Source organism: Actinomyces sp. SKVG-SVH-4(1) (assembly GCF_048514265.1).
Classification (GTDB): Bacteria; Actinomycetota; Actinomycetes; order Actinomycetales; family Actinomycetaceae; genus Actinomyces; species Actinomyces oris.
The window spans coordinates 1-57,671 of the sequence record NZ_JBGEVE010000017.1 but is presented as its reverse complement, the minus strand read 5'-3'; the positions used below and the strand labels follow the sequence as shown (position 1 = coordinate 57,671).

At 68.3% G+C, this 57,671-nt stretch carries 42 protein-coding genes, 2 tRNA genes, 2 rRNA genes, 1 other RNA gene and 1 pseudogene (1 of these 48 running past the window's edge); 18 read left to right on the top strand and 30 right to left on the bottom strand.

Going from position 1 to position 57,671, the window contains the following annotated elements:
- On the top strand, nt 1-1,017 hold the 3' portion of the coding sequence (locus tag AB7V09_RS11720) for an IS110 family transposase (protein ID WP_419143863.1). Its footprint begins 192 nt before the window's first position; the window shows 1,017 of its 1,209 coding nt (coding positions 193-1,209); its start codon lies beyond the left edge, outside the window; the stop codon is at nt 1,015-1,017.
- Between the two features lie 12 nt (nt 1,018-1,029).
- Here AB7V09_RS11720 and AB7V09_RS11715 read toward each other — a convergent pair.
- A pseudogene (locus tag AB7V09_RS11715) lies at nt 1,030-1,257 on the bottom strand (IS256 family transposase); the annotation flags it as partial.
- Nucleotides 1,258-1,587: 330 nt separating this feature from the next.
- Here AB7V09_RS11715 and AB7V09_RS11710 point away from each other — a divergent pair.
- Nucleotides 1,588-2,184, top strand: coding sequence for an integrase core domain-containing protein (locus AB7V09_RS11710; protein WP_419143862.1), 597 nt, complete (start codon nt 1,588-1,590; stop codon nt 2,182-2,184).
- Between the two features lie 73 nt (nt 2,185-2,257).
- On the opposite strand, the gene AB7V09_RS11705 is transcribed toward AB7V09_RS11710, so the two are convergent.
- From AB7V09_RS11705 to ftsE, 6 genes are all read right to left on the bottom strand, one after another.
- Nucleotides 2,258-2,566 carry a hypothetical protein gene (locus tag AB7V09_RS11705; RefSeq protein ID WP_419143861.1) on the bottom strand — a complete coding sequence of 103 codons (309 nt, stop codon included), beginning with the start codon at nt 2,564-2,566 and terminating at the stop codon, nt 2,258-2,260.
- Between the two features lie 56 nt (nt 2,567-2,622).
- Nucleotides 2,623-2,993: a transfer-messenger RNA gene (gene ssrA / locus AB7V09_RS11700) on the bottom strand.
- Nucleotides 2,994-3,158: 165 nt separating this feature from the next.
- Nucleotides 3,159-3,695, bottom strand: coding sequence for an SsrA-binding protein SmpB (gene smpB / locus AB7V09_RS11695; protein ID WP_004565296.1), 537 nt, complete (start codon nt 3,693-3,695; stop codon nt 3,159-3,161).
- A 155-nt stretch (nt 3,696-3,850) separates the two neighbouring features.
- Nucleotides 3,851-5,167, bottom strand: coding sequence for a peptidoglycan DD-metalloendopeptidase family protein (locus tag AB7V09_RS11690; RefSeq protein WP_004565298.1), 1,317 nt, complete (start codon nt 5,165-5,167; stop codon nt 3,851-3,853).
- A 6-nt stretch (nt 5,168-5,173) separates the two neighbouring features.
- Nucleotides 5,174-6,091: a permease-like cell division protein FtsX gene (gene ftsX, locus AB7V09_RS11685; RefSeq protein WP_004565299.1), complete on the bottom strand. Its 918-nt coding sequence runs from the start codon at nt 6,089-6,091 to the stop codon at nt 5,174-5,176.
- 12 nt (nt 6,092-6,103) lie between these two features.
- On the bottom strand, nt 6,104-6,793 hold the full coding sequence (ftsE, locus tag AB7V09_RS11680) for a cell division ATP-binding protein FtsE (protein WP_004565300.1): 690 nt from the start codon (nt 6,791-6,793) through the stop codon (nt 6,104-6,106).
- A 215-nt stretch (nt 6,794-7,008) separates the two neighbouring features.
- On the opposite strand from ftsE, the gene AB7V09_RS11675 reads away from it, so the two are divergent.
- Nucleotides 7,009-7,569 (top strand): TY-Chap domain-containing protein, encoded by a 561-nt coding sequence (locus AB7V09_RS11675; protein WP_009406333.1) that lies wholly within the window; start codon nt 7,009-7,011, stop codon nt 7,567-7,569.
- Here the strand turns inward: AB7V09_RS11675 and AB7V09_RS11670 are convergent.
- The 4 genes from AB7V09_RS11670 to AB7V09_RS11655 form a co-directional block, all read right to left on the bottom strand.
- On the bottom strand, nt 7,562-8,284 hold the full coding sequence (locus tag AB7V09_RS11670; RefSeq protein ID WP_314158020.1) for a single-stranded DNA-binding protein: 723 nt from the start codon (nt 8,282-8,284) through the stop codon (nt 7,562-7,564). The genes AB7V09_RS11675 and AB7V09_RS11670 overlap by 8 nt on opposite strands.
- Before the next feature lie 167 nt (nt 8,285-8,451).
- A complete protein-coding gene (locus AB7V09_RS11665; RefSeq protein ID WP_419143860.1) occupies nt 8,452-9,954 on the bottom strand; it encodes a GTPase in 1,503 nt (500 codons plus the stop codon).
- Nucleotides 9,951-11,552 (bottom strand): GTPase domain-containing protein, encoded by a 1,602-nt coding sequence (locus AB7V09_RS11660; RefSeq protein WP_279012498.1) that lies wholly within the window; start codon nt 11,550-11,552, stop codon nt 9,951-9,953. The genes AB7V09_RS11665 and AB7V09_RS11660 overlap by 4 nt, the downstream gene beginning before the upstream one ends.
- 308 nt (nt 11,553-11,860) lie before the next feature.
- Nucleotides 11,861-11,933: transfer RNA gene (locus tag AB7V09_RS11655), tRNA-Arg, on the bottom strand.
- 395 nt (nt 11,934-12,328) lie between these two features.
- On the opposite strand from AB7V09_RS11655, the gene AB7V09_RS11650 reads away from it, so the two are divergent.
- Entirely contained in the window at nt 12,329-15,016 is a 2,688-nt protein-coding gene (locus tag AB7V09_RS11650; RefSeq protein WP_419143859.1) for an ATP-binding cassette domain-containing protein, read from the top strand.
- Nucleotides 15,017-15,114: 98 nt separating this feature from the next.
- On the opposite strand, the gene AB7V09_RS11645 is transcribed toward AB7V09_RS11650, so the two are convergent.
- The gene (locus AB7V09_RS11645) at nt 15,115-17,625 is read right to left on the bottom strand and encodes a serine/threonine-protein kinase (protein WP_419143858.1); all 2,511 of its coding nucleotides are present in this window, start codon (nt 17,623-17,625) and stop codon (nt 15,115-15,117) included.
- A 181-nt stretch (nt 17,626-17,806) separates the two neighbouring features.
- On the opposite strand from AB7V09_RS11645, the gene orn reads away from it, so the two are divergent.
- The 3 genes from orn (at nt 17,807) to AB7V09_RS11630 (ending at nt 19,679) form a co-directional block, all read left to right on the top strand.
- On the top strand, nt 17,807-18,418 hold the full coding sequence (orn, locus tag AB7V09_RS11640; protein WP_040321314.1) for an oligoribonuclease: 612 nt from the start codon (nt 17,807-17,809) through the stop codon (nt 18,416-18,418).
- A gap of 118 nt (nt 18,419-18,536) precedes the next feature.
- Nucleotides 18,537-18,612, top strand: a tRNA-His gene (locus AB7V09_RS11635).
- Nucleotides 18,613-18,818: 206 nt separating this feature from the next.
- Nucleotides 18,819-19,679 carry a polysaccharide deacetylase family protein gene (locus AB7V09_RS11630; RefSeq protein ID WP_279012492.1) on the top strand — a complete coding sequence of 287 codons (861 nt, stop codon included), beginning with the start codon at nt 18,819-18,821 and terminating at the stop codon, nt 19,677-19,679.
- A 6-nt stretch (nt 19,680-19,685) separates the two neighbouring features.
- Here AB7V09_RS11630 and tagD (AB7V09_RS11625) read toward each other — a convergent pair whose 3' ends face one another.
- Nucleotides 19,686-20,108 (bottom strand): glycerol-3-phosphate cytidylyltransferase, encoded by a 423-nt coding sequence (tagD, locus tag AB7V09_RS11625; RefSeq protein WP_004565309.1) that lies wholly within the window; start codon nt 20,106-20,108, stop codon nt 19,686-19,688.
- A 585-nt stretch (nt 20,109-20,693) separates the two neighbouring features.
- Between tagD (AB7V09_RS11625) and AB7V09_RS11620 the strand changes: the two genes are divergently transcribed.
- The 7 genes from AB7V09_RS11620 to AB7V09_RS11590 are packed head-to-tail and all read left to right on the top strand — an operon-like array spanning nt 20,694 to nt 27,821.
- Nucleotides 20,694-21,068, top strand: a complete 375-nt coding sequence (locus AB7V09_RS11620) for a dolichyl-phosphate beta-D-mannosyltransferase (RefSeq protein ID WP_256694378.1) — start codon at nt 20,694-20,696, stop codon at nt 21,066-21,068.
- Nucleotides 21,065-22,105, top strand: a complete 1,041-nt coding sequence (locus tag AB7V09_RS11615) for a glycosyl transferase family 4 (protein ID WP_419143857.1) — start codon at nt 21,065-21,067, stop codon at nt 22,103-22,105. The genes AB7V09_RS11620 and AB7V09_RS11615 overlap by 4 nt, the downstream gene beginning before the upstream one ends.
- Before the next feature lie 4 nt (nt 22,106-22,109).
- The gene (locus AB7V09_RS11610; RefSeq protein ID WP_419143856.1) at nt 22,110-23,384 is read left to right on the top strand and encodes a glycosyltransferase family 4 protein; all 1,275 of its coding nucleotides are present in this window, start codon (nt 22,110-22,112) and stop codon (nt 23,382-23,384) included.
- Nucleotides 23,377-25,107, top strand: coding sequence for a glycosyltransferase (locus tag AB7V09_RS11605; protein ID WP_419143855.1), 1,731 nt, complete (start codon nt 23,377-23,379; stop codon nt 25,105-25,107). Before AB7V09_RS11610 ends, AB7V09_RS11605 begins: the two co-directional genes overlap by 8 nt.
- The gene (locus AB7V09_RS11600) at nt 25,104-26,018 is read left to right on the top strand and encodes an ABC transporter permease (protein ID WP_060956507.1); all 915 of its coding nucleotides are present in this window, start codon (nt 25,104-25,106) and stop codon (nt 26,016-26,018) included. The genes AB7V09_RS11605 and AB7V09_RS11600 overlap by 4 nt, the downstream gene beginning before the upstream one ends.
- Nucleotides 26,005-27,042, top strand: coding sequence for an ABC transporter ATP-binding protein (locus AB7V09_RS11595; protein ID WP_101558463.1), 1,038 nt, complete (start codon nt 26,005-26,007; stop codon nt 27,040-27,042). Before AB7V09_RS11600 ends, AB7V09_RS11595 begins: the two co-directional genes overlap by 14 nt.
- Nucleotides 27,043-27,044: 2 nt before the next feature.
- Nucleotides 27,045-27,821: a DUF6270 domain-containing protein gene (locus AB7V09_RS11590; protein WP_279013339.1), complete on the top strand. Its 777-nt coding sequence runs from the start codon at nt 27,045-27,047 to the stop codon at nt 27,819-27,821.
- A gap of 51 nt (nt 27,822-27,872) precedes the next feature.
- Here AB7V09_RS11590 and AB7V09_RS11585 read toward each other — a convergent pair whose 3' ends face one another.
- The 9 genes from AB7V09_RS11585 to AB7V09_RS11545 form a co-directional block, all read right to left on the bottom strand.
- Complete coding sequence (locus AB7V09_RS11585) at nt 27,873-29,117, bottom strand: glycosyltransferase family 2 protein (RefSeq protein WP_419143854.1); 1,245 nt, start codon at nt 29,115-29,117, stop codon at nt 27,873-27,875.
- Nucleotides 29,117-31,513: a hypothetical protein gene (locus AB7V09_RS11580; RefSeq protein ID WP_419143853.1), complete on the bottom strand. Its 2,397-nt coding sequence runs from the start codon at nt 31,511-31,513 to the stop codon at nt 29,117-29,119. The genes AB7V09_RS11585 and AB7V09_RS11580 overlap by 1 nt, the downstream gene beginning before the upstream one ends.
- Nucleotides 31,510-33,414, bottom strand: coding sequence for a glycosyltransferase family protein (locus tag AB7V09_RS11575; RefSeq protein WP_419143852.1), 1,905 nt, complete (start codon nt 33,412-33,414; stop codon nt 31,510-31,512). Before AB7V09_RS11575 ends, AB7V09_RS11580 begins: the two co-directional genes overlap by 4 nt.
- A complete protein-coding gene (locus AB7V09_RS11570) occupies nt 33,411-37,400 on the bottom strand; it encodes a CDP-glycerol glycerophosphotransferase family protein (RefSeq protein ID WP_419143851.1) in 3,990 nt (1,329 codons plus the stop codon). Before AB7V09_RS11570 ends, AB7V09_RS11575 begins: the two co-directional genes overlap by 4 nt.
- Nucleotides 37,401-37,540: 140 nt before the next feature.
- Entirely contained in the window at nt 37,541-37,933 is a 393-nt protein-coding gene (gene tagD, locus AB7V09_RS11565) for a glycerol-3-phosphate cytidylyltransferase (RefSeq protein ID WP_075255204.1), read from the bottom strand.
- A gap of 264 nt (nt 37,934-38,197) precedes the next feature.
- Entirely contained in the window at nt 38,198-41,407 is a 3,210-nt protein-coding gene (locus tag AB7V09_RS11560) for a bifunctional glycosyltransferase/CDP-glycerol:glycerophosphate glycerophosphotransferase (protein ID WP_419143850.1), read from the bottom strand.
- Nucleotides 41,389-42,696, bottom strand: a complete 1,308-nt coding sequence (gene wecC / locus AB7V09_RS11555) for a UDP-N-acetyl-D-mannosamine dehydrogenase (protein ID WP_419143849.1) — start codon at nt 42,694-42,696, stop codon at nt 41,389-41,391. Before wecC ends, AB7V09_RS11560 begins: the two co-directional genes overlap by 19 nt.
- A 75-nt stretch (nt 42,697-42,771) precedes the next feature.
- On the bottom strand, nt 42,772-43,908 hold the full coding sequence (locus tag AB7V09_RS11550) for an LCP family protein (protein WP_419143848.1): 1,137 nt from the start codon (nt 43,906-43,908) through the stop codon (nt 42,772-42,774).
- Nucleotides 43,909-44,087: 179 nt separating this feature from the next.
- A complete protein-coding gene (locus AB7V09_RS11545) occupies nt 44,088-45,263 on the bottom strand; it encodes a branched-chain amino acid aminotransferase (RefSeq protein ID WP_419143847.1) in 1,176 nt (391 codons plus the stop codon).
- A gap of 86 nt (nt 45,264-45,349) precedes the next feature.
- Between AB7V09_RS11545 and AB7V09_RS11540 the strand changes: the two genes are divergently transcribed.
- Nucleotides 45,350-46,177 carry a gametogenetin gene (locus AB7V09_RS11540; protein WP_419143845.1) on the top strand — a complete coding sequence of 276 codons (828 nt, stop codon included), beginning with the start codon at nt 45,350-45,352 and terminating at the stop codon, nt 46,175-46,177.
- A 34-nt stretch (nt 46,178-46,211) separates the two neighbouring features.
- Here AB7V09_RS11540 and AB7V09_RS11535 read toward each other — a convergent pair whose 3' ends face one another.
- Nucleotides 46,212-46,871 carry a hypothetical protein gene (locus AB7V09_RS11535; RefSeq protein ID WP_419143844.1) on the bottom strand — a complete coding sequence of 220 codons (660 nt, stop codon included), beginning with the start codon at nt 46,869-46,871 and terminating at the stop codon, nt 46,212-46,214.
- A gap of 67 nt (nt 46,872-46,938) precedes the next feature.
- On the bottom strand, nt 46,939-48,006 hold the full coding sequence (locus AB7V09_RS11530; protein WP_009405925.1) for a 3-isopropylmalate dehydrogenase: 1,068 nt from the start codon (nt 48,004-48,006) through the stop codon (nt 46,939-46,941).
- A gap of 116 nt (nt 48,007-48,122) precedes the next feature.
- Between AB7V09_RS11530 and AB7V09_RS11525 the strand changes: the two genes are divergently transcribed.
- Both AB7V09_RS11525 and AB7V09_RS11520 read left to right on the top strand, forming a co-directional pair.
- Nucleotides 48,123-48,743, top strand: coding sequence for a TetR/AcrR family transcriptional regulator (locus AB7V09_RS11525; RefSeq protein WP_419143843.1), 621 nt, complete (start codon nt 48,123-48,125; stop codon nt 48,741-48,743).
- Nucleotides 48,740-49,999 (top strand): MFS transporter, encoded by a 1,260-nt coding sequence (locus tag AB7V09_RS11520; RefSeq protein ID WP_419143842.1) that lies wholly within the window; start codon nt 48,740-48,742, stop codon nt 49,997-49,999. Before AB7V09_RS11525 ends, AB7V09_RS11520 begins: the two co-directional genes overlap by 4 nt.
- A 79-nt stretch (nt 50,000-50,078) precedes the next feature.
- On the opposite strand, the gene ilvC is transcribed toward AB7V09_RS11520, so the two are convergent.
- From ilvC to AB7V09_RS11505, 3 genes are read right to left on the bottom strand one after another with little or no spacing between them, the layout of a single operon-like run.
- Complete coding sequence (ilvC, locus tag AB7V09_RS11515) at nt 50,079-51,110, bottom strand: ketol-acid reductoisomerase (RefSeq protein WP_419143841.1); 1,032 nt, start codon at nt 51,108-51,110, stop codon at nt 50,079-50,081.
- A gap of 9 nt (nt 51,111-51,119) precedes the next feature.
- Entirely contained in the window at nt 51,120-51,632 is a 513-nt protein-coding gene (gene ilvN / locus AB7V09_RS11510) for an acetolactate synthase small subunit (RefSeq protein WP_003784785.1), read from the bottom strand.
- Between the two features lie 5 nt (nt 51,633-51,637).
- A complete protein-coding gene (locus AB7V09_RS11505; protein ID WP_070509802.1) occupies nt 51,638-53,422 on the bottom strand; it encodes an acetolactate synthase large subunit in 1,785 nt (594 codons plus the stop codon).
- Nucleotides 53,423-53,721: 299 nt separating this feature from the next.
- Here AB7V09_RS11505 and AB7V09_RS11500 point away from each other — a divergent pair, with 299 nt between their 5' ends.
- Nucleotides 53,722-55,494: an aspartate:alanine exchanger family transporter gene (locus tag AB7V09_RS11500; RefSeq protein WP_419143840.1), complete on the top strand. Its 1,773-nt coding sequence runs from the start codon at nt 53,722-53,724 to the stop codon at nt 55,492-55,494.
- Between the two features lie 120 nt (nt 55,495-55,614).
- On the opposite strand, the gene AB7V09_RS11495 is transcribed toward AB7V09_RS11500, so the two are convergent.
- From AB7V09_RS11495 to AB7V09_RS11485, 3 genes are all read right to left on the bottom strand, one after another.
- Nucleotides 55,615-56,913 (bottom strand): threonine/serine ThrE exporter family protein, encoded by a 1,299-nt coding sequence (locus AB7V09_RS11495; protein WP_279014085.1) that lies wholly within the window; start codon nt 56,911-56,913, stop codon nt 55,615-55,617.
- A 242-nt stretch (nt 56,914-57,155) separates the two neighbouring features.
- Nucleotides 57,156-57,272: ribosomal RNA gene (gene rrf, locus AB7V09_RS11490) — 5S ribosomal RNA — on the bottom strand.
- A 200-nt stretch (nt 57,273-57,472) separates the two neighbouring features.
- Nucleotides 57,473-57,671 (bottom strand): 23S ribosomal RNA (locus AB7V09_RS11485); the annotation flags it as partial.

Genomic DNA, 57,671 nt, shown 5'->3' with positions numbered 1-57,671 from the left:
ACCATCGGGGCCCTGGCCGTGGCAGTGGCTCAGGACATGGGCTTCACCGTGGGATACCTGCCCGGACTGTCGATGCGACGCATCGCTGACCTGACGCCGGGCAGCGCCAAGACCGATGCCAAGGACGCGGCCGTCATCGCCGGCGCGGCCAGGAGCATGCCCCACACCCTGAGAGCCGTCAGCACCTCGGACGAGGACGCCGCAGCGCTGAGCATGCTGACTGGCTTCGACCTGGACCTGGCTCGCCAGGTCAACCAGACCGAGGGCCGGATCCGGGGCCTGTACACCCAGATCCACCCAGCCCTCGAGGCCGTGGTAGGGTCCTGGCTGGAGCACGACGCCGTCTTGGAGGTCATCGCCGCCTGGCCCACTCCAGCCGATCTGAAGCGAGCGGGCAAGGCAAGGATTGACGCCAGGCTCAAGAAGCACGGGTGCAGGCGGCACGCCACCTGGGCCGGCCAGATCGTCTCGGCCTTGGAACGCCAGAGCGTGGTGGTTGCTGGCACCGACGCCGCCGCAGTGGTGCTGCCCCACCTGGCCAGGCAGCTCATCGCGCTGCACGCTCAGCGGGCCGATGTCGCCGCCCAGGTCGAGACCCTGGTGGAGGCCCACCCTCTTTATGAGGTCCTGACCTCCATGCCCGGGATCGGGGTCAGGACCTCCGCCGTCTTCCTGGCCGAGACCCTGGGCAAGACCTTCGACACCGGCGCCCAGCTGGCCTCCTACGCCGGCCTGGCACCGGTAACCAGGAGATCAGGCTCCTCCATAAGGGGCGAGCACGTCTCCCACGGCGGCAACAAGAGGCTCAAGCGCGCCATGTTCCTGTCCGCCTTCGCCTCCCTGCGCTCCGACCCCGTCTCCCGGGCCTACTACCAGCGCAAACGAGACCAAGGCAAACGCCATAACCAGGCCGTCCTCGCCCTGGCCCACCGCCGCATCCTGACCCTGCACGCCATGATCCGAGATGGAGCCCTCTACGACCCACAACCAGCCACGAAACTACCCGCCGCCGCTTGACACACCACATAGGGGCACCCCCCGGTCATAACCCAGGTGCTCAGTGAGCTCAGCAGCCAACCCCCGCTCCAGAGCCGCCTTGACCACACCGGCCAGCACACCATCAGACCCGGTCAACGGCGCTCCGGCATCAACCTGAGCGAAGATCCCCTCCAGGGCCCCTGAAGCCTTCAGCTCCTCAGCGACCCGCCGCTGACGAGCACGCTCCTCCTCACGCTCATCCCTACTACTCACATCCATGCTCACAGTCTCATCTCCTCAAGGCTCAGATCACACCCCTCACACAAACAATCTGACACCCTCGGCTGGCCGACTCTTCCGTGACCAGTGGGTGGCCCGCTCCGAGCCGTCCAAGAGACCACGGGCGGCCTGGAGACGGTTCGTCTACCCCGCCCCCAACGCCTGCTGGCAGCTCGACGCCACCGAGTACGTCATCACCCAAGGACGCAAGGTGGTCATCGCCCCGGCTCCAGGACGACCACTCCCGCCTGGCGGTGGCCTGGCTGGTCGCCTCGAGCGAGACCAGCCAGGCCGCCATCGACGTCTTCGACAAAGGCGTAGCCGCCCGGGGTGTGCCCCAGCGGCTACGTGGCCGACAACGGCATCACTCTCAATCCCAGCCGGCGCGGAGTCACCGGACGCCTGGTGGAGCACGTGCGCTCCCTGGGGGTCGAGCCCATCACCTCCAAGCCCTACCACCCCACCACCCAGGGCAAGAACGAGCGCTTCCACCAGACCCTGTTCCGCTACCTGGACCAGCAGCCCCTGGCCGCCTCCATCGCCGAGCTTCAGGAGCAGGTCGACCGCTTCGACCTCGTCTACAACACCCAGCGCCCCCATCACCCCAGGAGGCCCGGCCCCTCAGCCAGACACCACCGCACGGCGCCGGGTGCGTCGGCACAAACCATCGGTACCACCGGACAGCGCGAGCTGACCATCAGCCGCAACGGCACCGTCCACATCGGCGGCATCGCGTTCCTAGTCAACCGCCACCTGGCCGGGTCCAAGGTGATCGCGATCTGGGACACCAGCACCATCACCTTCGCCGACACCCACGGCGAGATCCTGATCCAGTACACCTGGCCACCCCAAGGCACCACCTACGTCTCCCACCACCCACCCGACCCCACCAACCAACGCGGAGGCCGCGGCCGCAAGAGACCCTAACTGTCACCCATGTCCCGACACACCAAACGTCACCGAAGTCCTGACACAGAACCGTCACCCATGTCCCGAGACATCACACTTCAACGCGAGCACCGCTGAACCGATGAACACGCTCAAAGCCCAAAAGCAGGAGCTCGACGCTGCGATCCAGGCCGAGCATGTGAAGGCGACGCTGTATGAGGACGAGGCGAGTATCGGCGCGTTCTACAAGCGCTTCGCTGAGGCGACCATCGACACGCCCGAGACCCGCGACCAGCTCTTCGAGTACTTCATCGACAAGATCTACATCGGCCGCGAGCAGCTCGTCGTTGCGTCCTACTACCACGACAGGTCGGGCCCCATTGAGTTCGAGGACCTCGAGGAAGCGCTCACCAGCGGACACGGAGCGGGGGAAGTGCGAACCTATGCCAGAAAGCACGAGTTCGACACTTCCCCCTCAGGTGGAGATGGGGGGAATCGAACCCCCGTCCGACGGCCGCACAACAGGACTTCTCCGGGTGCAGCTCGCTAGCGTTTTTCTCGGCCCCGGCGTCTCACGCGAGCAAGGACGCCGACGGGCTCAGTCGATGAAAAGTCCCGAGAGCCCTACCGACACGGGCTCTCAGCAGTGGCTTCCTAGATGACGCCAGGAACCGGGGCGGAAGCGCTCCCCGGGCTGACGGACTTCGAGGCTCGCTCAGGCGGCGAGGGCGAAGTCGGTGCGAGTGTTATCGGCACCTATTGGTTCGCGCAGAGCGTTGACGAGATGACTGCGCATCCTCGACCCGCTTCTCCTGAACCTACGACCGTCGTCGAAACCGATCATCCCCTATGAAGGTGTCACCGGACTCCCGCAGGAGACCTGGAACGCGCTCTCAACAGAGCCAGGCCACTCTAGCAGAACCAGGAGACGAGAGCACTGAGGGCTCCTGCCCCATACCTCAGGCGGCCGGTCAGCAGGAAGAAACGCTCAAGGAGGCCTGCTTCCTCCTGCCTCAGCCCCGACGCCGGTTGGCGGCTGCCATGGCTCGGGCCGCCTCCCGCTTGTCCTGCGCCTCACGCAACGCCTGGCGCTTGTCCCAGTCCTGCTTACCCCGAGCCAGGGCGATCTCCAGCTTGGCGCGTCCCCCGATGAAGTACAGCTCCAGCGGGACCACCGTGTAGCCCTTGGCCTGGACCCTGGTCGCGAGGCGTTCCAGCTCGCTGCGGTGCAGGAGCAGCTTGCGCTTGCGACGCGGGGAGTGGTTGTTCCACGTCCCCTGCAGGTACTCGGGGATATGCGCCCCCTGAAGCCATGCCTCGCCATGGCGGTCGATCTCGATCCAGGCCTCGGTCAGCGAGGCCCGTCCCATGCGCAGCGCCTTGACCTCGGTGCCGGTGAGGACCAGCCCCGCCTCGTAGCGGTCCTCGATGAAGTAGTCGTGGGTCGCCTTGCGGTTCCGGGCCACCGTCTTGTGGGCGTCGGAGGCGGCCTTCGCCTTCTGCCCGGCCGTTGGCTTGGGCGCCCGAGCGGACTTGGAGGCAGGGGTCATCGGCCTGTCCTTTCACGAGTACGGGATGGCTGGCGCTCCCATGTCAGCACGGCCCGGAGTTCCCTCCGAGCGGGCCGAGCCCGACCGGGGCATCGTGGCGCGACACGACGACGCGCAGGGACAGGAGTCTACGGGCCCCGTCAAGAACGACCCGACTAGAAGCCGGGCAGGGACATCGGGTCGATGTACGCCCCATCCTGGGCCACCTGGAAGTGGACGTGCGCCCCGGTCGCGTAGCCGGTTGAGCCGGTCGCGCCGACGACATCGCCGCGCTTGACCTGCTGGCCGTCGGCGATGCTGCGCGAGGAGAGGTGGCACAGAGTGATGACGTAGGAGTGCCCGTCAATGATGCCACCGTTGATGTCAATGCCGATGCCGCAGGACTCGGAGTCCCAGTAGGTGGCCACTCCGGAGACCGCCGCGTACTGGGGCGTCCCCTCACTCGCGGCGAAGTCGACCCCTTGGTGTCCTGTGGCAACACCGGTGACCGGGTGGACGCGGTACCCGAAGGGCGAGGTCACCTCGAGCGGGCCGGTGATCGGGTGCCCGATGTACCCGCTTCCCAGGGAGTCGGCGCCGATCGAGCTGGCGGGGACCGAGGGCATCGTTCCGGCGCTGGCCGCGGCCCGGTTGGCGGCGTCGATCTGGGCGACTCGTGCGGCCGCTGCCGCGGCATCGGCGTTGGCCTGGTTGAGCTGGGACTGCAGATCGCTCTTACGGCTCTCCAGCGCCTCGGCGGCCGACTTCTTCTGGGCAGCCAGCTTGGCGACCTCGTCCCGCTTGGTCTTGGCCGCGTCCCGGGCGGCCTTGGCGTTCGCCTCGGCGGTGTCGGCCTCGGTCTTGAGCGTGCTGACTCGCGTGGTGGCAGCATTCTGCCTGGCCTCACGGTTGGCGTTCTGAGCACGCTCGACCTCGGCGGCGGACAGTACCGCTTCCTGGACTCCCGAGCCGATCTCAACCGCTGAGGCGCGCTGGCTGAGCTCCTCGACGTCCTGAGAGGCGAGGACATAGCTCCAGGAGGTCACCGAGTTGTCCCCCTGATAGGTGGACACCACGATCTCCGCCACCGAGTCGGAGGTCTCCTCGGCCGTCTTCTTGGACGCCTCGGACTCCTTCTTGACCGTCTCCAGGCTGTTCTGCGCCGTGGTCAGGCGGTCACTGGCGATCTGCTGCTCTCTCTCCTTGGCGGCCAGATTCGTCTCAGCGGTGGTCAGCTGGGTCTCCGCGGTACTCAAGGAGGCCTGGGCGTTCTGAAGCGAGATGTATGCCTGCCCCAGATCGGCGCTGACCCCCTCCAGCGAGGACATCACCTGCTGCTGCTTGCGCTGCGCCTCGTTCTGCTTGGCAACGGCGTCGTCTCGCTCATCGGCCAGGGAGATGTCCCCGGAGTAGAAGAAGACGAGGCTGGCGGCCGCCAGGGCGCAGACTGCGGCACGCCGGCGTGAGCGGCGCAGGAACAGACGAGACAGCATGTGAGATCAGATCCTCGTGTACTTGGACAGCGATAAGGCGGAGGAGACCGCGGCCAGGGCGATGGCGGCCAGGATCAGCCAGGGCGACAGGAAGAGGACATCCCTGGTGCTGATGAAGGCGCTCGTGAAGGAGATGGATGAGGCGAGCCACCCCTCCACGACGTAGCGGACTCCCAGCCACAACGTGGCCACGGCAAGAATCGCCCCGGTGAGGGCGGCGATGACCCCTTCGAGGATGAAGGGCAGCTGGATGAAGAGGTTCGAGGCCCCCACCAGACGCATGATCCCGGTCTGTCGGGAGCGGGACATGGCCGACAGCCTGATGGTCGTCGAGATGAGCAGCACCGCGGCCACCGCCATGATGGTTGCCAGCCCTCCCGTGATCCAGGAGGCCCGGTTCATCACGAGGAAGAGCGGCTCGAGGGTGGAGCGCTGGTCGACCACCCGCTCCACGCCGCTGTGCCCCTCGAACTGCTCGGCCACCAGCTTGTAGTTCTCGGCGTCCTTGAGCTTGATGCGGAAGGACACGGGCATCATGTCCTCCGTCGCGTTCCTCCCGACGGCGGACTTGGCGTAGGCCTTCATGAAGTTCTGATAGGCCTGGGCCTTGGTCTCCATCTGGTAGGACTTGACGTAGCCGGAGGGGGCGCCGCTGGTGATGAGGTTCTCGACCTCACTGATCTGAGCGGCGGTGGCCTCGCCGTTGGCGCAGTTGGAGGAGGCCGAGGACTTGGGGCACATGTAGACCGAGACCTCGACCTTGTCGTACCAGTCGCCCTTCATGGTCGAGATCTGGCTCTGCAGCAGCGACGAGGCCCCGACGAAGAGCAGCGACACGAAGGCAACGAGAATCACGGACACCGTCATCGCCAGGTTGCGGTACATGCCCTTGGCGGTCTCCGACAGGACGAAACGCAGTCTCACAGTTCTTCTCCTTCAGCGGTCCGAGCCGTAGACGCCGCGGTCCTGGTCGCGCACGACCTCGCCGCCCTTGAGCTCGATGACGCGTTTACGCATCTGGTCGACGATCTCGTCGTCGTGAGTCGCCATGACGACCGTGGTCCCCTGCCGGTTGATGCGGTCGAGCAGACGCATGATCCCGACCGACGTCGAGGGGTCCAGGTTCCCGGTGGGCTCATCGGCCAGGAGGAGCTTGGGCCGGTTGACCATGGCGCGGGCGATCGCCACGCGCTGCTGCTCACCCCCGGAGAGCTCGTGCGGCAGGCGCCTCTCCTTGCCGGCCAGCCCCACCAGGTCGAGGGCCTCGGGCACAGCGGAGAGGATGTAGTGGCGCGGCTTACCAATGACCTGGGAGGCCAGCGCCACGTTCTCCAGAACGGTCTTGTTCTCCAGGAGCCGGAAGTCCTGGAAGACGAAGCCGATCTCCTGCCGCAGCTGGGGCACCTTCCACGAGGAGATCTTCGACAGGTCACGTCCCAGGACGTGGATGCGTCCCTTGGTGGGGCGCTCCTCCCGGATGACCAGCCTCAGGAAGGTCGACTTTCCCGATCCCGAGGCGCCGACAAGGAACACGAACTCGTCACGATTGATCTTGATATCGACGTCGTCGAGCGCCGGACGCATCCCCCGGTCATAGACCTTCGAGACGTGGTTGAAGCGGATCATCTGCTCGTTGCTCCCCTGCTGCGCCCCGAGCACGGCACTCGGGTTCATGGCGTTGTGGCCACCGTATGCGCCGACACGCCATTTTTCCGCCGTGACACGCCCAGCGTCGATGTGGCTTGTGATGGCCGGGACGCGGCGTGATCCTCCTGTGATCCCAGACCCCGACAGCCCCAAGCTCCAACCACTGACCGGCAACGCACCCTAGGCTTGGGAGCATGAGTGAGACCTCCCTATCGCCCGCGCTGACACGTGCCTTCGAGGATCGCGTCGACCTGGGTTCCTGGGCGGGCTTCACCTCGTCGCTGGCCCGGTTCCTCGACGAGGTGTGCAGGCCGCCCGCGCACCGGGGAGAATCCGCCGAGGCCGCCGTTGACCCCTCCGGCGGTACCCTGCTGCTGACTGCCCCGCTCCCCATGGTCAAGCCCGAGGAGCTGGTTCCCCAGGGGCGCTGGTCGCAGCTGCTGACGAGGCTGTCCCTCGTCACTCCCCCGGTCCCCTCCCCGGACCTGCCGGGCGTGGTCCTCGTCGGCCGCTCCGACGGCGTCGAGGTATCGCTGCCCGAGCTCGATGCGCAGGGACGGGTGCTGCTGGGCCCCACCGAGCGCAGGATCCTGGGGGCGATCGGTTGGCAGGAGAGCCATCACGTCTTCGCCAGGCTGCTGTCCGACGCAGACGAGACCGCCGACCTGGTGACCCGCATCCTCATCGAGGTGCTCGAGGTCGCTCATCCCGCGGACCTGGACTACCTCCTGCGCGCGCACTCCGACATCAGCTGACCCCGAGAGCCTGCTCGACGAGATCATCGGCGACCTCATAGACGGGCCACGGCTCCCCGGTCTGATCCTCAGGGCGCGCACAGGCCGGATCGATGACGAAGGACTCAGGGCTCTGCGCGTGCGTCGCGCTGGACTGACCAAGCCCGGTGGGCTCAGTGGACTCGGTGGACTCACTGAGCTCGGTGGACTCTGCGGACTCTCGGGGGTCTCCAGGCCCCGGGGCCGGTGAAGCCGAGGCGCCTGAGGCCACCGCCTCAACCTCCCAGTGATCCGACGGGACGCGCTCCTCGCCACCGGGCTCGAGCTCGGCATCACCGGTTCCCGCCCCGGAGGAGGCCGACGGCGCCGACTCCGCGGCTCTGACGCGCGCAAAGCGGGACTCCCCTCTGGTCAGGTCGTGACCGGCGGCCTGAAGCGTGATGACGTTGGTCTCGTGCTTCCTGCCGTTGCTCTCCCAGGACTCCTGGGAGAAGCGTCCGGTGAGCAGGACTGCGTCCCCTTTGCGCAGGGAGTGGCTCAGATTGGCGGCGAGCTGGCCCCACGCCTTGGCGGTGAACCAGATCGTCTCGGCATTGTTCCAGCCCTGCTCGGTGCGGTAGGTGGGGGTGACGGCGACACGGAAACGGCAGTAGGGACGGGCATTGTCCCCGACACGGGACAGGGCCGGATTGGTTCCGACGACGCCCTGGACGGTGAGGTCGAGCTGACGAGTCATGAGGGGCTCCTTGGTTGTGGGCGGGCGGCCCTCTGCCGCCCCTTCACCACAACGGTGCTCGGACCGTCCCTCAAGTGCCCAGCCGGCCGCGCGCTCAGTCCCCACCTCTGTCTCGCCGAAGGGCAGGCTCAGGGCTGTGGCCACACGGCTGCCTTGCACAGACGGGGTTAGAGCCCCAAAGCCGATTGCAGCACCCGGTGCTTGTCCAGAATCTTGGCGGCCGGCTGGCTCAGTCCTCGCTCAACCACGGACTCCAGGCGGTCACGCACCCGTTGTCCATAGCGCTGCGCCTCACGGCGCGCTCTGCTGCGCCGGCGCACCGTGGCGATCAGGAGCGCCAGGAGTCCGACGGCGACGAGGCAGACCGGGGCGATCTCGATGCTGCGGTGCAGGACCTCGAGCCCCTCTCGCACCACGGAGGCGGTCAGCCACGACACCCCGCCGAGCACCATGAGCAGGCCTCCCCACCACAGCAGGTCGATCAGCGGCTGGCGGTGCCCCGGCAGCGCCACTGAACCGACCGCCTCGGCGGTCTGCCCCGCCAAGATCTCCGGGGAAGCGACGGAGGCCTCCAGACTCCGGGCCCACGTGGGCGGCAGCCCCTGCGAGGTGCGGTGGACCCAGGTGGAGTGGGCCGAGGACACCGCGGTGCGCGAGGGCGGTTCGGGACGGGCCAGGGCCCTGGGCAGCACCCTGGACAGCCCGGCCCTCACCGAGTCCTCCACCGCCTGGGCGCCGGAAGCCTGCAGCAGCACCTTGGTGGTCTCCTCAGTGAGCTCGGCATCGAGCTCCACCTTGTTGCGAGCCACCGTGGGACGCAGCCGACGGGTGATCGCGTCGAGCTCGGCCGAGGCCGTGCGTGCCGCGTTGGACTCCCGGGCGACGCGCTGGCGCAGCATGCTGCGCACGACGTCGAGGTTGTCGCCGCGCACGGCCGAGACCGGGAGCACCTGAACCTGGCTGAGCCCGTCGTCCTTGAGAAGAGACCCGACGTCGTCGAGCAGACTCGCCAAGCCGCTCTCCGGGAGGGTGTCCACCTGGTTGACCAGGACGAGCATGTCCTCCTGGCGGGCGCCCAGTCCGCGCAGGTAGCCGTCGTGCAGGGCCGCGTCGGCGTACTTCTGAGGATCGACCACCCACACGAGGATGTCCGCCAGCGGAACGAGGCGATCCACCTGTAGGGAATGCTCCGTCGTCACCGAGTCGTAATCGGGGACGTCGAGCAGGACCAGACCGGCCATGGAGCCCTGGTCCTCGCCGTCGAGGATCGAGTCCCTCCGGATTCGCCGTTCCGAGGAGACCCCGAGGAAGTCCAGGAGCGGGCCGGCGTCGTCACCCCAGGAGCAGGCGGCGGCCCGCGACGTCGTGGGGCGACGCGCGCCGACATCCGCGAAGTTCAGCTGAGTCAAGGCGTTGAACAGCGACGACTTGCCCGAGCCGGTGCCCCCGAAGAGCGCGACGACGGTGTGATCCACTCCCAGCGCCAGACGCTGGGCCACGGCATCAAGTGCCTTGTGAGCAGGGATCGACAGGGAGGCCGGAACCTCCGTGGGGCACAGACGCAGCGCCTCCCGAACCGCGCTGAGACGGGCATCGAGGTGCTCGGCGTCGAGCACCTCGAACCCTCGGTGCGCCGAGGAGGTGGAGGGGACGGATTCGGAATGGCTCATGCTGTGGCTCCGGGACGGGTAAAGGGCTTGAGCTCGCCCGAGCGCAGACGCAGCGCAGCGGCGAACCCAGGGGCGGGGGCGAGCGAGGTGGCCGCCCCCTTGGGGACTGTGGCAGTCAGCGCCTCGGTGACCGCTTCCACCAGGAGAGCACTGGCCTGAGCGGTCTGCTCCTCCAGTCCCAGGCGTCTGGCGGCTGCAACAGCCCCGTCGACACCGGCCGCCGCGGAGATGAGGAGGTCGATGACACTACCGGGGCTCAGTCTACGGATGTCCTGCGGGTTCTCGATATTGGCCTCCAGGTAGCCGACCCAGGCCTCAATGGTCGCGGCTGCGTCATCACCCTGCCCCAGGAGCCTAAGGGCATGCTCCTCGGCCCCCGCTTCGGCCCAGGCCCTACGAGCCTCGGCGCTCAGGGCGATCATGGCGGCCTGGAGCTGGTTGGCCAGGGCCTCGCGGGCATCGTTGGCCAGCTGGGAGAGCCCCTCGGCACGGGCCTTGTCCGCCCGCCCCAGGAATCCTCTGCGCAGCCTGCCTCCCTGGGCCAGCGAGGCCAGGGGGCCTCCGGAGGAGGCCAGGGTGATCCACCGGGTGGCGGTGGCGCCCTGGCCTGCTGAACCGGCCCTGATGTCAGCGCTCAACGCCTCAATGGCGGTCTCCCTCAGCTCCTGGCACGTCCTCTCCAGCTCCTGGGCCACCGCGTCCTGGGCGTCGACGTCGTCGGCCAGGCGCTCCAGGTCGGCGCGCAGAGTGCTCCACACCCCCCTGCCGGTACGCCGCACGAGACCGGCTGCGCGGTGACGCCCGGCGAGGAGCTGCAGCCAGTCACGCAGCTCGCTGACGCCGTCATCCGACAGGAGCCCCTCGTGCGGCCCTGCGTCCGGGACGACGAAGAAGGGCGCCTCCGACAGCCCCAGCCCCTGCAGGCGGGTAATGAGATCCCGACGCACCTCGGGCAGGATCTTCGCCGGTACCCGGTTGAGAACCACGCCGATGGGGGTCTCGCGGCGCGCGGCCTCCTCCAGCGTCGTCCAGGGCGTCTGGTCGCCGTAACGCGCCGCGGTGGTGACGAAGAGCCACAGGTCGGCGGCCTCCAGCAGCCTGCCGGCCAGAGCCCGGTTGGCCTCATGCACGGAGTCCAGGTCCGAGGCATCGATCAGGGCCAGGCCGGCTGGAATGGCAGCGGAGACCTCCTGGCGGCAGACCTGGGTCAGAGGGTGCTCGGACAGCGAGTCCATATCCTCAGGATTGGCCACCAGGACCGGGGTTCGAGTGGTGGGCCGGAGTACTCCGGCGACTGAGACCTCCTGGCCGAGCACGGAGTTGACGAGCGTGGACTTCCCGGCTCCCGTGGATCCCCCGACCACCACGATGGAGGGAACATCAGCATCCTGGAGGCGGGGAACGACCTGGTCACGGACCTGCCCGATGAGACCGTCGCGCAACGTACGCGCAGCCTCGATGCCATCGGCACTCAGGGCCAGGTCGAGGCGCTCGAGGTCCCGGACCAGGTCGGACAGGACATCGAGGAGCTGAGCGCGACTCAGGGCGGAGACGGGGGCGTCGTCCTTGGAGTGGCGCGAGGGGACAGGAGCGGGCATGTGCCAACACTATGAGCACAGCGCAGCAGAGTCGACGATTGATCTCGACAGTTCACACCACATGTGTCGCAAGCTCAGTGAGAATCTCCTGTCACTCCGCTGTGACCACCGCGAGCGCGCGCCGAGTCCCCCTCGAGAAGGCGGATGACACTCTCAGGCGGGCCGGGAACGCAGCCGCCGGCCGCGTCCTCAGAAGCGGGGAGCTCACGGGGCGATGAGTGCGACACCATCGTCACAGCCCCAGCGAGCCGGCGACCCGAACGGTCGATAGTCCGCGGAATATCAACCTTCTCGGCCTCGACCGCCAGTGCCCCCGGCCGGACTCGAACCGGCAACCTGCGGATTAGAAGGCCGATGCTCTATCCATTGAGCTACGGAGGCGTGCGCGAAGCGCCTCACCAGCCTACGCCATCAACCCGGCGGCCCCACCCCCGACGAGGGGGACGTCCCGAGGCGGTCATCAACACCAGAAAGCGATCTCGAGAAGATCACATCGCCATGACGAGAACGCATCGATCTGAACGAGCGAATGGTTCTGCGCAGCCGCGACGTTCACGCCTCACACTGCTGAGCACAATCACCGCAATACGACCGTGATCGCACTGCAACAACCCTGTGACCGATTCGATCGACACCGGGGAGGGCCCGCACCTGCCCCGACGGCGTCGTCCGCATGTATCCAACCTCACGCCGGGGAGTCCTCACTCTTAGCGACGACGGCGAAACACCAGTATCGTGGCCGCAGCCCCATCCCACACCTCCGGAAGGACTGCGCCTTGCCCACTCCCGCACTCATCGTGCGTTCCCTCTCTGCCCAGTCATCACTGGAGCCCCACACCTTCACCGCTCCTTTCACCGTGGGACGCTCACCGGACAGCGACGTTCAGATCGTCCACCCCCTCGTCTCCCGCACTCACCTCCAGGTGACCCCCACCCCGACCGGGTGGGCGGTGAGGTGCCAGGGCCGTAACGGGATGCTCGTCAACGGGGCCGTGACGCGCGAGGCTCTCGTGACTCAGGGGACTCGAATCCAGCTGGGCGACGCCTCCGGGCCAGCGCTGGGGCTCACTCCGGTCGTCTCCGGCAGCGCGCCTCAGGCCGGCGCCCCCAACCAGCCCCGGCAGATGGGCCGGCCCACGCCATCCGCGCCGAGCGCCCCGTTCATCCCATCGCAGCCGAGTGCGGCCTCCGCCCCGCAAGCCGCACCCCTCCAGCGCCCGGCAGGCCCGACCCCGGCCGCGGCCCTCCCGGCGCAGGCCGCGCCCATGCCCCGGGCCATGGCATCGGCGTCCTCTGCAGCCACCTACGTGGCACCCCCGGGCCGCCAGGCGCCTCCCTCATCGAGCTCAGCGGGCTCGGGAGCCTTCCCCACCTCACGCCACACGCTCAAGTCCTTCCGCGTCACCTCCTCGGGCACCATCGGGCGCGCGCCCGACAACACCCTGGTCCTGGATGACCCGCTCATCTCCAAGCACCACGCCCGTATCGACGTCTCCCCCAACGGCATGGTCGTCACCGACCTGGGCTCCACCAACGGTCTGTACGTCGCCGGGCAGCGCGTGTCACAGGTCCAGGTCACCCAGCCCGTGCTGATGGGTCTGGGATCGACCTTCATCGCCCTGAGCCCGGACGGTCTGTGCGAGGTCCAGGTCGCCGGCGGAGCCGGCGGCGAGCTGGTGGGTAAGGACCTGACCTTCCGGGTCAACAACGGCAGCATGACGCTGCTCGACGGCATCTCCTTCTCTCTGCCGGGCAACGAGCTGCTGGCCGTCGTCGGCCCGTCGGGAGCCGGGAAGTCGACGCTGCTCAAGGCCCTCACCGGCGAGCAGAAGGCCCAGGAGGGCCAGGTGCTCTTCAACGGGCTGGACGTGTACGAGCACTACCCGGTCATGCGCAACAAGATCGGCGTGGTCCCCCAGAGCGACGTCATCCACTCGGCCCTCACTGTCCGCAAGACCCTCGAGTACGCCGCTGAGCTGCGCTTCGCCAAGGACGTGTCCAAGGCCGAGCGGCGCCAACGCATCGCCGAGGTCCTGGAGGATCTTGACCTGACCGCGCACGTGGACAAGCGGGTCAAGAAGCTCTCCGGAGGCCAGCGCAAGCGGGTCTCCACCGCCATCGAGCTGCTGACACGCCCCAGCCTCCTGTTCCTCGACGAGCCCACCTCCGGCCTGGACCCCCAGCTGGACCGTGACGTCATGGACCTGTTGGCGTCCCTGGCTCACGGCACACGTTCTGGTGACACCGGCCGCACGGTCGTCGTCGTCACCCACAATGAGAACCACATCGACCGCGCGGACAAGGTCCTCATCCTGGCTGCGGGAGGCAAGCCCGTCTACTACGGCTCCCCCCGCGAGGTACTCCCCTACTTCCGCCAGAGGCTCAACGAGATCGCCTCCCAGGGCCGCCTGCTGCTCAACACGCCGAAGGGCACCCTGCCCGACCCGCCCGCCGTGGACGGCTACGCCGATGTCTACGCCCTCATCCGCAACCACACCGCGGAACTGCGTCAGTACATGGAGGCCACGGTGCCCTCGACGCGGCGCGGAGGGGCTCCCGCAGCGGCCGCGGGGCCGGCGACGCAGGAGAAGCCGCCCAAGCAGCAGTCCATGCTCAGGCAGGTCTCGACCCTCGTGCGGCGCCAGCTGCGGATCGTGGCGGCGGACCCGTCCTACCTCGCCTTCATGCTGCTGCTCCCCATCATCATGGGACTGCTGACCAAGGCGATTGAGGGCAGCGACGGCTTTGCGGTCCCCCACTACCCGGAGCCCACTCCCCCGACGCCGGAGAACCCCACTCCCCCGATCATCAGGTACTCCAGCCAGGCCCTGCAGCTGTTGGTCATCCTCATCACCGGGGCGGCGTTCTCCGGGATGTCAGCGACCATCCGTGACCTCATCGGGGAGCGGGACGTCTTCCTGCGGGAGAAGGCCGTCGGCCTGAGATCCGGCGCCTACCTGTTCTCCAAGGCGACCATCCTGGCGCTCATCACCACCATTCAGACCGCACTGATGCTGGGCATCGCCCTGGCCCTCAACAAGGGCCCCTCAGATGCCGTCATCCTGGAGGGGTGGCCGGGGCTGGAGCTGGCCTTCTGCTGCTGGGCCGTCGCCTTCGTCTCCGGGCTCCTGGGGCTGGCCGTCTCCGCGATGGTCTCCTCCTCCGAGCAGGTCATGCCGGTCCTGGTGGTCTCCATCATGGCCCAGCTGGTCCTGTCCGGTGGCATCATCCCGATCTCGGGACGGGCGGTCTTCGAGCAGCTCGCCTGGTTCATGCCATCGCGGTGGGGTTACGCCATGGCCTCCTCCACGTTGGAGATGCTCGCCATCCTGCCCAACCGTGACGACGCGTTGTGGAAGCACGAGACCGCGCAGTGGCTGACGGACTACGGCATGCTCTCAGCCATCGGCCTGGTCTGCATGGTGGTGTGCTACGCCGCTCTGGCCCGCCGCGGGCGTCGCTGATCCCCGTCTCAAGCCCTCCCGATACGAGCGCCGGGGTGCCGACCACTGAGCTGGTCGGCACCCCGGCGCCACGTATCGGCCGTGTATCGCAGGTGCTCCTACTTGCTGGTGATCCGGGAGACCACCAGATCGAAGTAGAAGGAGGCGCCTTGGGCGACCAGAAGACGGGCGTCGCTCTGGCCCTTGGCGGGAGGAACCGTGCCGCCGTAGGCGCCGGGGGTCTTCCAACCGACCTTGCCCGTATCGGGCGACACGGCGACGACGAGGTTGCCCGGTTCACTGTCCCAGATGCTCTGCCTTCCGACCTCGACCAGCACCTGTCCGTCACTGAGTAGCCCGATGGGCCTGATGTGGCAGCCCTCGCGCTGCGAGAACTCAGGCAGCGCGAGCTTCTTGCTGCCGACCTTGGCCGTGCAGGCGCTCGTATCAATGGCGACGTTGACCGTGCCGCTGGGGCCGATGACCGGGGTGGTCGAGGACGATGCCTTGGCCAAGGAGGAGTAGGCGTCCTTCAGCGCCGAGACATTCAGGGGTGCTGACGCCGCCCACCAGTGCTTCTCCGAGAACTTGCCTGAGACGGTTGCCGCCTCGCTGCCGTTGGCCTTGTAGATCGTGGCACCCGAGGACGTCACTCTCGAGAAGGCCTCCGGACCGGACGCGATATTGAACCCGCCGGGGAATCGAGTGTCCTCATCGAAGTCCGAATCCGGCTGCTTTCCGGGCTCGGAGACGAGCACCTCACCGTTCTTGGCCGACAGCACCTGGAACTGTCGCGACTTGATCTCGTAGGTGAGGATGAAACCGTTGTCGACCCGGCCTCCCTTGTACTGTCCGGAAGCGGTCCACTTCTCCTTGCCGGATCCGTCGTAGGCCTTCATGGGGCCTCCGTCAGTGGACTCCCCCTCGTCGGACACGATGCCGAGGTCAGGTGTCGCGCCGATGTAGAAGGAGCCCTTGGAGAAAGGCACCTTGGAGGTCTTGCCCGCAGCCCCGATCACCGTGGACTCGTCACTGGTCTGGGTGCAGAGCATCGAGCCACCAACCCAGGGGCGGACCTTGAAGCACTCACCGCTCCACACCGGCGTCGTCGTGCTCTTCGTAAGATCCACGAGGTGCTTCTTGCCATCTCGTTCGAAGGCCATCGTGGTTCCGTCTGCGGATGCGACGGGCTCGGAGACCTCCGCGTAGCGCAGCTCCTCCCGGACACCGTTGCCGGCGGGCAGAGCCGCCGCCCACCGGTTGTCGATCTCCGCTCCGGAGAAGAAGTACCACCAGGTCGCGCTCGCCCCCACCACTGCCAGGACGGTGACCACGGCGGCCACAGCCACCCACCGACGGCGCCACCACCGCCGCCGACGCGCACCGGTCTGCGGTCCCCCCGCCGTAGCCCGCGGGTGCTGCGAGCCCGGCTGGCTGTAGAAGGCGGGCGCAGAGGGACTGGAGATACCGGGGCCGGCCGGCATCGCGGGAGCGGCGAAGCCCGCGGTCCCCGCCGTTCCCGGGCTGAGGGGAACCTGTCCGGGGCCGGGGACGTACTGCTGCCCGCCTACCAGTGTCGGCGCATCCGGGGCGAAGGCCATCGTGGCCGAGGTCGCCGCCGGACTCGGCAGCGTCGCCGCCGGAGCCGCGGGCTCGGCAGGAGGGAGGGCGTCCCAGTCGTAGGGAACGAGCGAGGCCGTCGACTGCGGGGGTGAGGCCAGTCGCCGCGCTGCGGGAAGACCGGCCAGAGCGGACTGCATGACGTCCAGGCGCTGGGCGACGTCCTCAATGGAGGGACGCATGTCGGGCTGCTTGGAGATCATCGCGGCGATGAGCTCCCACAGCGGGTCGGGCACTCCCAGAGGCCGGCCCGGATCGCGTCGGGCGTGCTGGCTCAGCAGCTGGGCGGGCTCCCCCACGAACGGCGTCGTCCCGCACGTCATCTCGTAGAGCATGATGCCCAGCGAGTAGATGTCGGCGGCGGAGGTCGGGGCCTGCAGCGACAGGATCTCCGGCGCCATATACAGCGGTGTGCCGATGGCCCCGGTGAGGTGGGAGGCGGAGAAGGTGTCGCAGATGCGCGCCACCCCGAAGTCCGCCAGTCGGGGTACAACAGTCTCGGGCACCTCCCCTCCCGGGGCGACACCGACGACGACTGTCTCAGCGGGGTCGCCGCCCCGGCTGGGACGGGAGCTGAGCAGGACATTGGCGGGTTTGATGTCCCGGTGGATCACGCCGGCGCGATGAACCGCGGACAGTCCCTGAGCGATACGCGTCCCCAGGGACGCCACCTGCGCAGGCGGCAGACTGCCGTGAGACCTCAGCAGATCTCGCAGGTCACCGCCGTTGACGTAGTCCATGACGATCGCGAAGGTGGAGCCCTCGATGACAACGTCACGAATGGCGACGACATAGGGGCTGCGCACCCGCAGCAGAGTGGAGCGTTCCTTGATGAAGCGCTCCACGACGTCGGGGTTCTCCACCAGCTCCGCACGCAGAACCTTGAAGGCCAAGGTCTCCCGGGCGTCCGTACGCCGACCGCGCCAGACCTCTCCCTGGGCACCCGCACCGATCCGGGTCTCCATGATGTAGGAGCTTCCGAGGTGACGGGGGTCGGGGCTTTGGGACATGAGTGCTCCGTGTTGCTCAAGGGCGGTCAGACTTCATAGAGACCTTATCGCGATCTTTGCGCCGCCGGACCGCTATGCCAGGACGCGGTCGCCCATCCGCCTCGAATCTCACCACCCCATGGGAGGGTCCACGGTTCTGAAGCTCGCCGAGGTGACTACAGTGGTTCCCGTGAGCAAGCAGATGACTACCTCTGACCCGCTGGTGTGGATCGACTGTGAGATGACGGGGCTGGACCAGAGCGCCGACGCGCTCATCGAGGTCGCCGTCGTCGTCACCGACTATGAGCTCAAGCCCCTGGCGGAGGGAATCGATGTGCTCATCAAGCCTCCCGCCGCCGCGCTGGAGCAGATGGACGACTACGTGCGCACCATGCACACCTCCTCGGGCCTCCTGGCCGCCCTGGAGGACGGGGTGACCATGGAGACCGCCCGCTCCACGGTCCTGGACTACGTGACCTCCCTGGTTCCCGAGCCCCGCACCGCCCAGCTCGCGGGCAACTCCGTGGGCACGGACAAGGCGTTCCTGGCCCGCGACATGCCCGAGCTCATCGAGCACCTCCACTACCGGATCGTGGACGTCTCCTCCCTCAAGGAGCTGGCCAAGCGCTGGTACCCCAGGACCTTCTTCCACGCGCCGAAGAAGGCCGGCGGCCATCGTGCGCTGGCGGACATCCTGGAGTCCATCGACGAGCTGCGCTACTACCGCGAGGTCCTGTTCCCCGCCGGGGAGGGCCCGAGCTCTCAGGAGTGCAAGGACGTGGCTGAGCGGATCCTCAACACGCCTACCAGGTGAGCGGGACGACGGCGTCCTCGGCGCACCCCTCGAACGTGACGTAGTGCACCGACTCCAGTTTGGTGTGCGGGGAGAGGAGCGGATACAGTACCGATTCGTTGCGGTGATACCGTACATGGTGGCTGTAGCTCAGTCGGCAGAGCGCCTGGTTGTGGTCCAGGAGGTCGCGGGTTCAAACCCCGTCAGCCACCCCACTGATGGCGAACTATCCGCCCCCTCTCCCCCTCCCAAGGCAGCAAACGACGCTGCCACCTTAGCGGCGCAGGCTTGCTGCGGACAGCGATGGCTTCAGCATTCTCTCCTGCGCCCCGACAAATGAGCAGCGCGCTCACTGCGACGCCCCTGCCGGCGGAGCAGGTGCTCGATGCTCTGACAACCACCCTTCGAGAAAGTCCCTCCCATGCAACGCCGCGACTTCCTACTCGCCCTGGCCGCCGGAACCGCAGGCTGCCTCAGCGCTTGCAACACCGCACGACCGGCGGCCCATTCCACCTCACCGGCCTCGTCCCCGACGCAGGGCTCACCCCTGGCCTCCACGTCACCCTCCCCCACGCCCTCGCCGACCCCCTCCCTCAGCCCGCTCCACCTTCAGGACGGTCCACCACCACTTCCCGCGCCCAGTCCTGCGGACTCGCTCATCACCGGCCTGCCGGAGAACGTCGGCAACGTCGTGGCCATCACCATCGACGACGGCGTCGACTCCTCAGTCGTGGACGCCTACCTGGACTTCGCCAAGGACTCCGGAGTCCGCCTGACCTTCTTCGTCACCGGCTGCTATCCGAGCTGGACCGACAATCGGGACAAGATGAGGCCCCTGGTGGAATCCGGGCAGATTCAGCTGGCGAACCACACCTGGACGCACCCCGACCTGACGACGCTGTCGGAGGGCGGGATCATCGACGAGCTCACCCAGTGCGAGAACCTGCTGCGCAACACCTACGGTGTCACAGGCGCGCCCTTCATCCGGCCCCCCTACGGCGGCCGCAGCTCCTACACCGACTCGGTCTGCGCCAAGATCGGCTACACGACCACGACTATGTGGTACGGCTCCTTCGGAGACTCAGGGCAGCTCACGCCGGAGGTCCTTCTCGGTGAGGCGCAGAAGTGGCTGCTCGCTCAGCACATCGTCATCGGTCACGCGAACTTCCCCACCGTCACTTCCGTCTACGGTCAGATCATCGACATTCTGCGTCAGCGCTCTCTGCAGACGGCCACGCTCGACGACGTCTACTTCGGCCCCGGACACAATCGTCACGTCTGAGGGCGCTCACCGCACGAGAGTCTCCCGGGCCTCCTCCTGTCCCTCGCCGCACGGTCGCGTCCGATCGAAGGAACCGATCTCCGGGGTCCGCGGGAGGTAGGCGATCTCGCAGCGGCCTTCGAGCTGCTCGTCGAAGGTGCCGACCCAGTCATCGCCGATGACGAAGACATCGATGCCGTACTCGTCGATGTCCCGGCTCTTCTGCCCCCAGGTCTGCTCGGGGACGACCATGTCGACATAGCGGACGGCCTCAAGCATCGCCTTGCGCTGCTCATAGGTGAAGTAGGCGCGCTTCCCCTTGGAGGCGCTGAACTCATCGGTCGACAGCGCAACAATGAGATAGTCACCCATGGCCTTGGCCCGGCGTAGCAGCTCAATGTGCCCGTAGTGGAGCAGGTCGAAGGAGCCGTAGGTGATGATGCGTTTCATAGGGATTGTCCTCGCGGGTTGAACCCGTCGATCTTTGTATGAATCACACAAGAATCGATGGTGTTGTCGTTGGTTGCACGTATGGCGGTTGAACGCGCTCGCCACTAAGTCTAGGCACGAGACACCCCCCAAGAATCCTTTGTTACCCCTCTGAAGCAGGCTTTCAACTATGTCGGCCGTCACCCACTATCGCGTAACCCAATGAATGCGCGAAACTGCCACCCCACCCCTCGACCCGAGACACCACAAGCTGAGGCCATCATGTGACAGAACCCCAGTATTCCGCGGTATAGCAACGATTACGAGCGGTTTCGGCGCCGTCACGATAAGCCCCGAACATCACAGTCTGATTGCAGACGAGCCAATCATGACGACTACCGCTTTTCCTACTGGGCGACACAACTACCGTTATAAGAAAGCGAGTAAAGAAGGCCGCAACCCCAGGCCTTTACCGTCCCAGAAGACCGGAGGTCACCAGTGGTCGCAGTAGTTCCTGCCCGACCCCTTACCACCCCCTCCCGCACCTCCTCCAGTGTCCCCTCCGTGGCCGCTTCAGCGCCCGGCCTCCCGTCTGATTTCTCGGCAGTGAGCCGAGACATCGCCTCCTGGGCGCTGTGGCTCTTCCTGGCGACCCTTATCAGGACGCTCTTATCAACGCATCGAATTCTTTATCCGCGTCTGCTCCTGATAGGGGTCGCGGCCGCGGTTCTCATTCAGGTGACCGCCTGGTGCGTGACATGGCATTACTGGCCGTGGGCCTCGACGCGGGTCATGCCCTTCATCATCGTGGCCGGGGCCGGGTTCGCAGTCGGTTCCTGCTTCCTCGACCTCGCCACGCAGGTCCATCTGCTTCCGTGGACCGCGGGCCTGGCAGGGTCGGCCGTCGCGGTGGCGGATCAGTGGCGACTCCGCCTGAGATGGCGGGCTCACGCCCGGCGGGCCCTGGAGGCGGCCTCATGACCACCCTGCTCCTGAGCGGACTCGCCGTGACAGCAGCCGTCTGCGCCTCCTTGACCGCGGCCGTGATCCCGCTTCTGAGGAGAGCCCACGTCGTCGACGTCCCCGGGGACAGATCCCTGCACCGGACGCCTGTCCCCCGCGGTGGTGGACTCGCCATCGTTCTGGCCGCCTCACTGGCCACCTGGACAGCGGTCCTCGCTGCGGTGCACCTGCAAGGCGCTGTTCACGCGATGTCCGGGGTCGACGTCGCGCTCATGGGGCTGGCGACCGTGCTCGCCTTCGCGCTGCTCGGGCTGATCGAGGACCTGTTCTCGGTGTCCGTCAGGGCCCGTCTGGTTCTCCAGCTCGTCCTGGGCGCAGGGCTCGGTCTGGTGGCGCACAGCGCCTTCGAGGTCTCACTGTGGTGGACCCCGGCGATCTGCGTGGGCACCGCCGCGCTGGTCAACGCCACGAACTTCATGGACGGCGCCAATGGTCTGGCCTGCGGCCACGCCCTGCTGACCTCCCTGTGGTACGTCCAGGTGGCGGCCGTCGCCCCGGTCGCCGGACTGGGGCTCGTCATGGTCTCGGTGGCCGGAGCCTGCCTCGGCTTCCTGCCATTCAACACGCCTCGCGCCAAGGTGTTCCTGGGTGACTCCGGCTCCTACGCCCTGGGCAGCGCCTGGGCCTTCGCCGTGACGGCCTGCCTGTCCCGGGGTGTGGCCGTGGAGGCGGCTCTCGCCCCCGTCCTCGTGCTCCTGGCCGATACCGGCTACACCCTGTGGATGCGGCTGAGAGCGGGCCAGTGCTGGTACGCGCCGCACCGGCTGCACGTCTACCAGCGCCTGGTCTGCGCCGGATGGCCGCACTGGGCCTCGGCCCTCCTGGTGACCCTGGCGGCGGCGGCGTGCTCCGCCCTGGCGGCCAGCAGCCTGCTGACCAGCAACCGGCTCTGGATGCCCCAGGTCGCCATGGCAGCAGTCCTGATCGTCTACCTGAAGATGCCCTCCATCATCGGAGCCCCCAACCCCTTCCCCACCCTTCGAAGGGCGGGGTGAGGACATGCGCATCCTTCTTCTCACCCACTACTGGGCACCGGAGGTCGGCGCCCCCCAACGCCGCTGGAACCGGCTGGCCGAGGCGCTGATCTCACGGGGCCACGAGCTGGCGGTGCTGGCTCCGGCCCCCCACTACCCGGGCGGTCGTCTCCTGCCAGGCGGCGCGGCCCACGTGGCCGGTTCGATCAGGCGGGACGTCACCGGGGCGATGGTGCACCGCACGATCTTCCGCCCCTACAGCAGCGGAGTGTGCGGACGAGGCACCGATCAGATGGTCGCGGCGGCCGACTCCGTGCGCCTGGGGGTGGCGCGCTTCCGGGGAGCCAACCGTCCCGACGTCATCCTCGGCTCGGTTCCCGGGCTCCCCACCCTCCCGGCCGCGCTCGCCGTCGGCAGGGCCCTGCGCCGCCCGGTCGTGGTGGAGCTGCGCGACGCCTGGCCGGATCTGCTCCTGTCAGCCGCACAGTGGTCCGAGCCGGCCACCTGCCCATCGGCCCTGGCATGGGCCCACCGAGCCCGCCGGCTTCACATCGTCGACCACGGTACGCACAACCTCCTGCCGCCCCTCATCACCCGCCTGGAGCGGGAGGCCGCGGCCGTGGTGACGACGACCGACTCCTTCGCCCAGGTCCTGCGCTCGCGCGGGATACGCCGCGTGGTGACGGTGCGCAACACCGGCGCCGCGGTGCAGACAGGCCGCACGGGTGCCGACCGACGCCGCTGGGACGGCACCCTGCACGTGCTGTACCTGGGAACCGTGGGGCGCGCTCAGGGACTGGGCTTCGCGGTGCGGGCCGCACACATCGCTCAGCGCAACGGCACCCCGGTGGTGCTGCGGATCGTCGGCGACGGCGCACAGCTCCAGGAGGTGGCGGCCCTGGCCCACAGGCTCGGCGCCCCCGTGGAGATCCTCCCCCCTGTGCCCTGGAGCGAGGTGGATCAGCACTACGCCTGGGCCGATACGGCGCTGGTGAGCCTGCAGAACTGGCCGGCCATGTCCATGACGGTCCCCTCCAAGCTCTACGAGATCATGTCCGCTGGAGTGCACGTGTGCGCCTCGGTGGACGGGGAGGCCCGGCGCATCGTGGAGGACGCCGGCTGCGGTGACATCACCGCCCCGCAGGACCCGCAGGCCCTGGCCTCCCTGTGGAGCGCCCTGGCTGCCGACCGCAGCCGTCTGGACGTGACGGGTGGACGGCGCTGGCTGGCGGTCCACGCCGACGCCGAGGCCATGACCGACCGCTACGAGTCCCTCCTGAGGCAGGTGGCCGGTGACTGATGACCTCCAGATCCTGAGGAACCTGGCACTGCTGAGCACCTCCGCCACCCGGCAGCTGGTCGAGGATCCGGTGCTGCTCGCCCTGCAGGTGGCGCGTCGGCTCTCTGAGCCCTGGCGCGGTCGCAGCGCTCGGGCTCTCGGCATCGGCGCGGGCGAGCACGAGCTGCGCCGGGCGCTGTCGGCGTTCATCGCCGACCGACCGGACTCGGCTAGTGACGCGCTGGGCCGGGCGGTGCCGCGATCGCCCCTCGGCCGCCGGCTCGCCGCCGAGATGGCGATCCACCTGGGTTCCACCGAGCGCAGGCATCTTGATGATGCGGGCCTGAGCCCCGCGGTGCGCGCGCGGGACCTGTGGTCCCGGGGCCACCTGAGCGCCGCGCTCAGCACGCTGGAGGGAGCGCCCGGCTCCGGGGCGCTGCGGGCCCGGCTGCGTTCCCAGCTCGCCATGATGAGCCCGGGCTTCCACCTGCCCCGCTTGTCCCCCTCACCGGGCTGGACCGTTCCTGACCCCGGCGAGCCGCTGCGAGTCCTTCACCTGCTGACAAGCTCACTGCCCCACACCCAGTCCGGCTACACCGTGCGCTCGCACGCACTCCTTCAGGCGCAGTGCGACGCCGGCATCGACGTGCGGGCGGTGACCCGCATCGGCTACCCCGTCATCATCGGCAGGCCCGCCGCTCAGGCCACTGACGTTGTCGACGCAGTCACCTACCGGCGGCTTCTGCCCGCGCGCACCCAGGCCGCCCCGATAGCCCGGCTGGCTCAGATGAGCCGTCTGCTGGCGCGGGAGGTGGAGGCGTTCCGCCCCCACGTGCTGCACACGACCACCAACTACGTCAACGCCCTGGTCACCCAGGCGGTGGCGCGCTCCTACGGCCTGCCCTGGGTCTACGAGATGCGAGGGGTACTGGAGTGCACCTGGGTGGCCTCCAGGCCGGTGGGTCAGCAGGCCGAGGCATTGAGCTCCGAGCGCTTCGCGCTGCTGCGGGCCAAGGAGGCCGAGATGGCTCTGCGGGCCGACGCCGTCGTCGTCCTCTCACGGGTCCAGGCCGAGGACCTCGCGGCCCGGGGTGTCGAGCCCGGCCGGATCACGGTCGTCCCCAACGCCGTGGAGCAGGATGTCCTGGAGGCCGCCAGGTACTCGCCAGCGGATGCCCGCCAACGGCTGGGACTTCCCCGCGACGGCCTGTGGGTGGGCAGCGTCTCCTCCCTGGTGGGTTATGAGGGCTTCGACGTGCTCCTGCGGGCCGTGGCGCTCTGCCGTGCTCGGGGGGTCGACGTGCGGTGCGCCGTCGTGGGTGACGGGGTCAGCCGTCCCGGGCTGGTGGCCCTGGCCGGAGAGCTGGGGCTGGAGGCCTCGGTGTGCGTCCTTCCCGGACGGGTGGAGCGCGCCACGGCCCTGGACTGGTACCAGGCCCTGGACGTCTTCTGCGTGCCGAGGCTGGATACGCCGGTATGCCGGCTGGTGACACCGCTCAAGCCGATGACGGCGATGGCGCTGGGGCGGCCGGTGGTGGTCTCCGACCTTCCCGCGCTCAGCGAACTCACCGCCGCAGCGACGAATCGGTCCTTCCCGGCCGGGGACGTGGAGGCGCTCAGCCGAGTGCTGACTGGTATGGCGTCTGGAGATCCCCTGCCCTCAACGCCCTCAACGCATCAGCCGCTGCCCACCTGGAGCGGCAACGCAGTCCGTCAGGCCGAGATCTACAAGGAGCTGGTATGAGCAGGGCGTCCTGGGCCCCGTGGTCCGATGGGCAGCCGTTCTGGGGCGGCAGCTCGGAGGTCAGTGTCAGCGTCGTCGAGCTCAGCGAGCTCTACCCGGTGGGCCGGCGCCCGCCGCTGGGGGCCTACATCCGCCAGCTCTGGCAGCGCCGGCACTTCATCTGGGCCGACGCCCGGGCCAAGGCCCTGGGCTCTCAACGGGGCACCTTCCTGGGCAACGCCTGGCTCATCGCCAAGCCGATGCTCGACGCGATCGTCTACTTCCTGGTCTTCGGTCTGCTTCTGCAGACGAGCCGCGGTATTGACAACTTCATCGGCTACCTCATCATCGGCGTCACGTTCTTCCCGCCGCTGCAGCGGGCGGTCACCGGTGGCAGCCAGGTGATCGTCACCGGCAGGAACCTCATTCGAGGCTTCTCCTTCCCTCGGGCCGCCCTGCCCGCGTCGTACACGATTCGCAGCGCGATCGACCTGGTCCCGCCGATGATCGCGCTCCTCGTCCTCGTGGTGGTCCTCCCTCCTCACGCCTGGCCGAGCTGGCACTGGGTCCTCATCGTCCCGGTCCTGGCTCTTCAGGTGCTCCTGAGCCTGGGACTGACGCTGGCGGCCTCCCGTATCACGACGACGATCCCGGACATGCGCAACATCTGGCCCTTCCTGACGCAGTTCTGGTTCTACGCCTCGGGAGTCTTCTTCTCCTACGAACGGTTCATCAATCACCCGGTGATGCTGCGGGCCATGGACCTCAATCCCGGTTACCTCATCATCACGATGTACCGGGACGTGATCCTGTACCAGCGTGTTCCGCAGCCGCGCATGTGGCTCATCCTCAGTGCCTGGTCGCTGGGGCTGACCGCCGTGTCCTTCGTGTTCTTCTGGGAGAAGGAGGAGGCCTACGGTGTCGAGCGCTGAGACCGGAGCAGGGAAGGATTCAGCGGCCCTCCAGGCGGACGGGCCGGGGGAGGTGACACCTCCCTCCCCCATCGTCATGATGACATCGGATGGCGACTCGTCGGCCGCTGTCATGACCGCGGCCGAGGGTCACGAGGCCGGCATCGGCACCGCCACCGTCGTCGTCGACGAGATCGGGGTGAGCTACCGGGCGCCCTCCACGGACGCCGAGGATCTGCGCGCCGCCTCCGTGGCGCAGAAGATCGTCATGGGGATGACTGGGCACAGGCCGAAAGTGAGGGTCGAGGCCCTCAAGAACATCTCCTTCGTGGCTCGCGCCGGGGAGTCGATCGGGATCCTGGGGCGCAACGGGGCGGGGAAGTCCACGCTGCTGCGCGTCATGGGCGGCTTGGAGACGCCGACCTCGGGAACGGTGAGCGCCCGTTCCACCCCGGTGCTCCTGGGCGTCAACGCGGCCCTCGTCCCGGACCTGTCCGGCGAGCGCAATGTGCGCCTGGGCTGCCTGGCCATGGGGCTGACTCCCCAGCAGATCGAGGCGATCATCCCGGAGGTCATTGAGCTGGCCGGGATCGGTAAGGCCATCTACCGCCCGATGAAGACCTACTCCTCGGGAATGGCCTCACGTCTGCGGTTCGCGATCGCCGCCGCGGCGAACCCGGACATCCTCCTCATCGACGAGGCCCTGTCCACCGGTGACGCCGCGTTCAAGGAGCGCAGCGAGATCAAGATGACCGAACTGCGGCGCGCCGCCGGGACGGTGTTCATCGTCAACCATGCCGCACAGGTCATCGAGGAGATGTGTACCCGGGCGCTGTGGCTCATGGATGGCGAGCTCATCGGTGACGGCCCGGGCCCCCAGATCGCCCACGACTACCGGTGGTGGTCCTGGAACATCGCCAAGAACAAGCCGGACAAGGCCGCCACGATCCTGGCCGAGTGCCGGGAGAAGTGGAAACCGGCGGGGGTGCGGATCCAACGCTCGGAGAGCCGCACCCTGCCCTACCGACACGCTCGAGGAGTATGACCATGCGCAGTGAGGAAAGCACGATGACAGCAGGACGAATCACGGTCTACGGCTCTTGCGTGGCCAGGGACGTGGCCGGTGAGATGGAGCGGCGGGGCTGGAGCGTGGAGCGTTACATCGCCCGCCAGTCCCTCATCAGTGCGGGGTGCCCGGCCGACGTCGGCGACGTCGATCTGTCCCTGCTCAGGTCGTCCTTCGCCCGTCGGTCCTTCCTGTCCGACATGGTGGGCAACCTGGAGGCGCAGCTCACGGCCGTCGCCTCCCACACCGACCTCCTGCTGTGGGACCTGACCGACGAGCGCCTCGGCGTCCTGGAGACCTCCCCCGGGACCTTCCTGACGCGTTCGACCGAGGCGCTGACGGCCGGCCTCTACGAGGGGCTTCCCGCCAGGTTCCTCGAGCTGGGGACGGCCGAGCACCTGCACCTGTGGCGGCCCGCCCTGCTGCGTTTCCACGCCCTCCTGGAGCGGCTCGACCTGGCGAGGCGGACGATCCTCATCAACGTTCCCTGGGCGACACGGACCACCTCGGGGATGCCCACCGTCCCGAGCTGGGGGCAGACGGCCATGGAGGCCAACTGGGTCATGACCCGCTACATCGAGCTCGTCTACCAGGAGACCGACCTGCGGATTCTGCAGGTTCCCGACGAGCTCGTGGTAGCCGACGACTCGCACCGCTGGGGGGCCGCCCCCTTCCACTACGCCGGCTCCCTGTACTCGTGGGTCGCCGACGAGCTGGAGATCGCCCTGGCACCGCGCAGCCTCGCCCCGGCGCTGTGAGCCCCGTCCCGTGCGGCGGGCCGGCGTCGGGCCGGTAGGGCTCGCCCCGCTTCAACGACGACGCCGCAGCAGCCTGCGAAGGCGCACTGTCCTGGCCGGGCGCGGTTCAACCAGCCGTGGCCGGCGGGGCCACAGGGGGATGCGGGGGACGTCTGCACCGGAGTAGCGCTGCGCCGCCTCGGCTCCGGTGAGGACCCAGCCGACGTCGGTCCCGGCGTAGCCCAGGGGCTCCGCCTGCCGGCCGGCGGGTTCGACGGTGCACAGCTCGATGACCTCGCCGTCACGCACCACCGCCACCTCGGGCCGGCCTTTCCACAGCAGGAGGCGGGCCCGGTCCCGTGCGCCGAGGTTCCCCCAGGGGCTGCGGAGGATCTGCTCGGAGTCGAGGCGCTGCGCCAGCTCACGCATCTCGGCCGCGTGAGCCTGGCCCAGTCCGGGTGGCTCGGTGGGCATCCGGCCGGCGTCGACGACCCCGAAGTACCAGCCCAGGTCGTACAGGATCGTCTGCTGAGCCCAGGGCGCCCCACCGGCGGCATCGAGAAGGGCGTGGTAGCGCGTGCGCATCTGAGCGATGTAGCGGCCCGGCCGCGACCAGGCGGTCTGAACCGCGGAGTCGCCTGCGACCCGCTTGTCATAGTGGTAGACGGCCTCGGGCACGTAGACGATCCGGCCCCAGCGGCTGCGGATACGCCCCAGGTAGAGGGCGTCCTCGAAGGTGGGGGCCTCACGGTCCTCCGGGAACCGGGCCGCGAGCGCCCGGTCGGCCCGGATGAGGCACTCGTGGACGGAGAGCTGGATGGCCTGCGGCTGCCGGGCGGCGTCGACCCGGGCCGTACCGCCCTGGAAGCGGAAGTCGAGGGGGTGGGGGATCTCAGCGCCGTCCTGGTGGATGAGGGTGCGGCCGGCCAGGAGGACGTCGCCACGGCGCCTGGCGGCCAGGAGCCGGGTGAGGAAGTCGGAGGCGAGCCAGTCATCGGGATCTGGGAAGCCGATCCACTGTCCCCGGGCCCGCTCCATCCCGAGGTTTCGGGCGCGTCCCTGTCCGCCGTTGTCCGTCTCGATGATCTCGACGTCGAGGTCGGTTCGCCGCGCCCAGCTCCGGCAGGCCCGCGGAGAGTCGTCGCAGGCCCCGTCCAGGACGAGCACGACCTGAAGACGGTCGTGGGGGTGGTCCTGGGCGTCGAGCGAGCTCAGGAAGCGGGGCAGGTAAGGGGCCACCCCGTAGACGGGGATGACGAGGCTGACCAGGGGCGGGCGGCGGCGCATCGGCGGGGCCCCCGCCAGCGGGGCCGGCATCAGATCACGTCGCGTCGGAGCTGGGCGGTCAGGCGGGCGCAGGCTCCGGCGTCGAGCAGGAGGAGGTCCTCGGGGGCGGTGACTCGTCCGGCGACGACGTCCTCCACCGCCTGATGCACCTGCGCGCTGGTGTCGGCGCCGATGGCTCCAATGGCCTCGTGACGGGCGCGGTAGCGATCCGTGTCCGGCCGTGCGCGGGGGTCCCAGACGATACCGACGCAGCCGGCGATCATGCCCTCGTCGAGGACGGATGAGCGGTCCGAGACCACCGCCCAGGAGCGGACCAGGGTCTCGGGCAGCTCGCGGCCGGTGACGGCGGGCACGCCCAGGGCCCTGAACCACTCGGGTGCGTGCAGCACCAGCTTGGGGTGGGCGAACAGGACGGTGCGGTGGCCGGCCTGGATCAGGCCGGCGGCCAGCTCGAGCCAGGGCCGGTAGAGCGCGTTGAGGAGTCCGACGGCGTCGGGGTCGCTCTCCAGGGCTCGTGAGACCTCGGGGTCCCAGGTGGGGGCCAGCAGGATGCTGTCGCGCTCGCGTCCCAGCAGGCTGTGGAGGTGGTCGTGGCGGGGGAAGCCGGTACGCCAGACCTCTCGGTCGGTGAGGGTGTAGGAGGTGTGATCGGCCGTCAGCCCGGCCTGCTCGGCGGCGGTGGCGCACACGACGACGTCCATGCGGGCGCCGTTGAACCAGCGCCACATGTCGCGCATGGTCACGCCGTGCTGGAGGAAGACGAGGCGCTGGTCGGGGCCGACGCCCGTGCCGGTGAGGCGGCCCGCGATGAGCGGATCGCCGATATCGGACAGGAGGATGGTCTCGGCGCCGCTCCAGGCGGCGTCGAATCCGGGGCCGGTCGGGTCCAGCAGGACGAAGCCGTCCTGTGCGAGGCGCTCCCAGTCCGGGCTGCTGCGCTCGATGACGAAGATGTGCCGGACGCTGGGTGCGTGGGTGCGGGCGTAGCGGTACAGCGGCTCGGCGTTGTCACCGGCGCTGTCGTGGCGGTCCATGTAGAGCCAGGTGCGGGGCCAGTCGGAGGGGGATGAGGCGGTGTACGGCGTGGGCGCTGAGGAGGAGGCCACGGAAGTCGTGGAGGACGCCGCGGAGGAGGCCTCCGGGGCAGGTGACGTGCCGTCGGGCGTCTGGGTCTCCTGCGTGGCGGTGGGACTCAGGAGCCGGGCCAGGCGCCGGCGCAGGCCGGATGAGGCCGGTCCCGGGCGGCCTCGCCCCGGAGGCGTCTCAGGCGGTCTGGGATTGCCCCGGTAGGGGGCGACCGGGAGCTCCTGGCCGTCGATGACGGCGGTGATCCGCCCCTTGGGCAGCCAGACGATGCGCTCGTGGAGCACCACGTCGTCGAAGTAGCGGTGGTCGACCGTCTTGGCGCTGGTCGGCCGGGCCCAGGCGCCATCGACCTTCCACTGCTCCTGGGGCATGTCGCCGGCGTAGAAGTAGGTGGCCTTCTGGTCACTGCGGAACCTGCGTCCCGAGGGCAGGATCGGGGCGGGCATGGGGCCGGCGGCCATGGCGACCAGTGCGGTGCGACGGCCCACGGCCAGCGGCGTGGAGCAGTACGCCTCGATCTGGGGGGCGGGGACGCGCCGGGTGACGGCACGCAGGAGCTGGGCGACCTCGGCGCGCTCGGCGGCCGTGAGCCCCGCCGAGGGGTAGCGCAGTCCGCGGTCGGCGTCGGTGACCTGGATGAGGCGGTGGATGATGAGCTGGTGGACCCAGGCCGGTGGGGGGCTGCCGGCCTGCAGCCACGCCGGCAGCACCGTGCCCAGCAGGTGGCGGTAGTGGTCGATCCTGCCCCAGGGGCCGGGGGGCTGGGGGGCGTGGCGGATGACGGCCGGGCCGTCGTGCAGCCCCACCCGGTTGCCGGTGGCCATGATGTGGGCAATGAGCCCGCTCAGGGCGGTGTGCTCGTCATCGGTTGCGGTCTGAGCGCCGGCGGCGCCGTGGAGGGCCCCCGGTCCGTCCCAGTCCTGCAGGCCGTGGCGGGGGATGGTGAGCACCGCTCCGCTGACGGTGTCGGGGAAGATGTGGGGCTCGACGGTCAGGTCAGCGGTGCGGTTGCCGTGCTTGAAGCGCCACTGCAGCCGCTCGTCGCGGGTGCCGTCGGGACGGATGGTCACGGTCGGGGTGAGGACGACCGCCTCGCCGGTGCCGTGCTGGGCCACTGAGGTGAGATAGCCCGGCTCAACCCGGTCTCCCGCCTGGAGGAGCAGGACCCGGGCCCCTGCGGCCAGAGGGCGCAGGACCTGGCCCAGCCCCGCCGGATCGGGGCAGCCAATGGGGACGATCCCGCCTTCGAGCGAGCCCTGGTCAAGAGAGCCGAGTGTGTCCTGCCCATCTGCGGAACCGATGATGATGACGTGCAAGGTCTCGGTGCTGCGGGCATTCATGAGGTGGGCATCTCCATTTCGTGGGGCGGTCCCCAATGACTAATGGTGGACGTAGCCAGCACCTCCGCGTTGGAGATGTCCCAGGTGTGTCCGAAAGTCGTCCCTCTCCGTTGGACGAACCCGAATCGGGAGGCCGAATAGATACGGGCCCCGGCACGTGCGCAGTCATTGAGGAAACCGGTGTCCTCACCAGTGGTCGTCTCGGGAAAAGTCACCTCGCGCGCCAGGTCCGCCCGAGCCACCAGGGTCGGCCCAGAGACGAAAGTCGTATAGCGGTGCTCCCAGTCGGCGAAGCGCAGCACCGTCAGGTCCGGGCCCGTCAGGTGCAGGTAGTGGGCGTGCTTGCCCACGACCTCGGCACGGGCGTAGTCGGCCGCCGCGAGGGACTCGAAGAGGTAGTGATCGCCGTAGAGGTCGTCGTCGTCCATCTTGGCGATGTAGTCGGCCTCGACCCGCGAGAGCATGAGGTTGTAGCAGCCCCCCAAGGGAGTGCTGGTCTCGGCGCTGACCCAGTCGATCTCCAGGCCCAGCTCGCGGGCCCGGGCCCTGCTGCGGGCCGGGGCGGTGAAGCCATGGGTGAGGATGACCGGGGCCATCGTCACCCGCTGCTGACCGGCCAGGGTCTCAAGGACGTGGTCGATCTGCTCGGGCCGGATGGTGGACACCAGCGGTGCGATGGTGGGGCGGCGCGTGGCCCGCTCCCCCATGCCGACGGCTCGCAGCACGGTCTCCACGCGGTGGCTGTAGGTGTGCCGGCTCCAGATCTCCCGTTGCGCCAGATGCGTCATGTACTCCCCGAGGGCCGGGTTGGTCACGAGCGCTCGCACGGTGTGACCGGCCTGGGCGCGGTCGGTGACCTTGGCCAGGGCGCCTGCGGGCAGCAGGCGGTCGGTGGCCGGCGTCGGGGTGCTCACCACGGGAGTCCCGCAGGCCAGGACCTCAATGACGCGGCGCGGAAGCATGGAGGGGCTGTCCACCACGGAGCTGACGTTGAGGAAGACGGCGTAGGCGCGGTAGGCGCTGAGCATCTGGGTGTAGGTGAGGCTGCCGCGCACGTGCGAGTCCCAAGGAGGCGGGAACTGGTAGGTGTCGTCGCCGCCAAGGTACCGGGAGAAGATGTCCAGCCCGTGGGGCAGGCGTGCCGCGACGTCGTGGGCGCCGCCCAGGACGATCTCCATCTGCTCGCGCCGCTCGGGGTACTTGTGAGCGAAATAGGTGCCGGCGAAGGCGACATCCCTCAGGGGCGCGGGACGCCCCGCCTCGTCCAGCAGGCGGATCGGGTTGTGGATCGCGGGCTGGGCGGCGAAGGGCAGGATCCCGATGCGGTCATGTCCCAGGTCGCGCCGGTAGTGCTCCACCATCGCCTCATCGGTGGTGAAGACCCAGTCGAAGAGGCGTGCGGTCTCGATGGCCTCGTCGTAGTGGGCGGGATCCTCCTTGTTCCAGAAGACCGTCGGCACTCCTCGGTCCCGCAGCGTGGTGACCATGTCCCTCAGGTGGCTCGAGGGCCCCTGGGAGCCGATGACCTGGAAGCGCCAGGCGTCGTCGTTGCCGTGCCAGGCGGACTCTACGAAGAGCAGGTCGATGGGGGTCTGCTCGACCTGCTCGCGCCAACCGGTGGGGGTCAGGGGCACCGAGCGCCACTCGTAGCCCAGGGCGAGCGCCGTGAACTCGTCGGCGATCATCCCGACGGTCACGTCGTGACGGGGCCCGGTCTCCTGGGGTGTGGGCAGCGGCCAGTCCGGCAGGAGCGTCCGGCCCCGTCTCTTGGAGGCCCATCGGCGGGGGCGGGCCCAGGCGGTGGCCCGACGACGGCGCAGGTGCTCACGCAGCCCCGACAGCCCTGAGTGACGCAGGTGCCACAGGGCTCGCCGCAGCTCGGGGGCGGGTCGATGCGTCATGCGGGCTTCCCTCGCGAGGCCGCCCGCTTGCGCCGCCGCCTCTTGGAAGCCGTCTTCCCCTGGGGCTGCTGGTGGAGCGCCTCGGGGCCGAGCACTGCCTCCAGGGTGTCCCGCAGTGAGCGCGCGTTGTGCTCGGTGACGTCGAAGTCTCCGTGGGCGAGGCGGGGATCGGCCAGTGCCGAGCGGATCGCCTGGGCGATGTCCTGGGGCGAGGTGCCGCTCAGAACCCCGTATCCGAGGTCGATCAGCTCCCGGTTGCCCGGAAGGTCGGAGGCCACGACCCCGGTTCCCAGCGTCATCGCCTCCAGCAGGGTGACCGGCTGTCCCTCGTGCAGGGAGGGCAGGACGAACAGGTCGGCTCCGCCCAGGACCGGGAACGGGTTGTCCATCTGCCCCAGCAGCGCGACGTGCCCGGACAGGCCCAGGGAGTCGATCCTGGCCCGCAGCGTCGCCTCGAGCACCCCGGAGCCGACGATCGCCAGGCCGACGTTCAGTCCCTGAGCGCCGCCGCCCTCGGTGCCCTCCTGCTTACGCAGAAGGGCGAGCGCCTCGATGAGAGCCGCCTGGTTCTTCTCCATCGACATCCGCCCCATGGTGGCAAGGACGATGTCGTGCTCGTTCTTCAGCGTGGTGAAGGCCTCCGGGGCGGGTGCCTGTGCCCCGCGGCGGACCCGCTCGACGTTCAGGAGGTTGCGGGCCGAGAGCTGGTGCTGGGTGAGGTCGATGCCCAGCCCGGCCAGCCCGCTGCGGTTGTGGCGGGCCAGTCCCGGGCTGACGGCGACGACGGCGTCGACATCTCCGTAGAGCGTGAAGACACGCTTGAGGCCCGGGTACTTGTCCCGGTACTCGTTGTCCATCTGGTTGTGCTGGTAGCAGGAGGTGCGCGATCCGCGGCGACCCCAGGCCGCGATGAGCGAGACCCAGGTCTCGGCGTAGCCGTCGTACTCGATGGCGGCGTCGGGCACGAAGTCGCCCAGGATGCGGCGCGTCTCGCGCTCGTAGTAGGCCCAGTAGCAGTCCCAGAAGCTCTGTGAGGTGAAGGCCTCGGGGTGCCGGGCGAAGTCGTTGACACAGGCCCGTTCGTGGATCCGCCAGGGAGCGGCCCCGGGTTTGCAGATGACGTGGATGTGGCGGGGCAGGCGTCGGAAGATCTCCTGACGGTCCTCGTTGTTGCGCAGGACGGAGGGCTCGACAATGAGGTTGACCGAGTAGAGGTCCGGATCGAGCGCCTCCAGGAGGGCCAGGAGGGCGGAGGCGATCCCGTTGGGGATCATGGAGGCGTGGAACAGGAGGGTGCGGCGTCTGCGGGAACCGTCGCCAGACGCGGGCTCGAGGGCGTGGTCCCTGATGATCGCCTGCCGTCCGTGGTCGAGGTCGTCGTCGAAGAAGGCTCGGGCCAGGCGTGACGAGGCCTGTCCGTCCTCGTAGGGGCAGTACCGGTCGAGGGCCTTCTGGGGGGCGACCCCCTCTCCGGCCAGGGCACGCCCGATGGCTGAGGCCAGCTCAGCGCGGTCATAGCAGGCCAGCCCGGGGACCTCCCCAGGATCAAGGTACAGGCCCCGTTCGGCCCGGTACTCCTCGATGTCGTGCATGTAGAGCACGATGGGGCGCTTCTGGGGCAGGAAGTCGAAGAGGATCGAGGAGTAGTCGGTCACCAGGACGTCGACGGCGGCCAGCAGCTCATTGGTGTCGATGTCCTTGGGGACGACGCTCACCGGCAGATCGACGCCGGCCAGCAGCTTCTCGGACAGACGGTGGGCGCGGTAGACCACGAGCACGTCGTCACGGGAGGCCATGGCGGTCAGGTCGGCGACCAGGGCCTCGCGGTCCAGCTCTCGCTTGCTGACCCCGCCGCGCCAGGTGGGGGCGAACAGGACCAGACGGCGCTCATCGTCCTCAGCGAGTCCCAGGCGACCTCGCAGCGCTGTGCGCTCCTGGGCGCTCATCGTCAGCGAGGTGTCCAGTCGGGGGGAGCCGGCGACGATGGTGCGGCCCCGGTAGACGTCGAGCAGATCATGGTCCTCCACCAGCGCCCATCGGGTGAGCTCATTGGGCGCCATGAGCGTGGTGCTCAGCTGGAAGTTGCGCTGCAGGTTCTCGTAGTCGAGCAGACCTCCCCGCATGGACCGTCCCAGGGTCTTGAAGGGGGTGCCGTGCCAGGTGTTGAGGTAGCGCTGCTCGCGGCGGCGCACGAAGTAGGGGGCGAAGGAGACGTTGTTGACGAGGTACCCGGCGGTGGCGAGGTACTGCATGTACTCGGTGCTGTGCAGGGGGACGAAGACGACGTTGCGACGCCCCAGCAGATCCGCGGGGATGGCGCCCAGGTCATTGACGGCCCACACGTGCAACAGGTGGGAGTACTCCGGCCGGTCCACCATCCAGCGGAAGATGGCCAGGGGATGGCAGCCGATCGAGGCGCCGTGGTTGGACTCCCACAGCACCAGGTGGGGGCTGACGGGAAGGACCTCCAGGGCCTCGGCGTAGCGGATGTTGCGGGCGGCTGTCGCGGTGCGTCCATAGGCCCGTGGGTCCAACCCGTCCTTGCAGCCGAACTCCTCGGCCTGCTCGAGGATCTCGCAGGCGAGCTCCACCTGCCCGGCGTCCTGGGCCAGCTGGGCCAGGACCAGGCGGTGATTCCGGTCCCCTTTGAGAACCAGCGGGAGGACATGCCGGATGGACTGAGCGGCCTGACCCGCTGCGGCGGACGGGATCACCTTACCGGCACCGGGATCATCCGTAGAGCTGTGGGAGCTGAGGGCCTCGTGAAGGCCGAGCATGACGTCGCCGATGGTGGACTCGACCAGGTCCTCCGGCCGCTGCCGAGGCGGAGGTGTGCTCTTCGCGCGGACCAGGTCGAGGAAGCCCGTGCTGGCCAGCTGCTTGGACACCGATGCCAGCCCGCGCGGGGCCGGCCCCAGGTAGGCCCAGAAGGAGGCCAGCGCCTCGTCGTGGCGTCCCAGCCTCGCCAGGCAGACCCCACGGCGATAGTTCCACCAGCTGCGTGCGGGCTTCTTGAGCGTCCGCAAGGCCTCCTGGTACGAGCGCTCCGCGGTGGCGAGGTCGCCGACACGTTCCGAGGCGAGTCCCAGCTTGTAAAGAGTGTTCCCGTTGCCGGTGTCCAGTGAGGCGGCCAGGGCGTACTGTCCTTGTGCCCGCTCGTGCTCGCGTAGACGGTCCAGGCAGTAGGCCAGCTCGTAGGCCCGCTCCACCCTCGACATCCCCTCGCCCGGGTAGATCTCGAACAGCTCGGCCGCCAGCCTCCAGTCTCCCCGGGAGCACGCGAACTGGGCTGGTCCCTTGCTGCAGGCCTTTCCTCCGGCGGCCTTGCAGGCGGCGGCGAAGCTGGCGGCGGCGGAGGCCCGATCACCCTCACGGTGGGCGATGACCCCCTGCTCGAAGAGCTCCTGCGCGCTGAGCTCATCAATGTCGGCCAGGGCGTCCAGGGTGCACCTGGCCGGCCCGTTGAGCCCCAGGTGAAGCTGAGCCTGAAGGAGCTTGCGCAGCCAGGCGGCGTCGTTCTCGTGCTCCGGCAGTCCGGAGAGCAGAACCTCCAGGCGCTGCCACTGCGGGGTGCTCGCGGGCAGGCAGGCGAGCAGGTTCTCCGAGTAGCGCCGGTCCCGCACCCCCGAGGAGAGGGCCCGCGAGAAGAAGACGGAGGCCCCCTCCGGATCGTCCTGACGCTTGAGGAGGCAGCCGGCACGGTAGAAGGCCTCTCCGCAGGAGGGGTCGCGGTCGGCCACCTCGGTGTAGGTCCTCAAGGCCGCCTCGAACCGTTCCTGACGCTCAGCGATGACTCCCAGCCGCAGCTGGCTGGCCGTGTCGTGGCCGCTCTCAGAGAGCTTTTCATACAGACGCTTTGCCTCGGCCAGGTTACCGTCCTCGTACTCCCTGGCGGCGGCATAGCGCACCAGCCGGGTGGTGGCCGGCAGCTGCAGGCGGCCGGAAACGGCACGCCCCATTTTTCTGAGAACAGCATCCTTACTCACGATGGTCGCCCTTATTTCAGTATGAACATTACGCGTATTTAATCCTGCGCCTGTTGACGCAGCATGCAGCGAGCCTCGACCCGGACCTCCGCCCACCCCTCGATACAGCCCGCACAGCGAGCCGCCGCTCAGCGCACCACTCAGCCCAGGCGCATATCACTCTTGATCCGAGTCGTTGATACCTCGGGAGTCCGCGGGAGGTAGACGACCTCACACAGCCCCTTGAGCTGGTCGTCGAACTCGCCGTTCCAGTCGTCCCCCATGACGAAGACGTCAATACCGTATTTGGCGATATCCTCGGTCTTCTGCCCCCAGGTCAGCTCGGGCACCACGAGATCGACATACCGGATGGCTTCGAGCATCACCTTGCGCTCCTCGTAGGAGAAGTAGGCCTGCTTGCCCTTTCCGGCATTGAACTCGTCACTGGACAGCGCCACCATCAGGAAGTCCCCCAGCGCTCGCGCACGCTTCAGCAACGCAATATGACCATAGTGGAGCAGGTCATATGTGCCATAGGTAATCACGCGCTTCATGGGGTCACTTCCTGTTGGGACGTTCGAGGTTCGTCCTCAACAACACTCCGGACAAACCACCGTGAGTATTCCCCACCCCGAGAACTAAAATCGAAGATGTCATAGAATCGATGCGATACCGATATTCCGCCGAAATACCCGACGTTCGCCGTCGAATATCACAGAGAGTTCCGCCTCACCTTTCCCTCACTCTCACACTCTCGTCACAATTTTTCTTTCCAGTTCTTTTGAGAGGCGATGTTCATCCGCCCTTCCGGTCGCTTATCAGCTCAGGAAACGAGCGATCCATCCCCGGAGCCACGTGAGGTTGTCCAGGATCGGCGCGGGTTCCACCTCCAGTGGGGAGTAGCGCCCCTCAGCGACGTCGATGTCGCCGAGGAGCCGCTGCAGGTGGGATGCGAGCTCATCGTGGTCGGCGGCGACCGGCAGCCCCGAGCCCAGGGGCCAGTCACCGTACAGGCCCCTTTCGACATCTCGGTAGGAGGCCAGGTCGGGTGCGTAGACCACTGCCGGTTTCCCGGTCAGAGCGAAGTCGAAGAAGATGCTCGAGTAGTCCGAGACCAGGATGTCGGCCGCCAGCATGAGTTCCTCGACACTCGGGTACCCACTGACATCGATTATCCCTGGGACACATCCGGCCCGGTTCATGTGGTGGCTGCGCATGAGGACCACCGCATCGAGGAGCTCAGCCAGACGCGGCCCGTCCAGCGCCCCCACAGGTCCCGGCCCGTGCGCGGCGGCGCAGCCGGCTGCACCTGTCGAGGGCCGCAGGCTCTCGCGCCAGGTCGGGGCGTGGAGAATGACGGGCTGTCCCGGAGCGATACCGAGCTCGTGGCGCACCCGTCGCCGTACTTCAGCGCCTCCGAGCAGCCTCACGTTGCGGGGGTACTCCCCCACCCGAACCGGCCCGCGGTACCCCAGTGCCTGTTGAAGGCGCCGACCGGCCTGCGGGCTCTGGGCCAGCAGCAGGTCCCACTGGGGGACCTGGCGGTCCATGAGTCGCCGGTATCTCAGGGTGACGGCTCTCGGCGCGTCGTGCAACAGCTTCTTGATCGGAGTGCCGTGCCAGGTCTGGAGCAGGTGCTGGCCCTCACGCTTGGAGAACCAGGAGGGGAGGTGGTCGTTGGTGACGATGACACGTGAGGTGCGCAGCGCCTCCACCCACTGCGGGGATCCGACGACGACGGGGCGCGCGCCCGCCGGCACGCGAACCGTCCCGTCGACAACCGACCACCACAGGGGCGCTCCCACGCCGTGGGCCGCCAGGTCCTCGCAGATGGCGGCCGGGTTGTCTCCCGCGCTGCGCCCGCCGAAGGACTCCAGGAACACTCCCGGTCTCAGGGGGCCCGCCTCGCGCTCGATGAGGAGCCGGTGGCCCCGTCGTGAGCGCTCGCCAGGAGTCAGCGGAGGGATGACAGCGACGGCCACGGAGCCGTCCGTGCGGGTGAGGATCCGCGCGCGGCGCGCCGGGCGCCCGGCATCCGCCCCGGTGACATCGCTATCGGGTTCCGCCGCGCAGCTAGTGGGCGCCGCGGCGATGGGGACCTCGGTGGCCGGCCCGTCGATCCCTTCTCCGGCCAGGCAGGCTCCCTCGATCCTGTTGCCGGGCTCGTCCTGCGATGCGGCGCTCCAGCTCAGCGGGTAAATCGCCAGCTCAACGTCGGGATCAGCCAGATCGATGCGCGCCGACCAGCCACCGCCCGGCCCCAGGACGGCCGGCACCGTCATCGCCCGAGCCTCGGCGGTCCTGCCGCCCAGGACGATATCCAGCCCTTCCGGGGCCGGCGTCACCGTTCCGCTCAGCATCAGCGTTGCGTCAGTGTCCAGGCGCGCACAGAGGAGCACGACGTCGATCTCCCCGCCAGGCCGCGACTCACTCCCCCGGCTCCCACTCGGCGCCGGGGCGACCTGGAGCAGCCCCCGCTGACCGCGCGCCTCCAGATGCTGCCCGGTCTCCGGCGGCGCCGGGTGCCTCCTGCTGGAGCCGGCCGGTTGCGGCATCCATGCCCGCACCTCTCGCCCGGCAACGCGCGTCACCACCCGGAACCAGGAGGGGCGGCCCGCTTCGAGCTGCAGACGCACCACGATCCCCGAGGTGAGGTAGGAGCGGCACGGGTCGCCGGCCTCCAGGTCGGCTCGGGGGGCCTCACAGCGGTCCGCCTCGGCGCGGCCTCGAACTCGTCCGGTCTCATCGACCACCTCGACGGTCGGGCGGTCGATCAGGCCTGGGTCGAGCCCCCAGACCCAGGCGCAGCCGCGTACCTCCAGGGTCCTGGGGCCCAGCCAGCGCACCGCGTCGACACCGACGTGCAGTCTTAAGTCGGCGTCCCGGATCTCGGTGAGTCGGCGGGGCACCGGGGTCCCTTCCAGGAGAGCAGCCTCGGGGCGCACGGTGCCCGCCTCGATGGTCAGGGGAAGGTGGCCCAGATCCTCGCAGCGTCTGCCGATCAGCTCCTCGAGCTCCACGGCGCCGGCCGGCTCGTCCTGGATGAGGAGCCACAGCACGAGTCGGTCGAGCAGCCCGACCGCCTCCCACACGAGGTCGTCGGCGTCGGCGAGCGCCCTTCTCGCAATGCGGCGCAGCCTGCCGGAGAAGTCGGGCCCCTCCCGGTGAGCGGCCTCGGCCAGACGAACCAGGTCCCGACTCAGGCGTCCGGCGACCAGGCGCCGACGCACCGCCTCCGGGGCGTCGGCGGCCAGCTGCGCCAAAGCGTCCACCTCCGCCAGGAGGCCGACGGGATCCGTGTCCGCACTGAGGCCACGGGCCGCAGAGCCTGCGCGCCAGGTGTAGACCTCCTCATCCAGGACGTCCATCCGGGTCGCGGCCAGAAGCACCGCGAGGGCCCTGGCGGGCAGTGACACGGCGGGGGCGCGGAGTACTCGAGGCCGTCTCGGCGGTGCCCACAGCCTTCGGCGCGCCATAACCGCGCCGGCCACCAGCTCCTCAACCGCCTCGGGCACCCGAGCCGGCGGCTGCGCGAGACGAGGCGCGCGGGGAGGTCCCGCCCCCGGCCCGGCCCCGGTTGCCGGTGTCAAGGACCGCGAGCGCGCGACGACGACGTCGGAGCCCGACCGCTCCAGGCACTCAATCATCGACTGGCAGGCACCGCCTACAAGTCCGTCCCCACCGTCAACAACGGTGACCAGGCCTCCCCTGGCTCGTTTCAGGGCGGCATCCAGCCAGCCATCCGGGCCGGCGCCCCGGTGATCGTCCCGGTCGCAGGACACGACCCGGACGCGCCGGTCCCTGGCGGACAGGCCGGTGGCCACCTGCTCACCGGAGCTCAGCGCATCGGCCCCCGGACCGACGACGACCAGGACCTCCAGGTCTCTGAAGGTCTGGTTGAGTACGGAGCGGATGGCCCCTTCCAGGTGAGGACCGGCCCCCGCTGCTCGGACGATGACGCTGAGTCGGGGCCGGTGCACGCCGCGCGCAGCCGCACCGATGAGACGTCTCAGACGCCTGCCGCCCATGTCCTTCTACCCGTCAGCCGGGGCTCTCGGGCGCGCCAGAACCCCGTGGCGTCGATGACGCTGCGCCCCTCGAGCAGGTGCGGATCAAGGTCGGCGAACTCCTGGTGGCCAACCAGCACCGCCACGACATCAGCCTGTTCGACGGCCTGCCGCCACCCGGTCAGCCGCACGTTGTCCCACCGCGCCAAGGACGCCGGGAGCTCCTTGGCGTGCGGCTCGGCCACCAGGACCTGGGCATGGGGCGCGGCGGCGGCCACCTGCTCAGTGATCGCAAGCGCCGGCGACTGGCGCAGGTCATCGACATCGGCCTTGAAGGTCAGGCCGAGTACCGCCACGATCGGCGAGGAGAAGGGCTCCATCGCCTCAAGGATGCGCCCGACGTAGTGGGCCGGCCGGGAGTCATTGACCTGGCGGGCCGTGCGGATGAGCCGGGTCTCCTCCGGAGCGCTGGACACCAGGAACCAGGGGTCCACGGCGATGCAGTGGCCGCCCACGCCGGGGCCCGGCTGCAGAATGCTCACCCGCGGATGGCGGTTGGCCAGGTCGACGAGCTCCCAGACATCCACCCCGACCCGCTCGCAGACAAGGGCCAGCTCGTTGGCGAAGGCGATGTTGAGGTCACGGAAGGAGTTCTCCGTCAGTTTGGTCATCTCGGCGGTGGTGGCGTCGGTCAGGACCAGCTCGCCGGCGCAGAAGGTGGCGTACAGGTCCCTGGCCAGGTGCGAGGCCTCGGGGGTCAGGCCGCCGATGACCCGGGAGTTGGTCACCATCTCCGTCATGATGCGCCCGGGCAGCACGCGTTCGGGGCAGTAGGACAGATGCACCTGGGGCCCTGCGCCACTGCCGTCCGTGGACAGGTCCGGGCGCATCGAGCCGATCGCCTCAGCCAGGGCGCGAGTGGTGCCGGGCGGGCAGGTCGACTCCAGGACGATGAGCTCTCCCCCTGTGAGACGAGGGGCGATCTGCCTGGTGGCGGCCTCCACCAGGGACAGATCGGCCGCGTGGTCCGAGCCCGTCGACGGGGTCGGCACCGCGATGATGTAGGTCCGTGCCGAGGGCGTCTCCATCTGGGCGCGCAGGCGGCCGGCCTCGACCTGTTCGGCCAGCACGGTGGCCAGCCCCTCCTCGAGGAAGGGAAGCTCTCCGCGGTTGACGGCCTCGACACGTTCCCGGATCCGGTCCACCCCGACGACGTCGAGCCCGGCGCGGGCCAGGACCGCTGCCGTGGGCAGGCCGATGTACCCCAGCCCGATGACCGCGACGTCGGCTACGTCAGTAGTGTCAGTCATGAGTCTCCATGCATTCGTTCGCGTCCCCGGGGAGCTCCCCGGGGACGCTGCTCCGTGAGCCACGTGTCCGTACCTCTAGTTCACCGTGGCGGGGAGCAGCTCGACGGCGTCGGGGTGCTCGGTGAGGTAGGCGCTCACCCGGTCCTCGGCGAAGGCCTTGAACAAGGGGGTGTCCGCGTCGGCGTCGAGCGTGACGATGGACTGCCCGTCCGTGGAGGTTCCCGTACCGGCGGTCGGCACGGTCATGAACCTGATGTCGTTGCTGTGGAGGTGGCGCGTCTCCAGGGCCAGGGACTGCATCTGGTTGAGCGTGAAGGACTCGTCCACGGCGACTGTCCGCGAGGCGGTCTTGAGGAAGGAGTACAGCGCCGTGGGACTGCTCAGGGTGCCGTTGGTCAGGACCCTGCTCACGATGGAGCGCATCCAGGTCTGCTGGCGCTTGACGCGGTCGAAGTCCCCGTTGGGCAGGGAGGAGCGCTCGCGGGTGTAGGCCAGGGCCTGCTGCCCGTCGAGTACCTGGGCCCCTGCGCCGAGTTCCTTGCCGGCGAGTCTCTGAGGCGTCTTGAGGTTGACTCGCACTCCACCGATCTCGTCGGTCAGGGCGACGAAGGACTCGAAGTTCGCCACCGCGAAGTGGTCGATGTGGATGCCGGTGAGGTTCTCCACGGTGTGGATCGTCAGCGAGGGCCCTCCGTAGGAGTAGGCGGCGTTGATCTTCCCCTGGCCGTGACCGGGGATCTCCACCCATGAGTCACGGGGGATCGACATGACTGAGACCGTCTTCCGGTCTCCGCTGACCTGAACGATCATGATCGCGTCCGTGCGCTGGGCCCCCTCCTTCCACTGGGAGGGGTCGGAGGCGGAGGTGCGCGAGTCGGTCCCCAGGACCAGGATGTTGACAGCCGGTTCCTCGCCCGCGGCCACCTTCTGCTGCGGGGCCCGTGCGGGAATGCCCGCGAAGGGATCGGCGATGAACTCGATGCCGGAGGCGATGGAGTGTCGCACCCACAGGGCCAGGCCTCCTGTGGCCAGGGTCAGAACCAGGAAGATCGCCAGGACACTGAGAAGAGCGATCCTCCATCCTCGTCCGGGACGGCGCAGGGCGCTGCCTGCACCGCGCGCCGAGGTCGTGTCGGCCCCTGACGAGGCGGCTTCAGCATCGCCCTTTTCAATCGGACTGCTTTCGGGTTCTGGTAGGAGGGACTGAGTCATGGGCCAATGGCACCACATATTTCTCGAACGTTTTGCCCGGAATCCCCTTGTTTTAGGAATTCCGGGCAAAAAGCTCATGAAATGAGATACAACTGAGACCGCCGCAATCTCGCTGTCACCATTTCATGTCACATAAACAATATCTTTCTGGACGTTCAGAAGGAATATCGTCGGTGGTTTTATGAACGAGGAGGCACGAGCTGATACATCCACCCGTAGGGATCCTCGGCGCGGCCGGTCTGAATGGCGGTGAGCCGGTCGTGAATCTGCCGGGTGACCTCACTGCCCTCGATGCGGGCGTCGAAGCCCTCGCCCTTGAGATGCCCCAGAGGCACGACGACGGCGGCGGTTCCACAGGCGAAGACCTCACTGACCCGACCCGACTCAATGTCTGCGAGCAGTCCCTGAAGGCTGATGGTCTCCTCCACGACATTCCGCCCGGAGTCGCGCAGTAGGCGGATGATGGCGCTGCGGGTGCCGCCCTCGAGGATCGTCCCGGTCAGGCGCGGTGTGCGCACGGTCCCGTCGGCGTCGACGACCATGAGGTTCATGCCGCCGAGCTCCTCGATGTTCTCCTGCGAGACGTCGTCGAGGAAGCAGACCTGGTCGCAGCCCTGCGCGTAGGCCTCCTGCTGGGGAAGCAGGGAGGAGGCGTAGTTGCCTCCGGTCTTGGCCGCCCCGGTCCCTCCGCGTCCGGCGCGGTGGTACTCGGTGGTCACCCAGATGGAGACGGGCTCCAGGCCGTGAGGGAAGTAGGAGCCGGCGGGAGAGGCGATGACGTAGTAGTCCACCACAGCGGCGGGGCGCACGCCCAGGAAGGCCTCGGAGGCGAAGGCGAAGGGGCGCAGGTAGAGGGACTCGCCCTCACCTGAGGGCACCCAGGCGGCGTCGGCGCGCACCAGGTCCACCAGGGAGGCCACGAAGTCCTCCTCCGCCAGCTCGGGCAGAGCCATGCGCCGGGCGGAGGCGTTGAGGCGCGCCGCGTTGTAGCGGGGGCGGAAGGTCCACACCGATCCGTCCTCGTGCCGGTAGGCCTTGATGCCCTCGAAGACCTCCTGGCCGTAGTGGAGCACAGCGGCGGCCGGGGACAGGCTGAGGCTGCCGTAGGGAATGACGCCGTAGTCGCCCCACCCCTCGCCCTGCCTCCAGCGGGCGTGAGCCATGTGGTCGGTGAAGGCGTTACCGAAGTGGAGGCTCGCCAGGACCGCTTCCCGTTCATCCTCGGCGAGGGGTGAGGGGTTGGCGGTCAGGGGGAATCGACCGGCGAGCGCATCGGCCTGCGGGACGGGGACCTCGGCGGCGCGGGCCAAGGAGGTGGATGCGAAGTCGGTTGAGGTGGCGTCTGTCTCGGGCATAGGTCCACCCTACCGCCGAGGCCACAACTCGGACACGACCTTCCCATATGCTGGCAGGCGGGCGGGCTCAGAGCTAGGTTCCGGCCATGACTTCCGTTCGTCGTCCCTCGGTCAGTACTCGCCGAATGGGTGCACGAGCCCGGTTCGCCCAGACGGCGGTGGCCGGCACAGTCCTCCTGACCGGGGTGAGCGGATGCGCACAGGTGGACCTGGATCAGCTCGCCGGGTCGGTGTCGGGGCCCGCCTCCCCTTCTACGGCGTCGCAGTCCTCGACGGCTCCGTCCCGGATGGTGATGCCCACCGCGCTGCCGACCGCCCAGGCCACGGCGGCAGCCGCGCTCACGGTCGGTTTCCCGGACCTTCCCGGCTACACCGCCTCCACCGCGTCCCCGACCGCCACGAGCGCCCCGCACGGGAGCACCACCCCTACCGGGCCCGCGACGGCGTCAACCCCGGAGGCATCCTGGTCGCGCTCCTACGCCTCGACCTCCTCCGGATGCCAGGTGAGCGCCGAGGTGACCAGCGCAGCGGCGCTGCTCGTCTACGGCGGCGATGACCGCGCCCTGTCCGAGCACTGGTCCGCCTCCTTGGCGGGGACCTACCCGGACTACCGGCAAACCGGTCGAGAGGAGCTCACGGCGACGAACCGCTCGACCCCCTATGCCGGTATCGCCACCGCCTTCAGCACCAGCCTCCGCGGTTCCCGGGTCGCGGGGAGGGCCTTCGTGCGGGTGTGGTCGGCCGACGGCGCAGCCGTGTCAGTGACCCAGGTCTGTCAGCAGGGGGCCTTCGACGAGGCGGCGTGGGACGCCGTCCTTCGCGGCGTCGCCGTGGACGGCCTGTCGGGTCAGTCCCGCTGGCCCACGAAGGTGGTACCCGGGTCTGAGACGCCGGCTGCCTCCGCCACCGGATGAGCCCGTCTCATCACAGCCCCTGAGACTGCTCCCCTCAAGAAGGCGGCCCCTGGGCCGGTTCAGCGGAGTCCTGGGGGCCCGATGGCTCGCTATCGGACGGGGTGCCGACCTGAGCGGGAGACTCGGGCTCCCCCTCCCCCGGCCGGTCTGCCTCTGCGGACTCGCCGTCCCCTCCCCTGCCAGGACCTCCTGGCGGACTCTCCTCCCCGGGCGCAGCCACCTGGTTCTGGCCGACTGAGGAGCGCCGGGCCGAGACCGCGGACTCGGCCCCAGCCACGGCGTGACGGAGGTTCGTGAGCGCCGTCGTGATCGCCTCGACGTCCTCGCCCTGCATCGCCTGGTCGAGCGCCGACCTCGCGACCTCAAGGCCGGTGGACTCGGCCTGGCTCAGGTCGCTCGCCACTGCTCCGACCCTGGTGGCCAGCGTCGCGGCCTCCGCGGCGGCATCGCTCCGGACCCGGGAGAGCGACAGGGCCTCCGTGATGGCGGAGCGTTGATCCGCTGCCACCACCGCGGTCGCTTGGAAGGCCCGTCCCCGCGATCGGGTGGCGTGCGAGTCCGCCTCAGCCAGGAAGGCGGACATCTCGGAGTCGGTCAGTGGGGCGTCGGTCAGGACGTCGCAACCGCACAGGCCGGTGAGGCCGGCGAGCAGGAGGCAGGCGGCTGTCCGACGTCGGGGACCGAGTAGCGACATACTCGGAATGTAACGGCCCGCTCGCGTACTGCGATCACGCTGCGGACACGAAGAGGGCCGCAGGGTCTCAAAGCGATGACGTATCGGCCCCGGCCGTCACCGCCTCGGCGATGGCGTCACCGATCTGGCTGGTGGAGCGCTGGGCGCCGCCGCGCCGAGTGGCCATGTCCGCAGTGACTCCGGCCTCGACCTTCGCCGCGACCTCAGGCAGCCCGAGGTGGTCGAGCATGAGGGCCACCGCGCTGATCGTGGCGGTCGGGTCCGCCTTGCCCTGACCGGCGATGTCCGGGGCCGAGCCGTGGACGGGCTCGAACATGGAGGGGAAGGCCCTCTCGGGATTGATGTTGCCCGAGGCCGACAGTCCGATGCCGCCGGTCACAGCGCCGGCCTCGTCGGTGAGGATGTCGCCGAAGAGGTTGTCGGTGACGATGACGTCGAAGCGGCCGGGGTCGGTCACCATGTAGATGGTGGCGGCGTCCACGTGGCAGTAGTCGACGGTGACCTCGGGGTACTCGGTGCCGACGGCCTCCACGGTGCGCCGCCACAGGTCGCCGGCGTGGACGAGCACGTTGTGCTTGTGGACGAGGGTGAGGTGCTTGGCCGCCCTGGCCTGGGCCTTGGCGAAGGCGTAGCGGACCAGGCGCTCCACCCCGTAGGCCGTGTTGACGCTGACCTCGGTGGCGATCTCGTGAGCTGTGCCCTGGCGCACGACGCCGCCGTTACCGCAGTAGAGGCCCTCAGTGCCCTCGCGCACCACGACGAAGTCGATGTCGCCGGGATCGGCCAACGGCGTCGGCACGCCCGGGTAGTACACCGAGGGACGCAGGTTGACGTAGTGGTCCAGGGCGAAGCGCAGACGCAGGAGCAGACCGCGCTCGAGCACGCCGGAGGGGACGGAGGGATCGCCGACAGCTCCCAGCAGAATGGCGTCATGGGTCTTGATGGCCTCGAGATCCTCGTCGGTGAGGGTCTGGCCGGTGCGGTGCCAGCGCTCGGCCCCCAGGTCGAAGGTGGTGGGACGGACCGTGACCCCGGTTCCCTCCAGCGCTCGCTCGAGGACCTTGAGCCCTTCGGGGACGACCTCCTTACCGATGCCGTCACCCGGGATTACTGCCAGCTTGATGGTCTGCGTCATGGGGCCACCTTAGGGCAGGATCAGGATGCGAGACAAAGAGTCCGCATGACGGAAGTGCACACTCGCATCTCGACCGTCGGTCGGTTAGTCTGTTTCCGACACACCAAGGAGGAGCCATGCCGCGCATCCACCGCCCCACCGCGCAACGTCGCGAGGAGATTCTCGACGCCGCCCACACCCTGTTCACCACCAAGGGCTTTCAACCCACGACCATGGAGGACATCCTGAGGATCGTGGGCATCGCCAAGGGGACGCTCTACTACCACTTCCCCAGCAAGGAGCAGATCCTCAAGGCCCTGGTCCTGCGCATCGTCCACCAGGTGGAGCAGCAGGCCCACGAGATCGCCGCTTCATCGGCCCCGGCGGCCGACAAGCTCGCAACGATCATGAGCACGATGAGACTGGTGGACACCGAGACCGAGCTCGTCGACCAGTTCCACGCGCCGGGCAACGCGGAGTTCCACCTGCTGTCCATCACGGCGATGATCGAGCACCTCACCCCAGTCCTGGCCGAGGTCATCACCCAGGGGGTGGCCGAGGGGACCTTCAGCACCGAGCGCCCCCATGACGTCATCGAGCTGCTGTTGAGCGCCTCGGGCATCCTCCTGGACCAGGACATCATGAAGTCCAGCCCCGCAGAACTCACCCGCCGCCAGGAGACTCTCATCTGGGCCAGTGAGACCCTCCTGGGTGCCGAGCCCGGCAGCCTCGGCCTCCTGACGAAGGCGGAGCCATGAAGTACGTCGGGCTGCTGGTCCTGGGCTCCTTCATCAACTCGCTGGGAACGGGTCTGAGCGCCTTCGGCCTGGCCGTCGTCATACTGCGCGCCTACGGGACGGCCTCCTCGGTGGCAGCCGTCCAGATGAGCGCCTTCGCCCCCATTGTTCTTCTGGCACCCCTGGCCGGGGTCCTCGCAGACCGCTACGACCGCCGCCTGATGATGATGATCGGTGACGCCGGCTCGATTCTCGGGCTGGGCGTCATCCTGGCGGCCCTGTCCTCGCCCCGGCCCTCCTTAGGCTGGATCTGCGCAGGAGCCGTCATCTCCTCCTGCCTGGCGGCCCTGACCGAGCCGGCGCTGCGGGCCAGCGTCACCGACCTGGTGACCGAGGAGGACTACGTGCGCTCCTCCGGTCTGCTCCAGCTCGCCTCTGCCGCCAAGTACCTGCTGGCACCGGCCGCGGCAGGGTTCCTCATGCCTCTTGTCGGCCCCCGGGGTCTCGTCCTGCTGGACGCCAGCACCTGCCTGGTCACGGTGGCATGCACCACGACAGTGCGCCAGGCTCTGGCAGCCGGCGCCTCGCAACGCGCAGCGTCCCAGCCCGGTGACGACCGCGACGTCATGGCGGGCTGGAGGACCATCACCGCCTCCCCCGGTCTGCGCGCCCTCGTGGTCCTCATGACGCTGGCGACCCTCGCCATCGGAGTCATCCAGGTTCTTATCAAGCCGATTCTCCTGCCCACCGTGAGCACCGCCGAGATGGGGGTGGTCGAGACGGTGGCCGCCACCGGCATGCTCGTGGGCGCAGCCCTGGTCACGGCTTGGAAGAGCGCCCAGCCCACGACGCTGCTTGCCGCAGGGCTGGCCGGAACCGGCGCCGCCATGGCGCTGGTCCCGCTGGGGCCGGGCGCCTGGTGGGTGGCCGCCTGCGGCTTCCTCACCTTCGCCTGCCTGCCCCTGTCCCAGGCGGGTGCGGAGGTCCTGGTGCGCACGCAGGTCGACAACACTCGGCAGGCACGCACCTGGGGCACGATCAGCCTGGTCACCCAGACGGGTTACCTGGTGGCCTACCTGTGCTCCGGAGTCCTGGTGGATCATGTGCTCCAGCCCCTGCTGGAGCCCGGACGGTCGCTGTCCACCAGCGTGGGAGCCGTCGTCGGCATCGGCCCGGGACGCGGCGCCGCCCTGCTCGTGGGCATCATGGGCGCGGTCATGGCCCTGGTGGCTCTCACCGTTCGCCTCAAGCGACGCCGGCTCGCCTCACCCCAGTAGTGCCGTCGCGCGACGTGGGCGGCGCCCCGATGACGTCAGGTCATCGGGGCACCGCCCGTTGTCAACGGATCACAAGTCCTCAGCGGGCCACGGAGCCCTCGGTGTAGTCCTTGTCGACTTCGGCGCGCCAGGCGAACATGGAACGCACCTCGCGGCCGGTGGCCTCGATGGGGTGCGCCTCACCCTCGGCCCGGAGCTTCTTGAACTCCGGAGCGCCGGCGGCCTGGTCGTCCATGAAGCGCTTGGCGAAGGTGCCGTCCTGGATGTCGGACAGGACCTCCTTCATGTGCTCCTTGACCTCGGGGGTGATGACGCGCGGGCCGGAGACGTAGTCGCCGTACTCAGCGGTGTCGGAGCAGGACCAGCGCTGCTTGGAGATACCGCCCTCGTTGATGAGGTCCACGATGAGCTTCATCTCGTGGCAGACCTCGAAGTAGGCCATCTCGGGCTGGTAGCCGGCCTCGACCAGGGTCTCGAAGCCGTACTGGATGAGCTTGGAGACGCCGCCGCACAGGACCGACTGCTCACCGAAGAGGTCGGTCTCGGTCTCCTCGCGGAAGGTGGTCTTGATGGCGCCGGCGCGGGTACCGCCGATGGCCTTGGCGTAGGACAGGACGAGGTCCCAGGCGGTGCCGGAGGCGTCCTGCTCCACGCAGACGAGCACGGGCACGCCTCGGCCGGACTCGAACTCGCGGCGCACGGTGTGGCCGGGCCCCTTGGGGGCCACCATGACGACGTCAATGTCCGCGGCCGGCTTGATGTAGCCGAAATGGATGTTGAAGCCGTGGGAGAACAGGAGGGCGGAGCCGGCCTTGATGTTCGGCTCGATCTCCTCGCGGTAGAGGGTGGCCTGCACCTGGTCGGGGGCCAGGACGGTGACGACGTCGGCCCAGGCCACGGCCTCGGCGATCGGCTTGACGGGCAGGCCCGCCTCCTCAGCCTTAGCCACAGAGGCCGAGCCCTCGCGCAGGCCGACAACGACCTCCACGCCGGAGTCGCGCAGGTTCAGAGCGTGAGCGTGCCCCTGGGAACCGTAGCCGATGACGGCGACCTTCTTGGACTGGATGACGGACAGGTCGGCGTCGTCGTCGTAGAACTTCTCAGCTGCCATGATTGCTTCTCACTTCTCCTTGAGTTGATCGGTGATGGATCGTGGGCCGCGCGTGATCGCCACGGCACCGGACTGGACAATCTCTTTGACACCGTACGGCTGGAGAGCCGTCAGTAGAGCCTTGACCTTGGATTCTGAGCCGATGGTCTCAATGACCACCGACGTGGGGGCGACGTCCACGACGTGGGCGCGGAACAGGTCGACGACCTGGAGCACCGCCGTGCGGTTGGCGTCATCGGCGTGCACCTTGATGAGGTAGAGCTCGCGCTCGACCGAGGTGTCGGGGTCGAGCTCGACGATCTTGAGGACGTTGACCAGCTTGTTGAGCTGCTTGGTGACCTGCTCCATGGCCAGTCCCTCGGCGTCGGCGATCACCGTGATGCGCGAGATGTCCTCGTGCTCGGTGGGCCCCACGGCCAGGGAGTGGATGTTGAAGCCCCGACGCGTGAACAGCGCCGAGACCCGGGTCAGGACGCCGGGCTTGTTCTCCACCAGGACGGACAGCGTGTGCTTCTCGCTCACGGCGCTCACTCCTCTTCCCACACCGGGCTCATGCCGCGGGCGTGCTGGATCTCGTCGTTGGACACCCCGGCCGCGACCATGGGCCACACCTGGGCGTCCGCGGAGACGATGAAGTCGACGACGACGGGGCGGTCGTTGATGGCATTGGCCTGGGCGATGACGTCGTCCAGGTCCTCCAGGCGCTCACACCGCAGCCCAACGGCCCCGTAGGCCTCGGCCATCTTGACGAAGTCGGGAATCCGCTTCGTTCCGGCCCCGGTATGCAGGTCGGTGTTGGAGTAGCGCTGCCCGTAGAACAGCGTCTGCCACTGCCGCACCATCCCCAGGGAGGAGTTGTTGATGATGGCGACCTTGATGGGGATGTTGTTGAGGGTGCAGGTGGCCAGCTCCTGGTTGGTCATCTGGAAGCATCCGTCCCCGTCGATGAGCCACACTGGCCGGTCGGGGCAGGCCTCCTTGGCACCCATGGCGGCGGGCAGGCCGTAGCCCATGGTGCCGGCGCCGGCCGAGTTGAGCCAGGTGTGCGGACGGCGGAAGGTGAGGTAGTGCGCCGCCCACATCTGGTGCTGTCCCACGCCTGTGACCCAGATGGTGTCCTCGGAGGCCGCCCGATCAAGATGGGTGATGACCTCCTGGGGCTGGAGCAGTCCGTCGTCGGTGTCGGTCCAGCCCGTGGGGTAGGTGGCCTGGATGCGCTCGATCTCACGGCGCCACGGGGCGATGTCCACCCGCCCCTCAGCGGCGACGTGGTCGCGGAACTCAGCGCTCAGCGCGGGAACGACGTCGGCCAGGTCCCCGACGATCGGGACGTCGGCGGTGCGAATCTTGGAGATCTCGGCGGGGTCGACGTCGACGTGGATCACCGAGGCCTTGGTGGCGAAGGTGTCCGGCTTGCCGGTGACCCGGTCATCGAAGCGGGCTCCCAGACAGACGACGACGTCGGCCCGCTGCAGCGCCCCGACGGCGGCCACCGTACCGTGCATTCCGGGCATCCCCAGGTTGAGCGGGTGCTCACTGGGCATGACGTCCAGGGCGGTCAGAGTGGTGACGAAGGGCGCTCCGATGAGCTCGATGAGCTCGGTGAGGTCCTCAGTGGGAACCTGCGCCCGGTTCAGGCCACCGCCCAGATAGAGGACGGGTCGCTCGGCCGCGGAGATCACCTCGGCGGCCTGAGCCAGGCGCCGCTGGTTGGGCTTACCCGGCAGGCGGTAGCCGGGCAGGTCCCGGGCCGGGGGCCACACGAACTCGGTGAGCCCCTCCTGGGCATCCTTGGAGATGTCGATGAGGACCGGACCGGGGCGTCCAGTGGAGGCGATGTGGAAGGCCTCAGCCACACACGGGACGATGTCCTCGGCACGGGTGATGAGGAAGGAGTGCTTGACGAAGGGCATCGTGGCCCCGACGATGTCGGCCTCCTGGAAGGCGTCCGTCCCGATTCCGCGGCTTCCGACCTGCCCGGTGATGGCCAGCATGGGAACGGAGTCCATGTGGGCGTCACCGATGGGTGTGATGAGGTTGGTGGCTCCGGGGCCGGAGGTGGCAACGCACACCCCGGGGCGGCCAGTGACCATGGCGTATCCCTCGGCGGCATGACCAGCGCCCTGCTCGTGGCGCACCAGGACGTGGCGGATCTTCGTCGAGGCGAGCAGGGGGTCATAGAAGGGCAGGATGGCGCCGCCCGGCATCCCGAAGATGTCTGTGACGCCTAGCTCCTCCAGCGCGCGCACCAGAGCCTGGGCGCCTGTCATGACCTGCTGGTCCTGACGTGCGGGAGCGTCTTCGCGTGTCATCGCTCGCTCTCCTTCTCCGTGCCTACTGTCCGGCGACCTGCCGGGTAATGAACGTTAGATCAGTCTCCGCACAGAGTCATAATGAGACGGCGGCGATCTCACATCGTGGAATCACGGACCCGGTGGCAGGTCGGTGGCATGGAGGATCCCCACGCACGAGGCGCGATCCGCTCCCCCGGTGAATCACGGACCTTGGTAGGTCATCATCGCCTGCGGAGATGACACAATGTTGCTGTTACTCCTGACAAAACATCCGCTGCGTCACTTTCAGCAGCGATTCGGAAGGCGGAACTAGCGACGTGGCTACGGTCCTGGACTACCTGTTGGACAACCCGGTTGTCATCGTCCTGCTCATGGTTGGCTCCGGAATGCTGCTCTGGCGAGCCAGGCGCGGGAGCATACGCGTCCCGGCAGCGGCCCTCCTGATCGGCAGTACCGCCCTGCTGATCTGGAAGGTGGCGCACGCCAATATCCTGTACCACTTGTCCAAGAACGCGGTTCTCGTCCTGTTCCTCTTGGTCGGCGGCGGGATGCTGCTCGGACACATCAAGATCAAGGGAGTCAGCCTCGGGGCAGCAGCGGTATTGTTCTGCGGCATCGCGTTGGCGGCCTGGGGAGCGTCCGCCTCCACCCCCATTGAGGTTCACAAGGACCTGGGAGCACTGGGGCTGGCGATCTTCACCTTCGCCATCGGAATCCAGTCCGGACCGAACTTCTTCCACGTCATCCGAACCGCCGGCGGGCCGCTGGCGATCCTCCTGGGCATTCTGGGCGTGGCGGCCCTGGCAGCCGTGGGCGTGGGACGTCTCCTCGGGCTCAAGGCCGCGATGATCGCGGGAGCCTTCGCCGGCGCCGTCACGAACACACCCGCCCTGGCCGCAGCCGGCAACGCCGCCGCCATGGCCGGAGACAAGGCCGGACCGGGTGACGCCACCGTCGCCTATGCCGTCACCTACCTCTACGGCGTCATCGGCATGCTGTTCTTCTGCTTGCTGTCGCTGCGCTACCGGCGCAGCGACAAGGACACTCCCTCCCCTCTCATCAACCGCACCATCCGGGTGGAACGCGAGGACGGCCCGCTCCTGGGCAACATCGTCGAGACCATCTCGGGACAGCTGCGGTTCTCTCGTCTACGTCGGGGCGAGAAGGGTCCGATCACCCGGCCGAAGAATGACGACCGGCTGTACAAGGACGACCTCATCACCGTCGTCGGCACCCAGGACGCCGTCAACCAGGCGATCAAGGCGGTGGGCCACGGCTCCTCGCACTCACTCATCGAGGACCGTAAGTACCTCGACTTCCGCAGGATCACGGTCTCGGACCCGAAGCTGGCCGGCCGAACCATCGGTGAGCTGGATATCGACAGCCGTTTCGGGGCAACGATCTCGCGGGTACGCCGCGGCGACGTCGACATGGTGGGCACCCCGGATCTGGTGCTTCAGCAGGGAGACCGGGTGCGCGTCGTCGGCCCGACCGGACGCATGAAGGAGATCTCCACATACTTCGGCGACTCCTCGCGGGGGCTGTCCTCCATCAACCCGGTGGCGCTGGGCCTGGGGATGGCACTGGGCATCTTCATCGGTGAGTGGAAGTTCCTCACGCCTACCGGAGCGACTTTCTCCATCGGATCGGCTGCCGGGACGCTCCTGGTCGGCCTCATCTTCGGGCGCATCGGCCGTATCGGGAAGTTCGTGACCGCCATGCCCTTCACTGCCACGGCGGTGCTCTCGGAGTTCGGGCTCCTGGTCTTCCTGGCCCAGGCGGGCACCAAGGCCGGCGGGGAGATCGCGCACGCCTTCACCGGTGGTGACTGGTGGAGGATCTTCGTCACCGGTTTCGTCGTCACCACCATCGTCGGACTGGGGGTCTACGCCTCCATGCGCTGGATCGTCAAGATGGGTGGCACTCGCCTGTCAGGCCTCATCGGTGGCGCCCAGACCCAGCCGGCGATTCTGGCCTTCGCCAACGAGCGCACCGGCGCCGACCCGCGGGTGGCGCTGGGGTACGCGATGGTCTACCCCGTGGCGATGATCGTCAAGATCTTCATTGCGCAGGTCCTCGGCGGGCTGTGACCCGCGCACCGCAGGCTCGCCGGTCTCGCATCATCGATGGTGGCCCGTCGCTGCATGTCAGCGGCGGGCCACCATCGTTCGTCTCAGGCGAGCACAGGCCGAGGGTCAGTCCTCCAGCGGCTACTCCACCGCCTCAACGTGTGTGCGAGGCAGCGTGATGTGCCCGGAGGTGGCGACGTCGTGACGCCAGTTGTGGTCGGTGATGATGCGCGCCAGGGCAAGCCCCACACCGATGGCGGTGATGACGAAGAAGACCTCAGCCAGGTTCGTGGCCGCCTCGCCGACGTCGACGCCGAGCTTGTCCACGGAGAGCGTGTTGAGCGCGGAGATGGCTCGGTAGAAGGGGACTCCGGGGATCATGATGACGACGGCGGGAACGGACAGAGCCACCCGGGACAGGGAGGCGCGGGAGACGAAGAGCTGGGCGAGCAGGCCGATCGTGACCGCGGCCAGGCCCACTGCGAGCTGCCATGGCACGTGGAAGACGTCAATGAGAAGCAGTCTGCCGGTATTAGCCAGAGCCCCGACCACTGCAGCCAGCATGCTGGCCTTCACGCCTGCGTTGAACAGCATGGCGAATCCGTAGGCGGCGATGAAGGAGCAGAAGCAGCGCAGAACGTAGAGGAGAGGACCGTCGAGCGTGCTGCCGCTGGCCGCGGCAACATCCCAGCGGAAGATGAAGGTCACGGTCCACACGGCGACGCCGGCCGCAGCCATGACCATGAGCACGTAGGCGCTGCGTGACAGGGCCGAGGAGAAGTCCTGTCGGAACAGGTCGAGCATGGCGGTGACCATGGGGAAACCAGGAATGAGGAAGAGGATCGCCGAGATGATGCCGCCCTGGTGGTTTCCCGCCACCGCGCCAGTAGCGTTCAGGGCTGTCACGATGCCCATGTAGGTGCCGGAGGCCGCAACTCCGCAGACGAGCCAGGTGAAGAAGTGCTGATAGTGGCGCTCCAGCATCTGCCGGCGAACGAACTGTCCGAGGAAGGCCGCGACGAGGACCGTCAGGCACTCCACCCAACCGCCCTTGTTGAGGAAGCAGAATCCGGCACAGGCCACGCCCGAGGCTGCCGCGTTGGTGAAGGCGTTGTAGCGCGCATGCATCTTCTCGACCTGCTCGAGCTTGGCCTCGAGGTGCTCGACGGTCTCATGTGCTCGCAGGTCGTGGACGATGCGGCGCAGAGCCTCTAAGCGACCGACGTTGACGCCGACCCGACGCACTTCGCAGGCCTCGGTACGGAAACGGTTGCCGACGTAGGAGGAGGTGACGATCTCGGTCATCGTCACGGTCGCCTCGTGGCGGTCGAGCCCAACAGCGGAAGCGGCTCTGGCCATGGAGGACTTGATGCGGTAGGAGCCGGCACCGGCGGCGAGCATGAGCCGTCCCAGGTGCAGCACGACGTCGGACTGTTGCATAAGCCTATCGGCATCGAGACTCGGTTCGTGGCCGTTGTCCGATGGAGTGGCAGGGAGGTCGCTATGAGTCACAGAGACAATGGTGCACCGTTTCGTATCCCGCTGTCAGTTCGGTCCGGGTATCTCTCGGTTTCAGATACTGGAGTGTGAGGTGTTGTGGGGTGGTGTTGAGCGCCCTATGAGTAAAAACCGAACTGGCCCGGAGCCGCTCGTGGCGGTTCCGGGCCAGCTGTGTGGTGTGTGCTCGGTGGTGTCCTACTCTCCCGCACCCTGGCGGGTGCAGTACCATCGGCGCTGTCAGGCTTAGCTTCCGGGTTCGGGATGGGGCCGGGCGTTTCCCTGTCGCTGTGACCACCGAGACGACTACATGGACAGTGCGTGATGACCGTTCGTCTCTGGTGCGGTTATTCGGTTATCCGTGTGGCCGCCTACCCCCACACACATGCGTGTGTGGTTGGTGGTTGGGTTGGGTGTGGACCGTATAGTGGACGCTTCGCTTTACTGTGGTTGCTCACCCCCGCTTTCCCACGCACACTAAGTGTGTGTGGTGTGTGGGGGTGTTGTTGTTTGTGTTGGCCTATTAGTACCAGTCAGCTCACAGACCGTTGCCGGTCTTCCACTTCTGGCCTATCAACCCAGTAGTCTGCTGGGGGCCTACCAAAAAGGACAGGTCCTTCTTGTGGAGACCTTATCTTGAAGATGGTTTCCCGCTTAGATGCTTTCAGCGGTTACCCTTCCCGAACGTAGCCAACCAGCCG

What these genes read in the sequence shown, in the direction of transcription:
- smpB (WP_004565296.1), bottom strand. Translation starts at nt 3,695, where the DNA reads ATGACCCCTGCCTCCAAGTCCGCTCGGGCGCCCAAGCCAACGGCCGGG.
- AB7V09_RS11690 (WP_004565298.1), bottom strand. Translation starts at nt 5,167, where the DNA reads ATGCTGTCTCGTCTGTTCCTGCGCCGCTCACGCCGGCGTGCCGCAGTC.
- ftsE (WP_004565300.1), bottom strand. Translation starts at nt 6,793, where the DNA reads ATGATCCGCTTCAACCACGTCTCGAAGGTCTATGACCGGGGGATGCGT.
- AB7V09_RS11675 (WP_009406333.1), top strand. Translation starts at nt 7,009, where the DNA reads ATGAGTGAGACCTCCCTATCGCCCGCGCTGACACGTGCCTTCGAGGAT.
- AB7V09_RS11670 (WP_314158020.1), bottom strand. Translation starts at nt 8,284, where the DNA reads ATGACTCGTCAGCTCGACCTCACCGTCCAGGGCGTCGTCGGAACCAAT.
- AB7V09_RS11665 (WP_419143860.1), bottom strand. Translation starts at nt 9,954, where the DNA reads ATGAGCCATTCCGAATCCGTCCCCTCCACCTCCTCGGCGCACCGAGGG.
- AB7V09_RS11660 (WP_279012498.1), bottom strand. Translation starts at nt 11,552, where the DNA reads ATGCCCGCTCCTGTCCCCTCGCGCCACTCCAAGGACGACGCCCCCGTC.
- AB7V09_RS11645 (WP_419143858.1), bottom strand. Translation starts at nt 17,625, where the DNA reads ATGTCCCAAAGCCCCGACCCCCGTCACCTCGGAAGCTCCTACATCATG.
- orn (WP_040321314.1), top strand. Translation starts at nt 17,807, where the DNA reads ATGACTACCTCTGACCCGCTGGTGTGGATCGACTGTGAGATGACGGGG.
- AB7V09_RS11630 (WP_279012492.1), top strand. Translation starts at nt 18,819, where the DNA reads ATGCAACGCCGCGACTTCCTACTCGCCCTGGCCGCCGGAACCGCAGGC.
- tagD (WP_004565309.1), bottom strand. Translation starts at nt 20,108, where the DNA reads ATGAAACGCATCATCACCTACGGCTCCTTCGACCTGCTCCACTACGGG.
- AB7V09_RS11615 (WP_419143857.1), top strand. Translation starts at nt 21,065, where the DNA reads ATGACCACCCTGCTCCTGAGCGGACTCGCCGTGACAGCAGCCGTCTGC.
- AB7V09_RS11610 (WP_419143856.1), top strand. Translation starts at nt 22,110, where the DNA reads ATGCGCATCCTTCTTCTCACCCACTACTGGGCACCGGAGGTCGGCGCC.
- AB7V09_RS11600 (WP_060956507.1), top strand. Translation starts at nt 25,104, where the DNA reads ATGAGCAGGGCGTCCTGGGCCCCGTGGTCCGATGGGCAGCCGTTCTGG.
- AB7V09_RS11590 (WP_279013339.1), top strand. Translation starts at nt 27,045, where the DNA reads ATGCGCAGTGAGGAAAGCACGATGACAGCAGGACGAATCACGGTCTAC.
- AB7V09_RS11585 (WP_419143854.1), bottom strand. Translation starts at nt 29,117, where the DNA reads ATGCCGGCCCCGCTGGCGGGGGCCCCGCCGATGCGCCGCCGCCCGCCC.
- AB7V09_RS11580 (WP_419143853.1), bottom strand. Translation starts at nt 31,513, where the DNA reads ATGAATGCCCGCAGCACCGAGACCTTGCACGTCATCATCATCGGTTCC.
- AB7V09_RS11575 (WP_419143852.1), bottom strand. Translation starts at nt 33,414, where the DNA reads ATGACGCATCGACCCGCCCCCGAGCTGCGGCGAGCCCTGTGGCACCTG.
- tagD (WP_075255204.1), bottom strand. Translation starts at nt 37,933, where the DNA reads ATGAAGCGCGTGATTACCTATGGCACATATGACCTGCTCCACTATGGT.
- AB7V09_RS11560 (WP_419143850.1), bottom strand. Translation starts at nt 41,407, where the DNA reads ATGGGCGGCAGGCGTCTGAGACGTCTCATCGGTGCGGCTGCGCGCGGC.
- wecC (WP_419143849.1), bottom strand. Translation starts at nt 42,696, where the DNA reads ATGACTGACACTACTGACGTAGCCGACGTCGCGGTCATCGGGCTGGGG.
- AB7V09_RS11550 (WP_419143848.1), bottom strand. Translation starts at nt 43,908, where the DNA reads ATGACTCAGTCCCTCCTACCAGAACCCGAAAGCAGTCCGATTGAAAAG.
- AB7V09_RS11545 (WP_419143847.1), bottom strand. Translation starts at nt 45,263, where the DNA reads ATGCCCGAGACAGACGCCACCTCAACCGACTTCGCATCCACCTCCTTG.
- AB7V09_RS11540 (WP_419143845.1), top strand. Translation starts at nt 45,350, where the DNA reads ATGACTTCCGTTCGTCGTCCCTCGGTCAGTACTCGCCGAATGGGTGCA.
- AB7V09_RS11535 (WP_419143844.1), bottom strand. Translation starts at nt 46,871, where the DNA reads ATGTCGCTACTCGGTCCCCGACGTCGGACAGCCGCCTGCCTCCTGCTC.
- AB7V09_RS11530 (WP_009405925.1), bottom strand. Translation starts at nt 48,006, where the DNA reads ATGACGCAGACCATCAAGCTGGCAGTAATCCCGGGTGACGGCATCGGT.
- AB7V09_RS11525 (WP_419143843.1), top strand. Translation starts at nt 48,123, where the DNA reads ATGCCGCGCATCCACCGCCCCACCGCGCAACGTCGCGAGGAGATTCTC.
- AB7V09_RS11520 (WP_419143842.1), top strand. Translation starts at nt 48,740, where the DNA reads ATGAAGTACGTCGGGCTGCTGGTCCTGGGCTCCTTCATCAACTCGCTG.
- ilvC (WP_419143841.1), bottom strand. Translation starts at nt 51,110, where the DNA reads ATGGCAGCTGAGAAGTTCTACGACGACGACGCCGACCTGTCCGTCATC.
- AB7V09_RS11505 (WP_070509802.1), bottom strand. Translation starts at nt 53,422, where the DNA reads ATGACACGCGAAGACGCTCCCGCACGTCAGGACCAGCAGGTCATGACA.
- AB7V09_RS11495 (WP_279014085.1), bottom strand. Translation starts at nt 56,913, where the DNA reads ATGCAACAGTCCGACGTCGTGCTGCACCTGGGACGGCTCATGCTCGCC.